The sequence below is a fragment of the Olsenella sp. An285 genome (assembly GCF_002159625.1).
In the GTDB taxonomy this organism is placed as follows: domain Bacteria; phylum Actinomycetota; class Coriobacteriia; order Coriobacteriales; family Atopobiaceae; genus Thermophilibacter; species Thermophilibacter avicola.
On record NZ_NFIZ01000003.1, the window covers coordinates 172,315 to 218,876 of the forward strand.

Annotated in this window: 49 protein-coding genes (1 of these 49 running past the window's edge); 35 read left to right on the forward strand and 14 right to left on the reverse strand. The window is 68.3% G+C overall.

What is annotated here, in order from left to right:
• On the forward strand, positions 1–317 hold the 3' portion of the coding sequence (locus B5F79_RS03365; RefSeq protein ID WP_087217494.1) for a Rid family detoxifying hydrolase. It extends 70 nt beyond the left edge of the window; only the last 317 of its 387 coding nucleotides appear in the window; its start codon lies off the left edge, out of view; the stop codon is at positions 315–317.
• A 323-nt stretch (positions 318–640) separates the two neighbouring features.
• Here B5F79_RS03365 and B5F79_RS03370 read toward each other — a convergent pair whose 3' ends face one another.
• Positions 641–1,015 carry a helix-turn-helix domain-containing protein gene (locus B5F79_RS03370; protein WP_087217495.1) on the reverse strand — a complete coding sequence of 125 codons (375 nt, stop codon included), beginning with the start codon at positions 1,013–1,015 and terminating at the stop codon, positions 641–643.
• A 132-nt stretch (positions 1,016–1,147) separates the two neighbouring features.
• A complete protein-coding gene (gene yqeC, locus B5F79_RS03375; RefSeq protein ID WP_087217496.1) occupies positions 1,148–1,807 on the reverse strand; it encodes a selenium cofactor biosynthesis protein YqeC in 660 nt (219 codons plus the stop codon).
• Positions 1,808–1,938: 131 nt separating this feature from the next.
• Here yqeC and B5F79_RS03380 point away from each other — a divergent pair, with 131 nt between their 5' ends.
• From B5F79_RS03380 to B5F79_RS03445, 14 genes are all read left to right on the forward strand, one after another.
• Positions 1,939–3,102 (forward strand): double-cubane-cluster-containing anaerobic reductase, encoded by a 1,164-nt coding sequence (locus B5F79_RS03380; RefSeq protein WP_087217497.1) that lies wholly within the window; start codon positions 1,939–1,941, stop codon positions 3,100–3,102.
• A gap of 8 nt (positions 3,103–3,110) precedes the next feature.
• Positions 3,111–3,914 (forward strand): acyl-CoA dehydratase activase, encoded by an 804-nt coding sequence (locus B5F79_RS03385; RefSeq protein ID WP_241147239.1) that lies wholly within the window; start codon positions 3,111–3,113, stop codon positions 3,912–3,914.
• 72 nt (positions 3,915–3,986) lie between these two features.
• Positions 3,987–4,637 carry a sulfurtransferase-like selenium metabolism protein YedF gene (gene yedF / locus B5F79_RS03390; protein ID WP_206391007.1) on the forward strand — a complete coding sequence of 217 codons (651 nt, stop codon included), beginning with the start codon at positions 3,987–3,989 and terminating at the stop codon, positions 4,635–4,637.
• Between the two features lie 14 nt (positions 4,638–4,651).
• Positions 4,652–4,903: a DUF3343 domain-containing protein gene (locus tag B5F79_RS03395; protein WP_087217499.1), complete on the forward strand. Its 252-nt coding sequence runs from the start codon at positions 4,652–4,654 to the stop codon at positions 4,901–4,903.
• An 87-nt stretch (positions 4,904–4,990) separates the two neighbouring features.
• Positions 4,991–6,139, forward strand: coding sequence for an aminotransferase class V-fold PLP-dependent enzyme (locus B5F79_RS03400; protein ID WP_087217500.1), 1,149 nt, complete (start codon positions 4,991–4,993; stop codon positions 6,137–6,139).
• Between the two features lie 383 nt (positions 6,140–6,522).
• Entirely contained in the window at positions 6,523–8,358 is a 1,836-nt protein-coding gene (gene yqeB / locus B5F79_RS03405) for a selenium-dependent molybdenum cofactor biosynthesis protein YqeB (protein ID WP_143786232.1), read from the forward strand.
• 10 nt (positions 8,359–8,368) lie between these two features.
• On the forward strand, positions 8,369–9,247 hold the full coding sequence (gene modA, locus B5F79_RS03410) for a molybdate ABC transporter substrate-binding protein (protein ID WP_087217502.1): 879 nt from the start codon (positions 8,369–8,371) through the stop codon (positions 9,245–9,247).
• Positions 9,248–9,332: 85 nt separating this feature from the next.
• Complete coding sequence (gene modB, locus B5F79_RS03415) at positions 9,333–10,028, forward strand: molybdate ABC transporter permease subunit (protein WP_087217503.1); 696 nt, start codon at positions 9,333–9,335, stop codon at positions 10,026–10,028.
• A complete protein-coding gene (locus tag B5F79_RS03420; protein WP_087217504.1) occupies positions 10,025–11,149 on the forward strand; it encodes a sulfate/molybdate ABC transporter ATP-binding protein in 1,125 nt (374 codons plus the stop codon). Before modB ends, B5F79_RS03420 begins: the two co-directional genes overlap by 4 nt.
• Complete coding sequence (gene moaA, locus B5F79_RS03425; protein ID WP_087217505.1) at positions 11,142–12,161, forward strand: GTP 3',8-cyclase MoaA; 1,020 nt, start codon at positions 11,142–11,144, stop codon at positions 12,159–12,161. The genes B5F79_RS03420 and moaA overlap by 8 nt, the downstream gene beginning before the upstream one ends.
• Before the next feature lies 1 nt (position 12,162).
• Entirely contained in the window at positions 12,163–13,206 is a 1,044-nt protein-coding gene (gene moaC, locus B5F79_RS11310) for a cyclic pyranopterin monophosphate synthase MoaC (protein WP_446723460.1), read from the forward strand.
• Positions 13,203–14,267 carry a molybdopterin-binding protein gene (locus B5F79_RS03435; protein ID WP_087217507.1) on the forward strand — a complete coding sequence of 355 codons (1,065 nt, stop codon included), beginning with the start codon at positions 13,203–13,205 and terminating at the stop codon, positions 14,265–14,267. Before moaC ends, B5F79_RS03435 begins: the two co-directional genes overlap by 4 nt.
• Positions 14,268–14,470: 203 nt before the next feature.
• Entirely contained in the window at positions 14,471–14,977 is a 507-nt protein-coding gene (locus B5F79_RS03440) for a MogA/MoaB family molybdenum cofactor biosynthesis protein (RefSeq protein ID WP_087217509.1), read from the forward strand.
• Positions 14,974–15,762, forward strand: a complete 789-nt coding sequence (locus tag B5F79_RS03445) for a Cof-type HAD-IIB family hydrolase (RefSeq protein WP_087217511.1) — start codon at positions 14,974–14,976, stop codon at positions 15,760–15,762. Before B5F79_RS03440 ends, B5F79_RS03445 begins: the two co-directional genes overlap by 4 nt.
• A gap of 34 nt (positions 15,763–15,796) precedes the next feature.
• Here the strand turns inward: B5F79_RS03445 and B5F79_RS03450 are convergent, their stop codons facing one another.
• Both B5F79_RS03450 and B5F79_RS03455 read right to left on the reverse strand, forming a co-directional pair.
• Positions 15,797–16,555, reverse strand: coding sequence for a class I SAM-dependent methyltransferase (locus B5F79_RS03450; protein WP_087217513.1), 759 nt, complete (start codon positions 16,553–16,555; stop codon positions 15,797–15,799).
• Positions 16,556–16,618: 63 nt separating this feature from the next.
• Positions 16,619–17,029, reverse strand: a complete 411-nt coding sequence (locus B5F79_RS03455; protein ID WP_087217515.1) for a helix-turn-helix domain-containing protein — start codon at positions 17,027–17,029, stop codon at positions 16,619–16,621.
• A gap of 221 nt (positions 17,030–17,250) precedes the next feature.
• Here B5F79_RS03455 and B5F79_RS03460 point away from each other — a divergent pair, with 221 nt between their 5' ends.
• From B5F79_RS03460 to B5F79_RS03470, 3 genes are all read left to right on the forward strand, one after another.
• Positions 17,251–18,651, forward strand: coding sequence for an FtsX-like permease family protein (locus B5F79_RS03460; protein ID WP_087217518.1), 1,401 nt, complete (start codon positions 17,251–17,253; stop codon positions 18,649–18,651).
• A 71-nt stretch (positions 18,652–18,722) separates the two neighbouring features.
• The gene (locus tag B5F79_RS11125) at positions 18,723–19,013 is read left to right on the forward strand and encodes a type II toxin-antitoxin system RelB/DinJ family antitoxin (RefSeq protein ID WP_143786233.1); all 291 of its coding nucleotides are present in this window, start codon (positions 18,723–18,725) and stop codon (positions 19,011–19,013) included.
• Between the two features lie 38 nt (positions 19,014–19,051).
• The gene (locus B5F79_RS03470; protein ID WP_158094830.1) at positions 19,052–19,486 is read left to right on the forward strand and encodes a GNAT family N-acetyltransferase; all 435 of its coding nucleotides are present in this window, start codon (positions 19,052–19,054) and stop codon (positions 19,484–19,486) included.
• Here the strand turns inward: B5F79_RS03470 and B5F79_RS03475 are convergent.
• Positions 19,483–19,806, reverse strand: coding sequence for a DMT family transporter (locus B5F79_RS03475; RefSeq protein ID WP_087217522.1), 324 nt, complete (start codon positions 19,804–19,806; stop codon positions 19,483–19,485). The genes B5F79_RS03470 and B5F79_RS03475 overlap by 4 nt on opposite strands.
• Positions 19,807–20,199: 393 nt before the next feature.
• Between B5F79_RS03475 and B5F79_RS10960 the strand changes: the two genes are divergently transcribed.
• The 3 genes from B5F79_RS10960 (at position 20,200) to B5F79_RS03490 (ending at position 22,798) form a co-directional block, all read left to right on the forward strand.
• A complete protein-coding gene (locus B5F79_RS10960) occupies positions 20,200–21,027 on the forward strand; it encodes a TipAS antibiotic-recognition domain-containing protein (RefSeq protein WP_158094831.1) in 828 nt (275 codons plus the stop codon).
• A 200-nt stretch (positions 21,028–21,227) separates the two neighbouring features.
• Positions 21,228–22,406 (forward strand): ATP-binding protein, encoded by a 1,179-nt coding sequence (locus tag B5F79_RS03485; protein ID WP_087217524.1) that lies wholly within the window; start codon positions 21,228–21,230, stop codon positions 22,404–22,406.
• Between the two features lie 8 nt (positions 22,407–22,414).
• The gene (locus tag B5F79_RS03490) at positions 22,415–22,798 is read left to right on the forward strand and encodes an MmcQ/YjbR family DNA-binding protein (RefSeq protein WP_087217593.1); all 384 of its coding nucleotides are present in this window, start codon (positions 22,415–22,417) and stop codon (positions 22,796–22,798) included.
• Between the two features lie 3 nt (positions 22,799–22,801).
• Here the strand turns inward: B5F79_RS03490 and B5F79_RS03495 are convergent, their stop codons facing one another.
• Positions 22,802–23,302 (reverse strand): hypothetical protein, encoded by a 501-nt coding sequence (locus tag B5F79_RS03495; protein ID WP_143786234.1) that lies wholly within the window; start codon positions 23,300–23,302, stop codon positions 22,802–22,804.
• A gap of 59 nt (positions 23,303–23,361) precedes the next feature.
• Positions 23,362–24,087 carry a DNA alkylation repair protein gene (locus tag B5F79_RS03500; RefSeq protein WP_087217528.1) on the reverse strand — a complete coding sequence of 242 codons (726 nt, stop codon included), beginning with the start codon at positions 24,085–24,087 and terminating at the stop codon, positions 23,362–23,364.
• 102 nt (positions 24,088–24,189) lie between these two features.
• Here B5F79_RS03500 and B5F79_RS03505 point away from each other — a divergent pair, with 102 nt between their 5' ends.
• From B5F79_RS03505 to B5F79_RS03540, 7 genes are all read left to right on the forward strand, one after another.
• On the forward strand, positions 24,190–24,462 hold the full coding sequence (locus tag B5F79_RS03505) for a type II toxin-antitoxin system RelB/DinJ family antitoxin (RefSeq protein ID WP_087217530.1): 273 nt from the start codon (positions 24,190–24,192) through the stop codon (positions 24,460–24,462).
• A 608-nt stretch (positions 24,463–25,070) separates the two neighbouring features.
• Complete coding sequence (locus tag B5F79_RS03515; protein WP_241147240.1) at positions 25,071–25,565, forward strand: RNA polymerase sigma factor; 495 nt, start codon at positions 25,071–25,073, stop codon at positions 25,563–25,565.
• 11 nt (positions 25,566–25,576) lie between these two features.
• Complete coding sequence (locus B5F79_RS03520) at positions 25,577–26,341, forward strand: hypothetical protein (protein ID WP_087217532.1); 765 nt, start codon at positions 25,577–25,579, stop codon at positions 26,339–26,341.
• A 25-nt stretch (positions 26,342–26,366) separates the two neighbouring features.
• Entirely contained in the window at positions 26,367–27,296 is a 930-nt protein-coding gene (locus B5F79_RS03525; protein WP_087217534.1) for an ABC transporter ATP-binding protein, read from the forward strand.
• Entirely contained in the window at positions 27,289–28,554 is a 1,266-nt protein-coding gene (locus tag B5F79_RS03530; protein WP_087217536.1) for a hypothetical protein, read from the forward strand. The genes B5F79_RS03525 and B5F79_RS03530 overlap by 8 nt, the downstream gene beginning before the upstream one ends.
• Positions 28,555–28,669: 115 nt before the next feature.
• Positions 28,670–29,860 (forward strand): Fic family protein, encoded by a 1,191-nt coding sequence (locus tag B5F79_RS03535; RefSeq protein ID WP_087217538.1) that lies wholly within the window; start codon positions 28,670–28,672, stop codon positions 29,858–29,860.
• Between the two features lie 356 nt (positions 29,861–30,216).
• Positions 30,217–30,732 carry a YaiI/YqxD family protein gene (locus B5F79_RS03540; RefSeq protein ID WP_087217540.1) on the forward strand — a complete coding sequence of 172 codons (516 nt, stop codon included), beginning with the start codon at positions 30,217–30,219 and terminating at the stop codon, positions 30,730–30,732.
• A 24-nt stretch (positions 30,733–30,756) separates the two neighbouring features.
• Here the strand turns inward: B5F79_RS03540 and selD are convergent, their stop codons facing one another.
• The 4 genes from selD to B5F79_RS03560 form a co-directional block, all read right to left on the reverse strand.
• Positions 30,757–31,797: a selenide, water dikinase SelD gene (gene selD / locus B5F79_RS03545; protein WP_087217597.1), complete on the reverse strand. Its 1,041-nt coding sequence runs from the start codon at positions 31,795–31,797 to the stop codon at positions 30,757–30,759.
• Between the two features lie 152 nt (positions 31,798–31,949).
• Positions 31,950–32,321 (reverse strand): YegP family protein, encoded by a 372-nt coding sequence (locus B5F79_RS03550; protein WP_087217542.1) that lies wholly within the window; start codon positions 32,319–32,321, stop codon positions 31,950–31,952.
• A 264-nt stretch (positions 32,322–32,585) separates the two neighbouring features.
• Positions 32,586–33,305, reverse strand: a complete 720-nt coding sequence (locus B5F79_RS03555) for a hypothetical protein (RefSeq protein ID WP_087217544.1) — start codon at positions 33,303–33,305, stop codon at positions 32,586–32,588.
• Positions 33,306–33,332: 27 nt separating this feature from the next.
• Complete coding sequence (locus B5F79_RS03560; protein ID WP_087217546.1) at positions 33,333–36,251, reverse strand: S8 family peptidase; 2,919 nt, start codon at positions 36,249–36,251, stop codon at positions 33,333–33,335.
• 189 nt (positions 36,252–36,440) lie between these two features.
• On the opposite strand from B5F79_RS03560, the gene B5F79_RS03565 reads away from it, so the two are divergent.
• The 5 genes from B5F79_RS03565 (at position 36,441) to B5F79_RS03585 (ending at position 40,091) form a co-directional block, all read left to right on the forward strand.
• Positions 36,441–37,937: a hypothetical protein gene (locus B5F79_RS03565; protein ID WP_087217548.1), complete on the forward strand. Its 1,497-nt coding sequence runs from the start codon at positions 36,441–36,443 to the stop codon at positions 37,935–37,937.
• Entirely contained in the window at positions 37,937–38,158 is a 222-nt protein-coding gene (locus B5F79_RS03570) for a hypothetical protein (protein WP_087217550.1), read from the forward strand. Before B5F79_RS03565 ends, B5F79_RS03570 begins: the two co-directional genes overlap by 1 nt.
• A 13-nt stretch (positions 38,159–38,171) precedes the next feature.
• Positions 38,172–38,660 carry a hypothetical protein gene (locus tag B5F79_RS03575; protein ID WP_087217552.1) on the forward strand — a complete coding sequence of 163 codons (489 nt, stop codon included), beginning with the start codon at positions 38,172–38,174 and terminating at the stop codon, positions 38,658–38,660.
• Positions 38,661–38,723: 63 nt separating this feature from the next.
• The gene (locus B5F79_RS03580; RefSeq protein ID WP_087217554.1) at positions 38,724–39,566 is read left to right on the forward strand and encodes an FHA domain-containing protein; all 843 of its coding nucleotides are present in this window, start codon (positions 38,724–38,726) and stop codon (positions 39,564–39,566) included.
• A gap of 9 nt (positions 39,567–39,575) precedes the next feature.
• Entirely contained in the window at positions 39,576–40,091 is a 516-nt protein-coding gene (locus B5F79_RS03585; protein WP_087217555.1) for a hypothetical protein, read from the forward strand.
• Between the two features lie 192 nt (positions 40,092–40,283).
• Here B5F79_RS03585 and B5F79_RS03590 read toward each other — a convergent pair whose 3' ends face one another.
• The 3 genes from B5F79_RS03590 to B5F79_RS03600 form a co-directional block, all read right to left on the reverse strand.
• A complete protein-coding gene (locus B5F79_RS03590; protein WP_087217558.1) occupies positions 40,284–40,904 on the reverse strand; it encodes an indolepyruvate oxidoreductase subunit beta in 621 nt (206 codons plus the stop codon).
• A gap of 4 nt (positions 40,905–40,908) precedes the next feature.
• On the reverse strand, positions 40,909–42,678 hold the full coding sequence (locus tag B5F79_RS03595) for a thiamine pyrophosphate-dependent enzyme (protein WP_087217560.1): 1,770 nt from the start codon (positions 42,676–42,678) through the stop codon (positions 40,909–40,911).
• 86 nt (positions 42,679–42,764) lie between these two features.
• Complete coding sequence (locus B5F79_RS03600) at positions 42,765–44,402, reverse strand: class I adenylate-forming enzyme family protein (protein ID WP_087217562.1); 1,638 nt, start codon at positions 44,400–44,402, stop codon at positions 42,765–42,767.
• A gap of 445 nt (positions 44,403–44,847) precedes the next feature.
• Here B5F79_RS03600 and B5F79_RS03605 point away from each other — a divergent pair, with 445 nt between their 5' ends.
• Positions 44,848–45,519, forward strand: a complete 672-nt coding sequence (locus B5F79_RS03605; protein WP_087217564.1) for a response regulator transcription factor — start codon at positions 44,848–44,850, stop codon at positions 45,517–45,519.
• An 8-nt stretch (positions 45,520–45,527) separates the two neighbouring features.
• Positions 45,528–46,556, forward strand: coding sequence for a sensor histidine kinase (locus B5F79_RS03610; protein WP_087217566.1), 1,029 nt, complete (start codon positions 45,528–45,530; stop codon positions 46,554–46,556).
• The last annotated feature ends 6 nt before the right edge of the window (positions 46,557–46,562 follow it).

The following is a 46,562-nucleotide window of genomic DNA, read 5'->3' on the forward strand; positions in this document are numbered from 1 at the left end:
CGACCGGAACGCGCGCCATCCACGTGTCTGGCCAGCTGCCGATCGACCCCGCCACCGGCGAGTTCGCCGGCGAGGACATCCAGGCCCAGACCCGTCAGAGCCTTACCAACATCAAGAACATCCTCGAGGCCGCCGGCGCCAGCATGGCCGACGTTGCCGAGGTGACTGTGCTCCTGGACGACATCGCGGACTTCGGCGCGATGAACGAGGTCTACGGCGAGTTCTTCACGGCGCCGTATCCCAGCCGCGCCGCCTTCGAGGTGGCTGCGCTGCCCAAGGCCGCCAAGGTCGAGATCAAGGCGGTTGCCTACCTGTAGGCAGGGTCTCACGCGTACGGGGCGGCCCGCCACGCTTCACGCAGGACTGCGCTTCGCGAAAGATCCTGCTTGGAGGTGGGGCGGGCCGCTCGCTCTCGGTCCACAGGTGCCGATGGGGGGTGGGTGCTGGGAGGGTATGTACGGTGCGCATACCCGGTATGTACACCCAGCCTTGAGGTCCTTATCGCAAAGACGCAGGTCAAGGGCGCGGGCGAGAAGGACGGGCGAGCCGGAAACTGTACATACCCGGTATGCGCACTGCACATACCCTCACGGTGCTGCGGATGCAGCTGCGGCGGTGATGCCGGAAACGTGTCGGGTGGCTACTCCTTGACCTCGCGGAGAAGGTCGGCGGGGTCGACGCCGTAGAGGCGCGCGACCTTGATGAGGTTGCTCGTGCTGGGCTCCGCGGCGCCGGATTCCCACTTCGACACCGCCTGCCTGCTCACACCGATCTTCTCGGCCACGAGCTCCTGCGTCATCTTGCAGCGCTCGCGGTGGGACCGCAGCACCTCGCCGAGCGAGCGACGCACGGCCACGCGCTCGGGGTCCTTGCGCTCGCGCTCCTGGCGGAGGAACCAGCGGATGGCAAGGATTGCCAGCACCACGAGCAGAATCCACGGAAGAGCCCTTATCAGCAGGAAGATGAGGAAAAAGACAAGCTCCAACGGTCCCAGACCAATGATTCTGCCGTTCATGGGTGCTCCTCTCCGCGTGGCTCTGACTCAACCATAGCAATCTGGTCCGGTTGACAACAGCACCTATCGCGCAACTTTGGGTTGCGCCTGGTTGCGCGGTAAGTTTTGTGGTGCATCGACGGTCTCGGGTCCCTATGGCGTGCTCAGGGTCCCCGCGCGCAAGCTTCCCGCAAATGTCGGGACGGCGAGAAGGACGGACAGCTCGCGGGCGGTTTCCGGGCAGGCGTCCGCCTGGTTGACGAGCGCCACGTCCGCGAGCGCCTCCGCGTTGGCGGCGCGGGCGACGAGCTCGGGAGTCGCGTTATCTTCCGGTGCGCATCCGGCGAGCTTGCAGAAGATCTCCGGGCGGTGCACGACGTCGCGCACGGGGCGCCCGAGCCCGCTCGCGCCCAGCACGAGGACGGTACGCGCGGAGCACGCGGGGATGACGGGCTCCCAGGCGGCGTGCGCCTTGAGGGGGAGGCGGTGCGCGCCGTCCGCCTCCACGAGCACGTGGTCCGCCAGCGCCGCCAGCGCGTCGATGCCCAGCGAGGGGGCCGCGAGCTTGCCGTTCTTCTCGCCCTGCGCACCCACGCAGACGACGCGCGACCCCGCGAGCGCCGCGCGCACGTCGTCGGCGTCGGCCGAGGTCACGAGCGGCACGCCCCCGAACGGCATGATGTGCGTCGTGGTGGTGAGCACCACGGTGCCCGGCAGCTCGCGGGCCAATGCGGCCAGCAGCGAGGTCTTGCCGCCGCTGCCGATGACCGACGTCACGCCCGGGCCCACGCCCAGCGCCTCTACGAGACCCATGCCGCACCTCCCCGATGGTTTTCCTCGACGCAATACTACCGTTCGTCGCATTGTAGTTTCCAAACTATAACGCTCCATTACTCTTTGTTTGGACACCAGAAACAATGTCGACCACGTCGCCAGGAGGGCCCATGACCGACGCCGCCACCATCGAGCTGCCGCGCACCTTCGAGGAGTTCAACGAGCAGAGGCGCCAGAGCTTCCTCAAGGTGAAGGACTTCAAGCAGTCGGGCGGCCGCCTGGTGGGGTACCTCTGCAGCTACACGCCGCTCGAGGTCATCGACGCGGCCGGCGCCTCGGGCGTGGGGCTCTGCGGCACCTCGGACGAGGTCATCCCCGCGGCCGAGGAGGTCCTGCCGGCCAACCTCTGCCCGCTGATCAAGTCCACCTACGGCTTCGCGTACTCGCAGAAGTGCCCGTTCACGCACTTCTCCGACCTCATCGTGGGCGAGACCACGTGCGACGGCAAGAAGAAGATGTACGAGCTGCTGAACGAGCTCAAGCCCACCTACGTGCTGCACCTCCCGCAGAGCCGCTCGCGCGAGCACGAGCGCGAGGGCTGGTACCAGGAGGTCGTTGGGCTCAAGGAGGCCCTCGAGCAGCTCTACGGCATCCAGATCACCGACGACTCCCTGCGCGAGGCCGCGCGCCTGCGCAACCGCCTGCGCCGCGCGATCCTGGCCCTCTACGACCTGCAGCGGCTTGACCCGCCCGCGATGAGCGGCGTGGAGCTCATGAGCACGATGTTCGCCGGGACGTTCAACTTCGACGTGCGGCCGTACGTGGAGAGCCTCGAGCGCCTGTGCGAGCAGCGCCGCGCGGAGGCGGAGGCGGGGCGGAGCTCGGTTGACCCGTCCGCCAAGCGCATCCTCATCACCGGCTGCCCCGTGGGCGGCGTCATCAACAAGGTGGGCGCCACCATAGAGCGCAACGGCGGCGTGGTGGTCTGCGAGGACGACTGCTCCGGCGAGCGCACCAACCGCTTCATGGTGGACGAGGACGCTCCGGACATCCTGCGCGCCATCGCCGAGCGCTACCTCCAGATCAACTGCTCGGTCATGACGCCCAACGACGACCGCTTTGCCGCGACGCTGGAGATGGCAGAGAAGTACCGGGTGGACGGCGTGATCGAGTGCGTGCTCACGGCGTGCCATACCTTCAACGTGGAGTCCGCGCGGGTCGAGCGCGCCGTGGAGGGCGCGGGCATCCCGTACATGAAGGTCGAGACCGACTACTCCGCCGGCGACGTGGGCCAGCTGGAGACGCGCATCGCGGCGTTCATCGAGACGCTGTAGTGAGTGCCGTGGCTGGCGAGAGGGACGCGCCGTCCGGGCGCTTGGGCATAGGCGTGGACATCGGCTCCACGGCCACGAAGGTGGCCGTGGTGGACGCCGACGGCAACCTCGTGCGCACGGACCTCATGCCCACGGGCTTCTCGAGCGTGGACGCCGCCGAGCGCGCCCGCGCCACCCTCGAGGCGTGGAAAGGGGACAGGCACTTTTGCACGCCTGACGCGCGCGTGGTGGCAACGGGGTACGGACGCGTGGCCGTGCCGTACGCGGACAAGGTGGTGACGGAGATCACGTGCCACGGGCGCGGGGCCGCGCGGCTCTTTGGCCCGGAGGGCACCGTGGTCGACGTGGGTGGCCAGGACACCAAGGTCATCCGCCTGAGGGGCGGTCGCGTGACCAAGTTCGTGATGAACGACAAGTGCGCGGCGGGCACGGGGCGCTTTCTGGAGATCATGGCTGACCGGCTGGGCGTGAGCCACGACGAGCTGGCCGCGCTGGCGCGCGCCGGGGAGCCCACGCAGATCACCAGCATGTGCACGGTCTTCGCGGAGAGCGAGGTCATCAGCCTCGTGGGTCGCGGCGAGCCGCGCGAGAACATCGCCCGCGGCGTGATCGAGAGCGTGGTGGGGCGCGTGGCCACGCTCGTGGGATCCTCAGGTGGTGCGGCGCCGTACTATCTCACGGGCGGCCTCTGCGACAACGGCTACGTGGTGGAGCGTCTGGGAGAGCGGCTCGGCGCGCGCGTGTCCACGTGCCCAGAGGCGCGCTACGCGGGCGCCCTCGGCGCGGCGCTCGTGGCGCTGGAGCTTGGGTAGGCTGTACGAGACGCGGCCGGGCGTTCTTCTCGCCCGACGCTGGAGGGCCCGCAGGGGCCGGGAGGAGAGAACATGGCAGAGACGATGCTCACGATAGACGCGCGGGGCGAGGCGTGCCCCATCCCCGTGGTGCGTACGCTCAAGGCGCTCGCGGCGCTTGCGGGCCCGGGCAGCGTCGAGACGCTCGTGGACAACCAGATCGCGGTGCAGAACCTCACCCGCATGGGGGAGGGCAAGGGCTGCGCGGTGACGAGCGAGCGCCTAGGCGAGAAGGAGTGGCGCGTGACCGTGACGGCCTCGGCGGCGCTGGCGGTCAGCGAAGCGGAAGCGGAGTCGGCGACGTGCGAGGTTCCGGCGCCGGGCGTCGTTCCGGCCGCGCCCGCGCCGAGGAACGTGGTGGTGGCCATCACGTCCGAGTGCATGGGCACCGGCGACGACGTCCTGGGGCGCAAGCTCATGGGAAGCTTCGTGTACTCCCTCACGCAGCTCGAGGAGCTGCCAGCGTGCGTGCTGCTCTACAACGGCGGCGCGCACCTCAGCTGCGAGGGGTCGGCGGCGCTCGAGGACCTGCGGGGACTGGCGGCCTCTGGCGTGGAGGTGCTCACGTGCGGCACCTGCCTCGACCACTACGGCATCGCGGACACGCTGGCCGTGGGCGAGGTCACCAACATGTACGTGATCGCGCAGCGGCTCACGGGCGCGAGCCTCGTGGTGAGGCCGTAGGGCCGGCGGGAGCGATGGCGCGCGTGCGGGTGCCGTCCCTGGTGGTGACGTTTCCCACCACGGCGGCGGCGATGTCATGCGAGGAGTGCTGCGAGCGGCGGGGTCTTCCCGGCCGGATGATTCCGGTGCCCGGGGAGGTCGCGGCCGGCTGCGGCCTGGCGTGGAAGGCCACCCCGGGGGACCGCGAGGTGCTCGCCGCGGCGCTTGCCGCCGACGGCGTCCCCGTGGAGGGCATGACCGTGATCGAGCTGCTCGAGTTCTGTTAGTTGGGGACAGTCCCCAATTTACAGAAATCTTTTATGCGAATTGGGGACTGTCCCCAATTTACAGACGGCGAGAAGGGCGTGGGGCCGATGATCTACCTGGACAACGCGGCGACGACGATGAGCAAGCCGTGCGAGGTCGTGGACGCGGTGACGGCCGCGATGTGCTCGCTCGGCAACGCGGGGCGCGGGGCGTCCGCCGGCGCGCTCGACGCGAGCCGCGTGGCGCTGCGCTGCCGCGAGGCGGTGGCCCGTCTCCTGGGATGCCCGTGCGCCGACCACGTGTGCTTCTCCGCCAACTCAACTGCCGCGCTCAACGCGGCGCTCTTTGGCCTGGTGGGGCCGGGCGACCGCGTGGTCACGACGGTGCTGGAGCACAACTCCGTGCTGCGCCCGCTCGCGCGCCTGGCGGACGAGCGCGGCGCCCAGGTGGCCTACGTAGGCTGCGACGCGCACGGGCTCCTGGACATGGCGGAGCTCGAGCGCCTGGTCACGCCCGCCACGCGTCTCGTGGCGGTGACGCACGGCTCCAACGTGACGGGCAACCTCGTGGACGTGGCGCGGGTCGCGCGGGTCGCGCACGCTGCGGGGGCGCTCGTGGTGGTGGACGCGTCGCAGACGGCAGGCTCCGTGCCCGTGGACATGGCCGCCATGGGGCTCGACGTGGTCTGCTTCACCGGGCACAAGGGCCTCATGGGACCGCAGGGCACGGGGGGCATGGCGATCGCTGAGGGCGTGGACGTGCGGCCCTGGGCGGAGGGAGGCTCGGGCGTTCACTCGTTCCAGCGACGCCAACCCCTGGAGTGGCCTACGCGGATGGAGGCGGGGACGCTCAACTGCCACGGCCTCGCGGGTCTTCTCGCAGGAGTCGGGTACATCGAGAAGAACGGGGGGCCCGCCGCTGTGGGCGCGCGCGAGCACGAGCTCGCGCGGCGGCTCTACGAGGGCGTGCGCGACGTGCCGGGCGTCACCGTGTACGGCGCCTGGGAGGTGGACCCCGAGCTCTGTGGCAGCATCGTGGCCCTCAACGTGGACGGGCTCGACTCCGCCGAGGTAGCGGACGCGCTCACTACGGGCTGGGGCGTCGCCTGCCGCGCCGGCGCCCACTGCGCGCCGCTCATGCATCGGGCCCTGGGGACGGAGCGACGCGGAATCGTGCGTCTGAGCTGCGGCTGGTTCAACACCGAGGAGGAGGTCGACACGGTCGTGGGGGCGGTGCGGGAGATTGCCGCAGGGTGAGGGGGCTTCCCGGGCGGTATCGCGCCCGGGTGAGGACCGCAACTTGAGTGCCCGCGCTCCTGTCCCGAGGGTATGCGCACTGCCTCTGAGGGTATGCGCACATTCTAGCGGCTGGTTCTTATCGTCGAGTCTTTGACCTGCGAATTTGTAACCATCTTAAGCGGCGAGGTGTACATACCCGGTATGCGCAGTGTACATACCCCAACGAAGCGGCTCCCGGACCGCTGTCCGCGTCGCGCGAATCGAACCGTCCGGGGGCGGTTGGGTGCCGCCGACGGTGCCGCTCGTCAGAGCAGACTTTTTGTAAGCTATACTCACTCAATGGAATCAGATGGTACGGGCATAGCGTTATATTTTTGAAAATATAACGCTGACGAGGGGGAATGCGGACAATGCTGGTCGTGATTCGCGGTGCGGGGGACATCGCCTCGGGCATCGCGCTGCGCCTCTTCCGTGCGGGCATGCAGGTGGTGATGTGCGATCTCGCGGTTCCCACCTCCATCCGACGCACGGTGTGCTTCTCGGAGGCAATACGTCTGGGAGAGGTGTGCGTGGAGGACGTGCGCGGCGTGCTGTGCGAGAGCGCGGAGTCCGCGCGCGGGGTGGTCAGCGCCGGCAACGTGGCGGTTCTGGTGGACCCGGCCGCCAGTTGCGTGGAAGAGCTTCGCCCGGACGCCCTCGTGGACGCGATTCTGGCCAAGCGCAACCTCGGGACCACGCGCGACATGGCGCCCGTGGTGGTGGGCGTGGGCCCGGGCTTCACCGCCCAGGTGGACTGCGACGCCGCTGTGGAGACCATGCGCGGCCACTACCTGGGGCGCGTCTACTACGAGGGCTCGCCGATCCCCAATACGGCCGTGCCCGGTCTCATTGGGGGCTACGCGGGCGAGCGCGTGATGCGCGCGCCGGCTGACGGCGTCTTCGAGCCCTGCGTGGAGATAGGCGCGCAGGTCAAGGCCGGTGACGTCTGCGCCACCGTGGACGGTGAGCCCATGTGCGCCACCATCGACGGCGTGGTGCGCGGGCTTCTCCAGGCGGGCGTGCCCGTGCGAAGGGGCATGAAGTCCGGGGACGTGGACCCGCGCTGCCGCTCGGAGTACATCCGCAGCTCTTCCGACAAGGCGCTGGCCGTGGGCGGCAGCGTGCTTGAGGCGATCCTCTCTCTGTCCGGAGTGCTGTGCGGGCCGGGGGGCATGCGGGAGAACGACGCCTCTACCGAGAAGAACGTCGCGCTCGCGCACGTCAGCGGGTCAAACTTCTCCGACTTCTCTCTTGTCGACGCGATCTTCGACGAGCTCGCCGCCGCCAGGGCCGTGGGGCTTGCGAGTCTGCTCGCCACGCGCGGCTCGATGCCGCGACACGAGGGCGCGCGCCTTGCCGTGACGGCGGACGGGCGCCTGCTCGGGACCGTCGGCGGGGGCGCGATGGAGCAGATCGCGATCGAGCGAGCACGGGCGGCGCGCGACGGGGCGGCCTCGAGCCTCGAGTGGGTGACGAGCAGCCGGAGCGACATGGCCTGCGGCGGGGACGCCCTGCTCGCCGTGCGCACGCTCGCGCCTGACGACCTGCCCGTTCTTCTCGCCCTGAAGCAGGTTCTGGAAGGCGGCGGGACCGCAGCGCTCAGGGAGGACTGGTCCGACCCCTCCGCTCCCGTCATGACCATGGCGGAAGATACGTGTCCGTCCAGCGTACGCTGGGACGAAGCTTCCGGCATCTACCGCGAGAGCATCGTGTCACCAAGCCGGCTCCACGTCTTCGGCGCCGGGCACGTGGGCGCGGCCCTCGTGGGGATGTCCGCCGCCGCGGGCTTTGCGTGCCACGTCTACGACGACCGCCCGGAGCTCGCCACGCCGGAGCGCCTCCCGCAGGCAGCATCTGTGACCCGCGGGTCGTTCGACGGGCTGGCCGCTGCCGCGTCCATCGGACCGCGTGACTTCGTCGTCGTGCTCACGCACGGGCATGTCCACGACGAGACCGTTCTTCTCGCCGTTCTTACGCGCAACGTTCAGCCTGCTTACGTAGGCTGCATCGGGAGTCGCCGCAAGTCCGCCCTCGCGCGCGAGCACCTCGTTGCCGCGGGCGTGTCGCAGGAGCGCGTCGACGCCGTGGCCATGCCCATAGGCGAGGCCATCGGCGCCGTCACGCCGGCGGAGATCGCCGTGTCGATTCTTGCCCAGCTGGTCAGTCGCCGTGCGCAGCTGCGCGCGGCCAGGGGATAGGGGGAGCATCATGACGGCAATGACCAGGCGGGGCCTCTTTAGGAGCGCGGCCGGAGCAAGTGCGGTCCTCCTTGCCGCGAGCGTCACCGCGTGCGACGCCGCGGAGCCCGCCGCGGACTCTACGGAGCCCGGCGCCGCCGCGGAGACGCCCACGATCACCGTCTTTGCCGCGGCCTCCATGGAGGAGAGCCTCACCAAGGCCGGCGGGCTCTTCACGGACGCCAACCCGCAGTACGAGCTTAGCTTCAACTTTGACTCCTCGGGCACGCTCAAGACGCAGATCGAGGAGGGGGCCGCGTGCGACGTCTTCATCTCCGCGGGCCAGCTCCAGATGAACCAGCTCGACGCCGAGGACACCACGGGCGACAACGTGGACAACCTGGACTTCGTTGACTCGGCGAGCCGCTTTGACATCCTGGAGAACAAGGTGGCGCTGGCGGTGCCGGAGGGAAACCCCAAGGGCATCGAGGGCTTCGACCAGCTGGCCGAGCTCCTGCGCGCGGGCGACGTCTTCATGGCCATGGGCAACGCGGACGTCCCCGTGGGCCAGTACACCCAGGCCATCCTGGAGTTCTACGGGCTGGACGAGGCCGCGCTCGCGCAGGCGGGCTGCATCACCTACGGCTCCAATGTGAAGGAGGTCACCTCGCAGGTCTCCGAGGCAACCGTGGACTGCGGCGTGATCTACCAGACGGACGCCTTCTCCGCCGGACTCACGGTAGTGGACGAGGCCACGGCGGACATGTGCGGCCAGGTGGTCTACCCGGCGGCGGCCCTGCGCGAGGCGCCCAACCCGGACGGCGCCGCCGCGCTTCTGGAGTTCCTGCGCGGGGAGGAGGCCTCCGCGTGCTTCGAGGAGGTCGGCTTCACCCCGCTGTCCGACGCGTAGTCTGCAAATTGGGGACAGTCCCCAATTCACATAAAACTTTTCTGCAAATTGGGGACTGTCCCCAATTTGCAGACGGAGAGGGACGATGGACTGGTACCCGCTCATAAACTCGCTGCGCATCGCCGCCATCGCCACGGTGGTGGTCTTCTTCGCGGGCATCTGGCTCGCCAACCTCGTGGCGCGCGCCCCGCGGGCCGTGAAGGGCCTGCTCGACGTTGTGCTCACGCTGCCGCTGGTGCTGCCGCCCACGGTGGTGGGCTACCTGCTGCTCATTCTCCTGGGGCCGCGCCGCCCGCTCGGCGCGCTCGCGGCGCAGCTCCTGGACGTGCGCCTCACGATGGTGTGGTACGCGGCGGTCTTTGCCACCGTGGTGGTGAGCTTCCCGCTCATGTACCGCACGGCGCGCGGCGCGTTCGAGTCCTTCGACGAGACGCTCGCGGACGCCGCCCGCACGCTCGGCCACTCCGAGCGCTGGGTCTTCTGGCGCGTGAAGATGCCGTGCTGCGCGCAGGGGATCGTGGCCGGCGCCGTGCTCGCGTTCGCGCGGGCGCTCGGCGAGTACGGCGCCACGTCGATGCTCTGCGGCTACACCCCCGGCTCCACGGCAACGGTGGCGACGACGGTCTACCAGCTCTGGCGCACCGGGGACGACGCAGGCGCCCTCACGTGGGTGCTTGTGAACCTGGCGATCTCCGCGGTGGTCCTTCTCGCCCTCAACTGGTTCGAGGCGCGCGGGCACGGGGCCGGCACGGCGCGGGCGAGAAGGACGGTGGCGCGGTGAGTCTCTCCGTCGACATACGCAAGCGCCTGGGGTCCTTTTGCCTCGACGTGTCCTTCGAGGTGGCGGACGGTCGCGAGATCCTGGCGCTCCTGGGCCCCTCCGGCTGCGGGAAGTCGCTCACGCTCAAGTGCGTGGCGGGCGTGCTCGCCCCGGACGAGGGGCGCATCGTGCTCAACGGGCGCACGCTCTTCGACTCCGAGGCGCGCGTGAACCTCCCGCCCCAGCGGCGTCGCGTGGGCTACCTCTTCCAGCAGTACGCGCTCTTTCCCAACATGACGGTCGCGGGCAACATAGGTGCCGGCGCGGTGGGAGTCTCGCGCGAGGAGCGCGCACGCCGCGTAGCAGAGCAGGTGCGCGCCTTCCGCCTGGAGGGGCTCGAGCGCCTGCGGCCCGCCCAGCTCTCCGGCGGACAGCAGCAGCGCGTGGCGCTCGCGCGGATCCTCGCCGGGGACCCGGAGCTCATCTTGCTGGACGAGCCGTTCTCCGCGCTCGACGGGCACCTGCGCTGGGAGCTCGAGATGATGCTCGCGGACGTGCTGCGCGCGTTCCCGGGCGGCGCGGTGTACGTGAGCCACAACCGCGACGAGGTCTATCGCCTTTGCGACACCGTGTGCGTGGTCGACCGCGGCCGCTCGGAGGAGAAGCTCACCATTGCGCAGCTCTTCTCCACGCCCACCACACTCGCCGCGGCGCTCATCTCCGGCTGCAAGAACGTCTCCCGCCTTGACAGTTGGCCCCGGGCCAACTGTCAAGTTGACAATCGGCCCGGGGCCAACTGTCAAGGCGGGGTGCTTGCCTGCGCGGACTGGGGCGTTGCCCTCACGACCTCGCTCCCGGTGCCGCCCAACGTGACGCACGCGGGCCTGCGAGCTCACTACCTGCGCGTCTTTGCAGACCCGGCCGACGCCGCGGGCCTGCCCAACCAGATTCCCTGCACCGTCGAGCGCGTGATAGACTCTACGTTCTCGACCATCGTCATGCTGGCGACGCCGGGCGGCGCGCTCCTGCGCTACGAGTGCGAGAAGGACGCGTGGGCGTCGCTCGCCGGCGCGGGGGAGCTCGTCGTGACGGCGGACCCGAGCATCGTGATGCCGCTCGTGGGAGGTGAGGCGGATGCGTAGCGCACAGACGGCACGGAACCACCTGCGTCCCGACTGCGTCCGGACGCGCGACGGGGAGGGCCGTGCCATCGAGTACCTGCGCCTCTCCGTGACGGACCGCTGCAACTGCCGCTGCTCGTACTGCATGCCGGCGGGCGGCGTCCCCATGCTGCGCCACGAGGACGTCTGCTCCTTCGAGGAGCTCGTCGGCATCGCGCGCGCCTGCTGCGAGCTGGGCGTGCGCAAGGTGCGCCTCACGGGCGGGGAGCCGCTCGTGCGCCGGGGCCTGCCCGAGCTCGTGCGCATGCTGCGCGAGGTCCCCGGGGTGGAGGAGCTCGCGCTCACGACCAACGCCACGCTGCTCGCGCCGGTTGCGGGGGAGCTCGCCGCCGCCGGGCTCGACCGCGTGAACGTGAGCCTCGACAGCCTGCGGCCGGAGCGCTACGCCGCCATCACGCGCGGCGGGCGGCTGGAGGACGCGCTCGCGGGCATCGAGGCCGCGCGCGAGGCGGGTCTCGCGCCGCTCAAGCTCAACTGCGTCCTCATGGGCGGCGTCAACGACGACGAGGCGGCGGACATCGTCGGCATCGCGCGAAACGAGGCCGTTGACGTGCGCTTCATTGAGCTCATGCCCATCGGCGAGGCAGCACGCTGGCCTCGTGCGCGCTTCGTACCGGCCGAGGCTGTGCTCGAGGCGGTGCCGGAGCTCGGGCCCGTGGCGGGCCCGGGCGGCGCGCCGCTCCGCGACGGCGTGGCCGAGCTCTTCTCGGCCCCCGGCTGGGCGGGTCGCGTGGGCCTCATCCGACCGATGAGCCACCGGTTCTGCTTTGGCTGCACGCGCATCCGCGTGACGGCGGACGGCCGGCTCAAGCCGTGCCTGCACTCCGCCGACGAGGTGCCGCTGCGCGGGCTTTCGGGAGAGGCGCTCACAAAGGCGCTTCTCGCCGGCATCGCGCTCAAGCCGGCGCATCATGGAATGGACGGGACCCACGCGAGCGAGTCCGCGCGGGCCATGAACGAGATAGGGGGATAGCGTGGCCGAGAAGAACGTCGGGCCCGCGGAGCCCGGGGCCGCCGTCGCGGCCAGCATCAAGGGTGACGACCTCACGCACGTGAACGAGCAGGGTCGCGCGCGCATGGTGGACGTGGGCGCCAAGCCGCGCACGGCACGGCGCGCGGTGGCCGCCGGCTTCGTGCGCATGGCTCCCAGCACGGTTGAGCTCGTCCGCACCGGGGGCGCGAAGAAGGGCGACGTGCTCGGGGTGGCGCAGGTGGCGGGCATCATGGCCGCGAAGCGCTGCTGGGAGCTCGTGCCCATGTGCCACCAGGTGGCGCTCACGGGCGTCGACGTGCGCTTCTCCGTGGAGGCGGGGGGCGTGGCGGTTGAGGCGGAGTGCCGCTGCACCGGCGAGACGGGCGTGGAGATGGAGGCGCTGACCGCGGTCTCCGTGGCGGGGCTCACCATCTACGACATGCTCAAGGCTCACCAGCGCGACATGGTGATCGAGGAGGTCCGCCTGCTCGAGAAGTCCGGCGGCGCCTCGGGCGACTTCCACTTGACAGGGGGACAGTCCCTTTGTCATGTTATGCGGCCGCGGGTCGCCACGGTGGAGGCGGTGTGCGTCTCCGAGCGCAAGGGCACGCGCAAGCACCCCGTGGACGAAATCGAGCTCGTTCCCGGAAGGGGCGTCGCGGGCGACGCGCACGCGGGCAACTGGCACCGCCAGGTGAGCCTGCTTCCCGCCGAGGCCGTGGACACCATGCGCGACATGCTGCCGGAGCTCGCCCCCGGCGACTTTGCGGAGAACATACTCACGCGCGGGCTCGACCTCAAGGCGCTGCCGGTGGGGACGGTGCTCTCCGCGGGCACGGCGGAGCTCGTGGTGACGCAGATTGGCAAGACGTGCCACAATGACTGCGAGATCAGCCGGCTCACGGGCAAGTGCGTGATGCCGAGGGAGGGCATCTTCTGCGTGGTGACGCGCGGCGGGGTCGTTCGCGCGGGCGATCAGGTGAAGGTGATGACGGGCGACGTCCCCTCTGGTGACGTCTCTTCGTCAGAAGGGGGAGCACGATGAGGCTCGTACGCACGGAGGACGCGGTGGGGCACGTGCTCTGCCACGACATGACGCAGATCGTGACCGGCGAGGAGTCGGACGGGCCGCGCTTCAAGGGCCCGCGCTTCCGCAAGGGCCACGTGGTCGCGCCCGAGGACGTCCCGGTGCTGCTCTCCATGGGCAAGCGAAGCCTCTACGTGTGGGAGCTCGAGCCAGGCATGGTGCACGAGGACGACGCCGCGGAGCGGATGGTCGCGCTCGTGGCGGGCCCGGGCACGCGCACGTCCGGCGTGCCCTCCGAGGGCAAGATCAACGTGCTTGCCGACCGCGACGGCGTCCTCCTCGTTGACTCTGCGCGCCTGAGCGCCGTGAACGCCGTCGACGAGGTCATGGTGGCCACGCGCCGGGGCGGCTTTCCAGTGCGGGAGGGCGACCTCCTGGCGGGCACGCGCGTGATTCCGCTGGTCATCTCCGAGGGGCAGCTCGCTCGCGCCGAGGCCGCTGCCGGTGACGAGCCGCTCGTGCGCGTTGAGCCGTTCCGCCTGCGCACGGCCGCCGTCATAGCCACGGGCTCCGAGGTCGCCGCCGGCCTCATCGAGGACCGCTTCACGCCCGTCATGGTGGAGAAGCTCGCCGCCTACGGCATCGAGACCGTGCTTCGCTCAACCCCCGGCGACGACCGCGAGAACGTGGTTGCGGCCATCGACGAGGCACGCTCCGAGGGCGTCGACCTCATCATGTGCACCGGCGGCATGTCCGTGGACCCGGACGACAACACGCCCGGTGCCATCCGTGCCGCGGGCGCGCGCGTGGTCACGTACGGTGCGCCGGTCCTGCCGGGCGCGATGCTGCTCGTGGGCTACTTCGACGAGCCGGCGGGCAGGAAGCACGCGCGCCCCGTGCCCGTCCTGGGCGTGCCCGGCTGCGCGATGTACAACAAGGCCACGGTGCTCGACCTGGTGCTGCCTCGCATCGCCGCGAGCGTGCCGCTCACCAAGAGCGACTTCGTGGAGCTGGGGGAGGGCGGCCTGTGCCTCGGATGCCCCGAGTGCACGTACCCGCACTGCCCCTTTGGGAGGTAGCTTCATTTGTTGGGTATTTCATCTGGGGTGGGCAAGATACACTGAAAATGAATTTCGAAAGATGCCCAGGTAGATTAAATGAGACTAACGGGGTGATACTTGGAGTACCCCTCAGGTAATACCCTACAAATGAACGAGAGGTTCCTCTCATCCTCAGATGACGGTGAGATATAAAGCAAGACGATATATTCTTTGGAGAACGAATGGACGAGAAGTACCGTGCGATCGTGATCACCGTGAGCGACCGTGCGTCGGCGGGCGTCTACGAGGACGGGACGGGCCCTGCGGTCGCGGCCCTTCTGACGGAGCGCGGCTATGCGGTCATCGAGACGCGCGTGGTGCCGGACGAGCGCGCGGACATCGAGGCGGCGCTGGTCGAGGCGGCCGAGAAGGACGCAGCGCTGGTGCTCACCTGCGGCGGCACGGGCTTCTCGCCCCGCGACGTCACGCCCGAGGTCACCGAGGCCGTCTGCGAGCGCCGCGTGCCGGGGCTGCCCGAGGCCATGCGGGCCGCGAGTGCGAGGATCACGGACCGTGCCTGGCTGTCCCGCGCCACGGCGGGCATCCGCGGGCGCACGCTGATCGTCAACCTGCCGGGGAGCCCGCGCGCCGCGGTGGAGAATCTCGAGGCGGCGGTGGGCCCGCTCGCCCACGGGCTCGACATCCTGCGCGGCGGCCCCGCGACCTGCGCCCGGGAGAGCCGGCAGTGATCCGCGCGGCATTCTTCGACATCGACGGCACGCTCGTGAGCCTGCGCACGCACGACATCCCCGCGTCCGCGGTGCGCGCCCTCGAGGAGCTGCACGAGGCGGGCGTCCTGCTCTTCCTTGCCACGGGTCGCTCCACGGCGGACCTCCCGCGCCCCATCCGGGAGCTCGACGCGCGCGTCCCCTTTGACGGCTTCCTCACCTTCAACGGCCAGTACTGCTACGACGCGGCGGGCGAGGTCTTCCGCGACGCGCCCATCGACGCGCGCGACGCTGCCCGCATCACGGCCCTCGCGGCGGACGGTACGATGGACATCGCGGTCATGCAGCTCTCCCGCATGTTCGTGAGCCGCCACACGCCGCGGGTGGTCGCCGCGGAGGCGGCGGTGGACAATGTCGCGCCGGTGGGAGACCTCGCGCTCGCGCTGGGGGAGCCCACGTACCAGTTCTGCGCGTACATCGAGCCGGGGGAGGAGCACCTCTTCATGGACGTGTGCGAGCACGTGGAGCACACGCGCTGGAGCCCCAACTTCTGCGACATCATCCCAGCCGGGGGCGGCAAGCCGGCGGGCATCGCCGCGGCGTGCGCGCGCTGGGGCCTCGCGCCCGAGGAGTGCGCGGCCTTTGGCGACGGCGGCAACGACGTTCCCATGTTCGGCTGCGTGGGCGTCTCCGTTGCTATGGGCAACGCGGCCGCGGATGTCAAGGCGGCTGCCACGATGGTGGCGTCGGACGTGGACGATGACGGGCTTCTCGTCGCCTGCCAGGAGCTGGAGCTCGTTGGCTAGGGCGAGCTCGTAGGCCGGCCTGCGGACACCTCTGCTACGCCACGCGCACGGCGCGCATGCGCAGGCGCACGTAGTCGGCGTACCACGTGCCGTCGCGCAGCATCTCCGGACGAAGCTCGTCCACGGCCTCGGCGACGATCCGCGCCTCCAGCGCGGGCTCCATTCCCTCGAAGGGCCGCCTCACGAACATGCGGATCCAGTCCGCCATGCCATCCGGTCCCGTGAGCGCGGACGGGCGGTCAAACAGAAAGGCGTGCGTCACGCGCAGCCTGGCGGCCTCCACCAGCGGCGCGTACTCGCCCACCGTGGGGAAGAAGAACGGCATCACGTAGTCGAGGCCGTGCCGCGCGAACGTCCGCGCCAGTGACGCGTGGATGCGCGCGCCGCAGCCGTGGCCGCCGCACTCGAAGACGAGCTGCCCGCCCGGGACAAGCGCCGCCGCCACGCGCGCCAGCGCTACGGGGTGCAGCTCGCGGTCTATCCAGTGGAGCATCGAGTTTGAGAAGACCACGTCGACAGGTGCATCAAGCGAGAAGGACGTGGCGTCCCCAAGAACGAACCGCAGCTCAGGATGGGTGGCGCGTGCGAGATTGATCATCTCGGGCGAGGCGTCCATGCCCATGACGTCAAGCCCGCGCGCGGCGAGCTCCGCCGTGAGCGTGCCGTTGCCGCAGCCCAGGTCGAGGCAGCGCGCGCCGTCCTCGGCGTCGATGAGGTCCATCGCGACCGCCCCGAAGGCGGGCACGAACGAGAAGTTCTTCTCGTATCCTGTGGCGTCCCAGCTGATGTTCACGGCGTCTCCTCCCGGCCTCGCAGGGCCTTCTCCACAATGATACGAAGGGGCAGTCCCTTTGTATCACTCTTGCTCGGGGCTGTGCGTGAGCTGGACGAGCGCCAGACACGCGACGCCGATGCCCAGGAGTCCGAGCGCGTTTCTCGGCTCGACCTCATCCATGACGGTGAGCGCGGTCACGCCCACGCCCACGGCAAGCGCGACCGCCTTGAGGACGAGCTCCACGAGCGCGGGCACCTTTGGCCCAGCCGGCTCCTCCTGGGCAGCCGTCTTCACCTCGAGCAGATCGTCTACGAAGGTGCCGAGAACCTCGGCCAGCTTGGGCAGCGACGCCACGTCCGGGAACGAGAGATTGCGCTCCCACTTGCTCACGGCCTTGTCCGTGACGCCCATCTGCCGCGCGAGCTCGAGCTGCGTCATGCCCTTCTCCTTGCGCAGGGCGGAGATGGTGGCGCCGAAGGTCTGCTTGGTCATGGTGGTCCTTTCGCCTGGTCCGTTGGGCATGGCCATCGTCGTGCGAGGCCGCCCCGCGCTCAACCGACCGCCAGTAGAGTTGGCTCGACCGTTGGTAGAGTCCCAGTTTACGGCAGGTAACCTTGCAAAACCGTTAGGGGAGCATAAGCCCGGGCGATGGCGCGCCGGGCGGGCGAGAAGGACGATGGGCTCGTCACTTTTGCCGCTCGGAGGGAGCCGCCATGCCCGTCATTCTGCGCGTCGCGCTCGGCAACGTCTCGCGCTGCGCGCGCGACTACTCGGTCTACCTCGTCACGCTCGCCTTTGCCGTGTGTCTGCTGTACTCGTTCAACGCCTCGGGCGACTATCTCCTGGCGATGCCGCTCACAGGCTCGCAGCTCGAGGTCATCCACAAGGCGCGTGACATCACGGGCGCCTTCTCGGTCTTCGTGGTGCTGGTCTTCGCCGTGCTCGTCGCGCACGCAACCCGCTTCATCGTGCGACGGCGCTCGCGGGAGTTCGGGACGTACGCGCTTCTCGGCATGCGCGCCCCGGCGCTCGCGTCGATCCTTGCGGCAGAGGGTGCGCTCGTGGGGCTTGCGGCGCTCGTGGTGGGGCTCGCGCTTGGCGCCGCCGCGTCCCCGGCCTTTGGTTCGGTGGCGGCGTTCGTCTTTGGCGTGCCGTGGCGGCTCGCCTGGTCCTTCTCGCCCGCGGCAGCGCTCGATACGTGCCTGTGGTTTGCCGGGATCGAGGGGCTGGCCGTCGTGCTCTCCGTCATGGACGTGCTGCGTCGACCGCTCGTGGAGCTCCTCGAGCGGGACCGCGCCCCGGAGCGGCTCGCGCTCGCGGAGCATCGCGGCGTGACGCGGGCGCAGGCGGCGCTGGCCGTGGTTCTTCTCGTCGTGGTGTGGGGCTCGTGCGTGGCGCAGCCAGGGCTCTTTGTCCTGGCGATCCTGCCGATGGGCTGGGCCGCCTACGTGGCCACGTCGCTCGTCTTTCGTCTGGTGGCAACGGGCGCGCCCGGTCGTGTACGCCGCGGCCCCCGCTACTGGGAAGGACTGCGCTCCTTCGCGCTGCGGCAGGTGGAGGGTCACGTGTCCACGGGGTGCCAGGCGCTCTCGTGCACCTGCGTGCTCGTGGCCTGTGCGGTCTGCATGATCTGCGCGGGGCTCCTGTTCTCCGTGGGACAGCGCGCCGCCGGGCTCGCGGACCCGGGCATGCCGGCGGAGGCGTCGCTCGCGCCCATCGGCTACGTGGGGATCTTCTACGGGGAGGCGTTCCTCGTGGCTGCCGCTGCGGTGCTCGCGCTGCAGCAGGTGAGCCAGGCTGCGGACGGCAGGCGCGCCTATTCCACGCTCATGGCGCTCGGGACGGACGAGCGGGAGGCGCGCGGCGCCGTGCGGGCTCAGGTGGGCGTTGCCTTCGCGCTGCCCGCGGCGCTCGCGGTGGTGCACGACTGCTTCGGCCTCATGCTGGTGCGCCAGCTCGCGGGCGGCGTGCCGGACGGGGTGTTTCTTGCCATTGCGGCGTGCTCCGTGGCGGGTACGCTCGGGCTTCTTGCCCTGTACTACCTGCTCTGCGTCCGCGAGTGCTCGCGTGTACTGCTGGGCGGGGCGTGGGACAGACCGGATAAGGTCAGTTAGACTACAATGTAGTCTGACGTGGTATAAATGGAATCAAACAGCGACATATGGACAATGGGCGGGGAGGTCTCATGGCAACGGCGATGACGTCGCTCAACACCAAGCTGAGCGCCGAGGAGAAGGAAGCGTTCGTCAGGAACACCGCTGCCCTGGGCCTGACGCCGTCTGCCGCCATCAAGGTTTTCGTGCACATGTTCAACGAGTGCGGCGGCTTCCCGTTTGAGGTTCGCAGGCAGGTGAGCGACGAGGCCACGACCTACCTTTCCGCGGACGACTACGGGCGCTTTGCAAGCGCGCTTGACTCCGCCGTTCCTGCGGCCACCCGCGAGCTGCTCGATCGCGAGTTCACATGGGCGGACTAGCGTTTTGTTATATCCGCCCGCTTCTCGAAAATGACGATGTGAGCGGTTTCTGCTCCGGAAACAGCGACAACGACGCCCGGCTCAAGGAGCGTGCGCATCGCGCGATGCGCGACGGGACGGCTCGGGTGTACGTCCTGCCCCTTGCCACTGGTGAGATCTGCGGCTTCTATGCCCTGAGCACCCACGCGGTTGCGCGAGTGGGGACGCTTGCCGGGTCGTTGCGTCGAAACGCCCCGAATCTGATTCCCTGCACGCTGCTTGGACAGCTTGCCGTCGACGAGCGCTACCAGGGGGAGTCGGCGGGAGCCCGACTGCTGCAGGACGCCATTCGCCGCGCGGCAGCGGCGTCGCGCATCGTGGCGTCGAGAGCGCTTGTTGTCGACCCGGCTGACGAGCGCGCGGAGGGCTTCTACGCCCACTTTGGGTTCCAGCGCCTGGCGAGCGATTCTCGTCGCATGTTCGTGCGGCTCTAGTGCGCCTCGCCCACCAGCTTGAGGCCGACCACGCACGCCACGAGGCCTGCGATGAGCAGCACCTTTGGCCAGGAGAACGCCTCCGCGCCCGAGATGACGCCCCAGGCAACCGTGAGTGCGGCGCCGATGCCCACCCAGACGGCGTAGGCCGTGCCCAGCGGGATCGTGCGGACGGCGTGACTCAGGCCGAGCATGCTCGCCGCGAGGGCGACGACAAAGACGACCGAGGGGACGAGCTGCGTGAAGCCCTCGGAGCGGTCGAGGGCCTGGGCCCACACGGCCTCCATAGCGCCCGACACGACCAGAATGACCCAATCCATGACAACCTCCCAGATAGATGCGCCGTCTTTGCGATTCTGGTACGGCTGCCCTCGTCAGAGACCCGTTGGGTCGGGGGAATCGTAGCACAGGCGGGGGCCCGCCTGCTCGGACTCGTGAGGGTATGCGCACTGCGCATACCGGGTATGTACACTCGGCCTCGCGGTCCTTCTCGTAAATCCGCAGCTCAGAGCCTTAGGCGAGAAGAACGGGCCTGCTGGAAAGTGCGCATACCCGAAAGGGTGGTGCGCATACCCTCACGAGGCAGGGCGGGGATGCCGTCTCGAGGCGAGAGGTCGCCGCCAACCGTCCGCGCAACAGCCCGTTTCTTGTGCGAAGGCGCGCGCCCGGTGACAATGACCTTGCAAGAGAGATCCGAGCAAGGAGGAACCCCCATGGCCATGAAGGACGTCATTTCCGCCATCCGCAAGGAGGCGGGCATCACGCAGGAGGAGATGGCGCGCAGGCTCTACGTGACAAGGCAGGCCGTGAGTCGCTGGGAGCAAGGCGAGACGACCCCCGGGATCGACATGGTCAAGCTCATCTGCGTCACCTTTGGCGTGCCGCTCGAGCGCTTCTTCGACATGCCCATGAGCTACTACTGCCAGTGCTGCAGCATGCCCATCCCCGACGAGGAGATGCACGGCACCGAGGCCGACGGCTCCAAGAGCGCGGACTTCTGCAAGTACTGCTACGACCACGGCGACTTCACCGCCAAGGGCATGACGATGGACGAGTTCATCGAGGCCACGGCGCCCATGGAGGCAAAGGCGCTCGGCGTCTCGCTCGACGAGGCGGTCTCGCTCATGGCCACGTTGCTGCCGCACCTCAAGCGCTGGCGCGAGGTGGAGGAGAACGAGGAGGCCTACGGTGAGGAGGTCCGGGCTGCCTACGGCGACGAGGTGATGGACGCCGCCAACGAGAAGTACGTGGCGATGGGGGAGGCGGCGCACCTGCAGGCCGAGGAGCTGGCGCTGGCAATCAACGAGCAGCTGCGCCGAGCGATGGAGGCGGAAGATCCGGCCGGCCCGGAGGCACGCAGGCTCGTGGCCATGCACGGCCACTGGCTGCGCATGTACTGGCCGGACGGGCTCTACACGCCCGAGGTCCACAAGGGCCTGGCCGACGGCTATGTCTCCGACGAGCGGTTCCGCGCCTACTACGAGAAGGTGGCGCCGGGTGCCGCGCAGTTCCTGCGCGACGCGATCCACGCGTGCGCGTGATTCTGCTTCAGGAAGCGTGCCCTGGTTCACACGGTGCGCCGTTCTTCCTAATCTGGTTATCGAGCCTTGGTCACTTGAACCTAGCAAATCGAAAATTCCCCACTTTTGCTAGGATAACCTAGCAAAAGTAGATAATCTAGAAATTGCTAGGATATAATCAGCGTCATGAGTCTCGAAGCATGACCGGGTTAGGGGGTCTTATGTACGAGCGAGCTTGCGTGGGCCTGTTGGTGAAGCGTCTCAGCGAGTCACGGCGCTTCATCCAGATCGTGGTCGGCTCGCGACAGACGGGAAAGAGCACCGCTGTGGGCCAGGCGCTCTCTCATGTGGAGATCCCCCGCGTCGAGTTTGCCTTCGACCGCCCGCGGGACCGACGCGCTCGCAAGCTTGAGGAGGTCTGGAAGTCCGCACGCGAGGTTGCCGAGGGCGGGGGCGAGGTCATCCTCTCCCTTGATGAGGTGCAGAAGGTTCCCGATTGGGCGTCGACGGTGAAGTACCTCTGGGACGAGGACACGAGGTGCGGGCGCAGCGTCAAGGTCGTTCTCACGGGTTCCTCCACGCTCACCTTAAAGCGAGGCATGTCCGAGTCCCTCAAGGGGCGCTACGAGCTCATTCCCTCGACGCAGTGGACCTACGGCGAGTGCCGAGAGGCCTTTGGGTGCACGCTGGAGAAGTATCTCTACTTTGGCGGCTATCCCGGTGCGGTGCAGCTCCGCGACGACGAGCCCCGATGGAGCGCCTATGTACGCGACGCCATAATTGAGCCCACGCTGACGCAGGACATCCTTGAGATGGAAACGGTTCGCAAGCCCGCGCTTCTCCGTGCGCTGTTTGAGGTGGGAGCCGCATATTCTGTCCAGGAGATCTCCTATCGCAAGCTCCTCGGACAGCTCGATGACCGGGGCAACACGGACACCATCGCACACTACCTGGAGCTTCTCTCGCACGCGGGGCTCATGAGCGGCCTCAGAAAGTACGACGAGAAGATCCTCAAGGAGCGCGGCAGCTCGCCGAGGCTGCTCGTGCACGACACATCGCTCATGGTGGTCGCCTCCGGAGAGGACAGGGCGAGACTGCTCGAGGACAGCGACCGGCGCGGCCATCTTGTGGAGACCGCGGTCGGCACCTACCTTCTTGCCCGGTCGAAAACGGAGCACTTCTCGGTCAACTGGTGGAGGGACGGGTCGGCAGAGGTGGACTTCGTGGTGACGCAGGGCAGAAAGAGGACCGCCATCGAGGTCAAGAGCGGCCGCGTCAAAAGCCTCAGGGGACTTGGCGAGTTCGTTCAGAGATACCCGGGAACCTATGCCCTCGTCATCGGCTCTGACGAGTTCCCCGTGGAGGACTTCCTTCTGGGAAGGGTCCCGCTCTTTCAGTGAGGCGCGCCATGGACCTCTCGCGCATAGACGCCCGCCTTCTCTCGCGCCCCGGCGCAACCAAGGCCCTCCACGAGAAGTGGGGCTGGATGGTCTACTGGGTCGGCGGCAGGCAGTTCGCCTGCGAGTTCGTCGCTTCTCCCGACGCCAGGCCGCCCTACGCGGGGCGCCATCTGCTCTCGCTCAAGTGCGACTCCGACCGCATCCTGGAGCTGCGCGCGGAGCATCCGGGCGCGGTTTTTCCCGGCTACTACTCCGACGGGCGCACGTGGGTCTCCGTCGACCTGGACGCCGACCTGCCCGAGGACCTCGTGCTCGGCCTCTGCGACATGAGCTACAAGCTCGTCTTCTCCAAGCTGCCCAAGCGCGTGCAGCGGGAGATTTCCGGCGAGTAGCCGCTACCCCGCGAGCGCGCGCAGCGAGTTGGCGGCCGCCTGCGACGTGAGGTGGAGCCTGAGTCCGAGGGGGCTCACCTCGAGCCCCACGACGGGCGACCCCTCGTAGGTGGTAACCTCGAGCACCTTGACCTCGTCGAGGTCGTCTGCGTCCTGCCCGAGCTTCTGCGTCTCGGGCTGCCACAGCTCGAAGGCGTACTCCGTGTCTGCGTCCGGCTCCGCGGCCAGTCCGCTCTCGTCTGAGAGCGGGTCGAAGGCGTCCTCGATTTCCGTCTGGTCGGTTAGCTCGCGCGCGACCTCGCCGGTCTGGGCGTCCCGCACGACGAGGCGGGAGACTTTGCCCCAATCGACGTTTGAGAGCGTGTCGGCGAGCTCCTGCGCCTGGGAGGCGACGTCCTCCGCCTGGTCGGCGATCTCGTCCGGCCCGGGCAGCCCGAAGCACCCCGTGAGGGGCAGCGCGACGGTCGCGGCGAGCAGGGCGGCGATGGCAGTACGGACTCTCATGAATCTCCCCTCGACGTTCTTCTCGCCCATTCTAATCCCCAACTCGGGACTTCGTCCCTTCAAACCTTGAGCGACTGCAGGTATGCCTTTTGCTCCGTTGTGATGCGGCGGCTCTCGCGCGCCTTCTGGAGCGCCTTGTTGTGCGTCCAGGCGTCAAGGGCAATCGGTCGCCGCTCGAAGAGGGGCAGCGTCGCCGCAGGCTGCTTGATGAGGGCGAACGAGAAGTACCAGGCGCGTGCCATGTTGACGTAGTACTCGGGACGGTCGATGCCGGCGACAAGTGCGAGGTGTTCGGGCTCGAAGGCGTCGTCCAGATAGAGCGTCATGAGCTGGACCACCCCAAAGCGCACCGCGTACTCCGGCTCCGCGGTGACCCACCCGCGGATGCGCTCTAGCGCCGCCGGCAGGTCGCGCCTGAAGACGGGGACGCGGATGAGGTCGCAGGTCGCCCAGTTGTCGACGTGCGGGAGGAAGGCGTCGAGCAGCTCGAAGGCCTCCGCGGCCGTCTTTGACATCCGGCCGATGAGCTCGCCGTGCAGGTTGTTCTCGTCATAGGTCCCGTGCGGGAGCGCTGTGAGGAACGCGCGCGCCTCTTCGGGCCGCTCGCTTGCGAGCCTGCGAGCGTAGTCGCGCAGCGCCGGCGTGCGCACGCCGAGGATGCGCGCGGGGTCGACGGTCGGTACGAGCTTGGCCTGGAAGTCCCGATACGCGGGGTCGGCAAGCGCCTCGAGCTCGCGTCGGATGCGGTCGGCGCTCTCGGAGGTCGCAGAGGTGCAGGCTCCCATGGGTCTCCTCTCGGCTGAACTTCTCGCTCATTCTACCCTTGGTGATTGGATCACCATCGCCCCTCACCGGGTACGCTTAGGGTAAGTGGGAAGGAGTGCGAGATGGATGCCACCATGCTGCGGGATGCCGAGGGAAAGTATCGGACCAACGCCAAGACCAAGGAGGCGGCGGCAAAGGTCTACGCTCGTTGGGGACTCTCCCTATCGGATGCGATCAACGTATTCCTGGTCAAGTCGGTCGAGGTCGGTGGTCTGCCGTTCCCAATGCGTTCCGAAGGGCCCTCGTACGACCAGGTTCAGAAGCTCGCATTCCGAGCGCCGCTTGACGCATCCGGCATCGCGGTGCTGCCGTCGGATTGGGACGACGATGAGTAGCGAGGCGCCAGCTCTCTGGGAGGTCTGGCATGCCCGCTTCAACTTCGACGGAAAGCGAGGCTACAAATATCGTCCCGTCATCGTGGTCGGCGTTCGGGAAAACGGCTCAATCGTGATGATGGTCAGGCGCTACCAACAAGCTCCAGCTGGAGCATGACTATCTTCTTCAAGATTGGAGAGAGGCAGGTCTTGATAAGCCGTCAATAGCCCGAGCCGATCGCATAGCGGAGATCCCGCCAAGCTATGTGGGCACCGTGGGCAAAATCGGTAGGCTGTCTGCGCGAGACGAAATGGCGCTCAGGGAGCTGCTGACAAGCATGGCAGCGGGAAAGTGACGTCAGCCGTCCGGCTTTGCCGTATCATGCCTTGAGTGACTGCGGGTACGCCTTCTGCTTCGGCGTGATGTGCCGTCATCGTGGGCGTTCCGCTCGCGTTCTGCGTGAGTTTCTCCGTTAGCGCTCCAGTCCCACCTTTGCCCAACGTCATCTCGCGCCATTCGATGCCGCCCAAAGGGACGGCACATTGTCATCCGACCTATAAAGAATAATCAATCCGACCGCTCATCCCGGCTCGCCGCTGCGTTAATAGGGATAGAGGGAGGTGGCGCTGTGGGCGAGAAGAACGGGCGGATGGACGAGGCGGAGCGCCTCGTCGGCGAGCACTACGCGGACGTGCTGCGGTACTGCCGCAGGCACGCGCCGGCGGGGCTCGCCGAGGATGCCGCCCAGGAGACGTTCCTGCGCTTCGTCCGCGCCCGCTCGCGCTACCGGGAGCGGGGCCGTGCCCGCGCCTATCTCGTCACCATCGCGCGCAACGTCTGCGCCGACATGGCGCGTGACCGTGCGTCCTCGTGGGCCGAGCTCCCGGAGACGCTCCCCGGCGGGGGCGACCCGGGCGAGGCGGACGACCGCCGCGACCTGACCTCCGCCCTCGCGCGGCTGCCCCGCGCCCAGCGCGAGGCGCTCGAGCTCAGGTACGGGGAGGGCCTCACGGTCGGCGAGGTGGGCGCCGCGCTGGGCATGAGCAGGTTCGCCGCCGCGCGCGCCCTGTCATCGGCGCTCGAGGCGCTGCGGGCGGACCTGGACGTTTCGACGGGCAAGTGAGGAGGAACACGATGAGAAGGCGAGAAGAACGTGCCCTCGAGGACGCGCTGCGAGAGCACTACCGGGCGGTGCCCGGCATCGACGCCGCCGCGCCGCGCGCGCTCGTGGAGGCGGTTGCGGCCGAGATGGCCCGGCCCTCCCGGCCGCGCGCCGCCGAGGCGGTCGCCGGCCAGGCGCGCCACGTCGGGACGGGGGCGTGGGCGCTTCACGCCCTGCTCGTCCTTCTCGCCGTGCCGTGCGCCCTCTCCGGGGTCGGCGTCGGGACGGTCGCGGCCGCCCTCGGGGCGGCGCTCGCGCTCGCCTCGCTCGCGGGCGTCACGCGCTCGCGCTCCTGCGGCATGGCCGAGCTCGAGGCCGCGTGCCCCGTGAACGCCCAGGCCGCGGCGTGCGCCCGGGGGCTCGTGCTCTGCTGCGCGGACGCGCTCGCGATCGCCCTGCTCGCCGCCCTCGCCGGCCCGGTGGGGGGCGCGCCCTGGGCCGTGCTCGCCCAGGGGCTCGCGCCCTACCTCGCGGCGCTCGGGGCGGGGCTCCTCGCCGCACGCCGCGCGGCGAGCCCGGACGCGACCGTCGCCGCCGTCGCCGCCGCGGCCGGGGTGTGCGCCGCCTGCGTCCTCGCGCGCACGCTCTGCCCGGCGGCCTTCGGCCCCGCGGCGGCCCTCGCCTGGTGGGCGGCCGCAGCGGTGGCCCTCGCCTTCGCCGCGGCGCAGGCCCGCGCGTGGCTGCGCGCGGCGGCCTCCGGCTTTGCCGATGCGCCCGCGCCCGCCGGGGCGCTCTAGCAATCAGACAGGAAGGAAGTCCAGCATGGAACTGACGCTCGACCGGCTGACCCGGGAGTTCGGCCCCAAGATCGCCGTGGACCGCGTGAGCGCCACGCTCACGCCCGGCGTCTACGGCCTGCTCGGCGCCAACGGCGCCGGCAAGACCACGCTCATGAGGATGGTGTGCGGGGTGCTGCGCCCCACCTCGGGCGAGGTCCGCTATGACGGCGCGTCCGTCGAGCGCATGGGCGACGCCTACCGCGCGCTTCTCGGCTACCTGCCGCAGGACTTCGGCTACTACCCCGAGTTCACGGCGCTCGACTTCATGGAGTACATGGCCGCCCTCAAGGGCCTCGGCCGCCGGGACGCCCGCGACCGCTCGCTGGCCCTCCTGGAGCGCGTGGGGCTCGCAGGCGAGGAGCGCCGCCGCATCCGGACCTTCTCCGGCGGCATGCGCCAGCGTCTGGGCATCGCGCAGGCCGTCCTCAACGACCCCGAGGTCCTCGTGCTCGACGAGCCCACGGCCGGGCTCGACCCCAAGGAGCGCGTGCGCTTCCGCAACCTCATCGCCGGCTTCGCGCGCGACAAGATCGTCCTTCTCTCCACCCACATCGTCTCGGACGTGGAGCACATCGCCGACGAGATCCTCGTGATGCGCGCGGGGTCCGTGGTGCTCTCGGGGCCGCCGGCGGGGCTCGTCGCGGAGGCCGAGGGCAGGGTCTGGGAGGCCGTCGTCCCGGCAGAGCGGGCCGATGCGCTCGAGGCCGCGCTCACGGTGGGCAACGTGCGCCACGAGGAGGGCGGCCGCGTGCTTTTGCGCTACGTGGCCGACGAGCCGCGGGTGCCGGGCTCAGCCCCCGCCGAGCCCACGCTCGAGGACCTGTACCTGTACGTGTTCCGCGACGGCGTCGCCGGGGCGGCCGCGCCCCGCGCCGCCCGCGGGTCCCACTTCAAGGAGGGACGCCATGGCTAGGCTCATCCTGTTCGAGCTCAAGAAGATGCTCTCCCGCCGCGTGGCGCTCGCGGCCAACGTCGGCGTCGTGGTGTTCCTCGTCGCCATCATGGCGCTCAACGTGACGCAGAACCGGACGGTGAACCTCGCCGGCGAGGAGTTCAACGGCGTCGAGGCCATCGCGTACAACCGCTCGGAGGCCGAGAGGCACGCGGGCGTCGTCACCGCCGAGCGAGCCGCGGAGGACATCGCCGCCTACCAGGAGATGGTCTTCTCTCGAATCGACCGCGACGCGATGGGGGAGATGACGGGCGCGGCTGTCTTCTCCCTCATCGAGCAGAGCTTCTCGTCCGAGGAGTTCGACGAGATCTACAACTCGTACTGGAGCTGGCTTTTTCGCCCCTGGCGGATCTCGGGCGAGGAGCCTGCGCAGACGGCCGCCCGCGTGACGCCCGAGATGGCGGCCGACTGGTATGGCGCCGCCGACGACCTGACCCAGGCAGCCCTCGACGACGGTCAGGGCGGCATGTGGGAGTACTCCGAGGCGGAGCGCGCGTACTGGACGGGGATGCGCTCGTCCGTGCCGGAGCCCATCGAATACGGCTATTCGGGCGGTTGGGGCAACGTGGTCGACTGCGCGTCGTTTCTCGTCTTCCCGATTCTCGTGGCGTGCGTGACGCTGGCGCCTACGTTCTCCTTCGAGTACAGCTCGGGCGCCGACGCGGTGGTGCTCGCCACCCGGCGCGGCCGCTCGACGCTCGTGGCCGCCAAGGTCGCAGCTGCGCTCGCCTACGCCACCGTCTACTTCGCGCTCTGCGCGGGCATCATCATTGGGGTCTCGCTCGTCTTTTACGGGGCGGACGGCTTCGGGCTCTCCATCCAGAGCATGGCGCTCACGTCACCGTACCCTCTCACGGCGGGGCAGGCCGCGCTCGCGTGCGTTGGGCTCATGTACGCGGCGTGCCTGGGCTTTTCGTGCCTCACGCTCGCGCTCTCGTCGCGCACCCCCTCGACGCTCGCGGTCTTCCTTACGGACGTGGCGCTCGTGCTGCTCACGGGGCTCGTCCCCTCGGCCGGCGTGGGCGCGCTCGAGCGCGCGCTCGCCCTCTTCCCGATCAACTTCTCCAACTTCAGCATGCTCTTCTCGGCGCTCGAGTCCTACCCGCTCGGCCCGGTCGTGCTCGACCTCATAGGCATGGTGCTTCTCGTCTACGCGGCGCTCGCGCTCGTGGCGACCCCGGTCGCGGCGGTCTCGTTCAGGAGGCGCCAGGTGGCGTAGGGGCTTTGCTTCCGAAGTCTAGGTTTAGCGGAAGTGAATTCAGGTTCACTTCCGCTAAACGCTATTTCGAGAAGTAAAATAGTCTTACGAGAGGCCTAAGCGGAGGGTGAGGGACATGCTGTCAGCGGTCGGCTACGAGGAGCTTCCTTGGCACATCGACCCAAACGAGAGGGACCTCATTCCCCGAAGCGCCCGCAGGAGGATGTCCGCGACCTACCAAGCGACCATTCCTGCCGCCATTGCCGATCTCAGCCCAGCTGTTCCGAAGGCCACCTCGGCACGCATTGATGACCTGCTGATGAGTCTTGCCCGCTTTGACGAGGCGCAGGCCGCACGTGGCTACGACCTGCCCGCGCTCCTGCTGCGAAGCGAGTCCGCGGCAAGTTCTCAGATCGAGCATCTCACCTCGAGCGTCCGCAATGTCGCTCTTGCCGAGCTCTCGAACGACGCTCCGGCTAACGCGCGGATCGTTCAGGGCAACGTTTCGGCCATGCGCGAGGCGCTCAGACTGCCGCCGGAGATTTCGATCGCGCAGATCAAGGGCATTCATCGCTCCTTGATCGAGCCGACGGGGGCGTCGTTCGGAGGGGAGCTGCGCGACGAGCAGGTGTGGGTCGGCGGGACGGCATACAGCCCGCATGGGGCACTCTTCGTTCCGCCCGCCCCAAGTCGAATCAAAGGCTGCCTCGAGGATCTTGTCGCCTTTGTCGGCAGGGACGACGTTAGCCCCATTGCCAAGGTGGCGGTCGCTCACGCTCAGTTCGAGACCATCCATCCCTTCATCGACGGAAACGGGCGCACGGGCAGGGTCCTTCTCCATCGCATCCTCAGGAACGAGGGCGTGCTCACGCGCACCACGCTTCCCTTCTCGGCAGGGCTCCTCCATGACGTCAACGCCTACATGGGGGCGATTGAGGCCTATCAAGGTGGCGACTACCTGCCCATAGTGGAGAGCGTGCTGAGTGCGCTCGAGCTTGCCCTCGTCATCGGCAGTCGCGTCTCCGGTCTCATTGATGACGTGATGGAAGACTGGAGATCCGCCATTTCCGAGCGCACCGGGTCGGCCATCTGGCGTCTTCCTCCGTTGCTGGCAGAGCAGCCTGTTGTCACCATCGCATATGTTGCGGAGCACTTGGCGATCACTTCGCGCGCCGCTTCGACCCTGGTCGCGAGAGCGTGCGAGTATGGGATGCTGCGTCCCTTGGGGTCGCGCCGGCGCGGTGACTTCTACCAGAGCGACGAGCTCATCGACGTTCTTGAGGAGATATCGAGCATGCCGGGCATTCGTCGCATGCTCGCGCGGTGATTCGTCATCCGGTGTGGTGGGCAGGGCTGCCCTTCCCGCGCTCTAAAACAAACGTTGGTAACTGCCGCGTCTTCTCGCGTATTGTCGGTCGGGGAGCCGTGCCTGCGCGTCGGGGAGCTGTGTCTACGGGCGCCCCCGGGAATTAGTTCGCATTGGTTTCCTGAAAAAAGGGCGCTAACTGCGGAAATGTTGGAAATGGAGGGACTTTCAGGAAACCAATGCGAACTAATTACTGAGGTCCGCGAGTACGGGCTCGTCTTATGCTGCCTTGAGCGCCCGGAATCACCTCGGAAGTCGCCTCAAATCGTGCCGCTCGTTCTGGTCTATAGTCAGGTCACTCGAGAACTAGGAGCCCCATGTCCCGCAACCGCACCCTCTACATCGACGCCGACGCATGTCCGGTCACGCGCGAGGCGCTCGCCTGCGCGCGGCGGGCGCGCGTACCCGTCGTGATCGTGGGCAACACCACGCAGAACCTCGAGCGTCATATCCGGCGCGACGACCCGCGCGACGCGAATCACGCGCGTGGGCGGGACGCCACGCACGGCGGGTTCTGGGTTGACGTGCTCGACGTGTCCATCGGGGCGGACAGTGCGGACTTTGCCATTGTGGAGCGCCTGCAGCCTGACGACGTAGTGGTCACGCAGGACATCGGCCTCGCGAGCATGGTGCTGGGGCGTGGCGCGGCGGCCATCGGCGTGCGCGGGCGCGTCTACACCAAGGCCACGATAGATATGGACCTCTTCATTCGCCACGAGGAGAAGAAGGTACGCCGCGCCGGCGGGCGCACACGCGGGCCCGCGGCGCTCGCGGACGACGACCGCGAGCGCTTTACCCGCAATCTCACCGACCTTCTCGCGCACGTAACATGACAAAGGGACAGTCCCTTTGTCATGTTATGCCACGACGACGCTCTTCTCGCCGCGGGGGAAGGCGCGGCCGATGACGGCGGCGGGAAGCCCCTCGTCGCGCAGGGCGCCAGCCAGACGCTCCGCGTCCTTCTCGGGCAGGGCCAGAAGCAGCCCGCCAGAGGTCTGCGGGTCAAAGAGCACGTCGGTGAGGTCGAGCGGCAGCGCGTCGTCGAGCGCCACGCGCGGGCCGAAGAAGTCCCGGTTGCGGTAGGCGCCGGCGGGGATGAGGCCAAGCGCCGCCATCTCGCGGGCGCGCGCCATGACGGGCACTGCCGCCGCGTCGATATCGAGCGTGACGCCGGAGGCCTCGGCCATCTCGCAGGAGTGCCCCATGAGCGAGAAGCCCGTGACGTCGGTGGCCGCGTGCGGCCAGAAGCCCAGCTCGCGCGCCAGGCGGATCGGCGCCTCGTTGAGCGTGGTCATGGAGTCCGTGGCCACGCGCACGCCGGCGTCGTCCAAGATGCCGCCCTTGTGCGCGGTGGTGAGGACGCCCGTGCCGAGTGCCTTGGTGAGCACGAGCGCGTCGCCCGCGCGGGCGCCTCCGTTCTCCAGGCGCTCGTCCAGTTGAACGAAGCCCGTCACCGCGAGGCCGTACTTGGGCTCATGGTCGTTGATTGAGTGTCCGCCCGCCACGACGCACCCGGCGCGCCGGCACGTCTCCGCGCCGCCGGCCAGGATCTGTCCGGCGACCTCGATGCCCAGGCAGTTGGGAAAGCACAGGAGGTTGAGCGCGAGCGCCGGACGTCCGCCCATCGCGTAGACGTCGGAGAGCGCGTTGGTGGCCGCCACCTGGCCAAAGAGGAACGGGTCGTCCACCATCGGCGGGAAGAAGTCCGTGGTGGCTATGAGGCCGCGACCGTCGCCGAGGTCCCACACGCAGGCGTCGTCGGATGCGTCGAAGCCCACCACGAGCTCGGGCGCGTCCAGGCGCGGCAGCCCGGCCAGCACGCCCGCGAGCTCGCCCGGTGCGATCTTTGCCGCGCAGCCCGCCGCCTCTACGAGCTCCGTGAGCCGCACGCCCGTCATGTCCATTCCCGCTCCCGTCTGCAAGTTGGGGACAGTCCCCAATTCACATAAAAGTTTTCTGCAAATTGGGGACTGTCCCCAACTTGCAGACGCCCCCGGGGCGCGCAGGTCCCGGGGGCGTGCCGAGTCGTCAGTTCTTCGAGCCCGTGCGGCTAGTTCTCGTCTGCCGCGAGAGAGGAGTCGCACTCCGCGCGCGTCCGCTCGATGCGCCTGAGCAGGGACTCCTTGAGCTCGTACGTGTGCGAGCGGGCAATGTCGCCGGCCTCGTGCGTGATGAAGCGGAAGAAGTAGTGGCCGTCAAAGTCCTCGTAGATGCGGAACTTGGGCGTGGACTCGCGGTCGAAGGCGTCGATCGTGCTGTCCTCGATCTCCGCGTTGGCCGCGGAGTTGCGCACGCACTCGATGCCATGCAGGCACTCGTCCTTGGACGGGAAGATGATCGACGACATGAGGATGTGCCCGTTGGAGGCACAGAGGTTGAAGCAGTAGCGGCCCTCGTTCTCAACCACGACGTACTGACCCATAGGAATCACCACCAAACTCGATTTACCTACCGATTACAAAAGGTTAGCTCCGCTGGCCTCGGTTGGACGCGGGACGTTCGCGGGCGGTCGGTTTTGCTCGGGGAGGCGACGCGCGGCGACTTGAGCGGCGCGGTTGCCAAGGTTGTCCAGCTCTTCTCGGGACGTTCGACTTTTGAGGCCTCAAATCTCAAAGTTAGATCCGCGTTATGCCTGTTGACCTTTTGCCGGGCATCGACTTTTGAGGCCTCAAAAGTCGATGCTTCGCTACGCGGGCCACTCCGCCCAGGCAAAGCCCGAGCCGCACAGGGGAACGAGCATGAGGCGCGTGGACCCAACGAGGAGCACGTCGTTGGCGGTGAGGTCGCAGTGGTCGTAGACAAGCTCGTCGTTCACGTACGTGAGCTCGTGCGTCTCGTTTGCCGTGACGGAGAAGCGTGCCGTCCGCGGGTCAAAGATCACCGACGCCTGTCGTTCGCGTGCCACGGCGGCGTCCTCGGGGAGCGCCACGTCCATGATCGCGGCGCGACCGATGAAGTTGCGGCCCGCGTGGAGCTCGTAGCTGCGACCGCGTGCGGGTCCGGACACGCAGACGAGCCAGCCCACCACGAGGTCGGGGTCCAGGGGCGCGCCGTTGGGCTCCGGGGCAGGTGCGGGGGCCGCGGCAGGGGAGGGCGAGAAGGACGCGGGCTCGGGTTCGGGCTCGAGCTCGACGGTGGGCTCCGGCTCCGGGTCTGCGGCGGGCGTGGGCTCGGCCGCGGGCGACGGCTCCGGCTCGACCTTGGCCGCCGGCGACGACTCCGGCTCGGCCTCGGCAGCGGCCACGCGCTCGGTCTCGCGCCGGCCCTCGGCCTGCGCCCCGTCGTCCGCCGAGGCCTCCGGGTTCTTCTCGGCCTGTGCGCCCTTCACCTGCGCGCAGAAGGGACATGCGTCCCCGTGCTCGTCTCCGTCGTAGAAGTGCCCGTACGCGCAGCGCCTGATGTTCATGCGGATTTCCTTTCCGGTCGTGCCCTGCTATCTCCAGGAGTCGAGCAGGCCCGTCTCGTCATAGACGGTGAGCTCGATTCCCCGCGTGTCCCCCTGCGTCCTCGAAACGATGCCTCCGAGCTCGACGATCTCGCCGCCGGTGGTGAGGCCGAGCGTCGCTGACGGTCTCATGGCGCACTTCTCTCTTGTGCGAGCGAGCTCGTCGGTGCTGCCGGCAAAGCCGCTTCGTGCCGTCCCGGGCGCAAGGCCAACGGATCCAAGGGCCACCTCGTACGCCTCCGCGTATTCGTCGAAGAAGCTGCCCCCAGGAGTGGGGTCGTCCCCCCAGCTCAGATGGCAGAGCTCTGTCCATCCGTCCCAGGGTTCGTTGTAGGGCGCTGCGTTGAAGAGCGCGGGAGCACCCTCTCCGGCCATCGCGGCAAGGCAGAGGACGTCGTTGTAGTGCTCGTAGAGAAGCCCGCCGCCCTCGACGACGAGGCTTCCGTCGGAGGTGTAGCGGACGCCCAGCGTTGCCATCCACTGGTCGTTGAAGGCGCCGTATACGTCAAGGTAGACGAGGCATCCCTGGCGGTTTCCCCGGAAGACGTGGACGGAGGTCTCGGGGTGCTCGTCAGGAAGGCCGGGGACCACGAGGGTCATCTCGTCGGCGAGGTCGGGCGTGCTGGCCGCGACCTCATACACGGATATCGTGATCTCCGCCTCGCTCCATCCTGCCATGTTCCGCTCGGGTGCCGCCCAGCCGTCGCGCGGGCGCACGCTCACGGCGAGGAGCTCCGGCTGGTCGTCGGAGTCGTAGTCAAAGAGGTCGGCGAGTAGAAGGCCGTCCAGCCGCTCCTCGGGCACGAGCGTCCAGCCGCTCTTGACCTGGTCCGGGCGGTCGAACTCCCAAGCGCCTGTCTGGAGTACGTCCTGTCCGCTGCCTTCGATGATGCGCTCCAGGAGCTCCGACGGGTCTCCTCGTTCCGCCTCCTCGGGGACGAGCAGAATCACCTTTGTCGCAGCATTGATTTCACCATCAAGTTCGAGGGCATGGTCGGATGTGGGTAGTGAGAGCGTCTGTGGTTGGTAGCCATCTGCGGAGATGGTCACCTCGAAGCTCGTGGGCTCCCCCGTCTTTAGGATGACGAAGCCCGTGGCATCTGTTTCGAGAGTCTCGCTGAGCCCACCGCCGGTCTCCTCAAAGCTTGCTATTGCGCCCTCGACTGGCGCGTCGCTCAGGGCGTCGCGCACCAGCACGCTGCAGGCGTGAACGGCATTCTCGCGGGAGGTTGCTTTCGCCAGATCCTCAACGGCAAGCCCTACGTTAAGAATCGGATACCTCCCATATTGATAGTCCGTGGCTGGAGTGGCGGTGCCCGACGTGTTGTTCAGGATGAGGGAGCGCACCTCGGCAGCCGTGAGCTCGGGATTCATGGCCCAGAGCAGCGCTGCGGCTCCGCTTACCATGGGGGCAGAGAAGGACGTCCCGCTCCAGTCTTCTCGATAGGCCTTCTCGCCTGCGAGCGTGGCAGCAAAGATGGGCTTCCCGGGAGCGCAGATGTCGACCCATTCCTCACCGTAGCAAGATGAGCTTGAAAGCGAGTAATCGCTGTCAGAAAGGTGGCGCTCGTCGTCATCCCGCTGTTGGGTGGCACCCACGACGAGTGTGTGAGCGTGCAGCTCATCGAAGGTAATTCCCGGATTTCCGCTCATCCTGACGAACTCGTCATAGAGCTCCTCATCGATGCCGGCCGCGAAGCCGTTGCGCCATGCCTCCAGGGGCTTTCCGTCATAGAGCGCGTTTCCCGCCGACTGCACAAAGAGAAACTCCCCGCTCTCGGGGGCGGCAGGACCATGCTTCGCCTCATGGAGGAGCTTCATCATCGCGATCATGGTCGTATTCGAGGACTCTTTTGCATAGTGTCCTTGCGCGAGGAGCTTCTGCTCGTCGGATAGAAGGAAGCTTCTTCCAAAGAGGGCCTCGAGCCCCTCGTCGGAGAGCTCCTCAACGCCAACAACCCCTCCCGATGAGTTGATTACGTGCAGGGGCGATTTGCTTCCGTGATCCTCTTGGACAAATTGTCGCAGGGCCTCGCAGAAACCTCCCCGGCTTTTGATTGAGGGACTGTCGATGTCGATGCCGCGCATCTGCAATCTTCCAGATTCATCAGCTCCGCTCGCCACGCCGCGAAGCCCTTCATTGTTGTCAATGGCGCCGATGACCGACGCCACAGCAGTGCCGTGGTCATCCTCGACGTTGTCGGGCATGCCGGGCATCATGTCCATCACGCCGATGAGGTCCGGATGGTCAAGGTCAAAACCCGTGTCAAGGATGCCCACCGTCGCTTCTCCAAAAAGGCTCTCATGCTCCCAGGCGCTATAGCAGCCGATGGCCTCGGCCCACCAGTTATTCCCGGAAGGGTCATCCTCATTTGGGGCGCTGTTCTCCACCCATTCGTTGGTGTCTTCTACCGCTTCCGCCTCAAACGAGAGGGGCATCTCGTAGGTCGCATAGAGAACGTTGCCGGTGCCCATGAGCCTCTGCGACAGCTCTTCCAAACCATCGAGGTCGAAGGGATCCACGTGAATCTGCAGAATGGGCATGGAGCCGTCCAGGTGTCCAACGATTGTGCCGCCCACCTCATTTGCAAGCGCGTTCTTCTCTCGCGCGGAGAGGTCTTCCCGACAGCAGACAAAAAGTGTGCTATTGGCATAGAGCACGAGTTCGCTCTCGTCAAAACGGATGTCCTCCTCGGGGAAGGCATACGTGAAGTCCCCGTTGTCGTACTCGGTGATGTGCTCCGCGAACTCCTCCGGCGGCCGAATCTCTCCCTCCGCGCGGCGTGACGTCACGAGCACGATGCCCACGACGGCGGCAACGGTGATCACGAGCGAGAGGAGCGTGACGGCAAAGGTCTGACGCTGTCGCGCGTTGGGGAGGTGCGGCTGGTGTCCCGTGTCGGTCATGTCCGTCCTCCCATCTTGTTGCCGTTGCTCCCCACGGTACCAGCGGCTCTCGCGCCCATGAGGCTGTGACAGAATCCGTGACGCGTTTCTCGCCTAATCGCGCACAGCTGCGTGCCACGCGAGGGCTCAGAAACCTGAAGGGACGTGCTTCAATGTGAGGTGAAGACCCCGCAAGCCAGGGAGGCGCTCGTGTCCAAGTTCGCAACCTATCTCAAGGAGCTGCTCGATGCCCGCGGCGAGCCGATCGCCAGCGTGGCGCGCGGCTCGGGCGTGGAGCGGACGTCCATCCACAAGGCGCTCAAGGACGAGCGCACGCTCTCCTACATGGCGCTGAGAAGCCTTGCCCAGTACCTGCAGCTGAGCCTTCCCCAGGTCCGCGAGCTCAACGAGCGCTACGAGATGCTCATCCAGGGCGAGGAGGCCTACCTCGTGCAGGGGGCGATCTGCGACACCCTGCTCGACCTCGCCCGCCTGCACGTCTCCACCGAGGAGACGACGCAGCTCCCGTCCGGCTCGGGCACCGAGCTCGCGGAGGGCGTGGTGACGGGCTCGGTGCGCGTGCGGTCCGTGCTGCGGGAGGTTCTCGCGTGCGGGGCGGGGGAGAGCGGGGCGCGCGGCCAGAAGAGCGGCGCACATGGCGAGAAGAACGCGGAGGTGCTCCTCTACCTGCCCTCCGAGGGCGCCCCCACGGACGCGCTTCTCTCCCTGTGGCGAGACGCCCCGGAGGACCTTTGCGTGCGGCAGCTCGTGAACCTCGTGCCCGACCGCACGGACCGCGAGGCTCGCGTCCGCAACCTCGAGGTCGTGCGTCAGCTGCTGCAGCTCTCCCTCATGTCCCGCGGGAGGTTCTTCTGCTACGGGTTCTACGGCGTCGCGGAGGAGGCGGGCTCGGTGGAGCCACTGCCGTACTTCGTGGTCTCGGGCGAGTGGCTCGTGCGCCTGGACGCCAAGCTCACGGTGGCGCACGTCACGCGCGACCGCGCCCTCGTGAGGCTCTATCGCGAGAGCCTCGAGGGGGTGCAGCGAGAGTGCCGGCCGCTCAACACGTACTCCGACGATGTCCTCGGGACCCTCGAGGCCTACATGTCCGCCACGGACGAGGACGGCTACTACACGATCATGACCCAGCCCTGCCTGGGCCACTACTACACTCGCGAGGTGATAGAGGAGCACGTGCGGCCCGAGGTCCCCATGCGCGACGTGGTGATTGACGTGGCAGATCGCCGCTTCGAGCGGCTGCGCGCCCTGCACCGCAGCTACTACACCGTCTTCACCGAGGAGGGGCTGCGGCAGTTCGCCGATGACGGCGTGCTCGTGGACTTTCCCTCGCAGATGGTGCGCCACATGTCCCGCGACCGGCGTCTCCAGATCCTGCGCGACTTTCGCGACGACGTTGCGTCCGGCGAGGTCACGGGCCTCGTGGCAGATCCCACGGCGCTCTCGGTGCCGCCCTACCTCACGATCACGGCGGACCTCCACCACGGCCTTCACGTGTACGCGACCGAGGGCTACGCCCGAGGCGCCTACACCTGCAACCTGCACATTGACGAGGGCGGCATAGGCCAGTCCTTCTGCCAGTTCATACGCTCGCTGCCCGGCAGCCGCTACGTGTACGCCCACGAGCGCACGCTCGAGCTCCTCGACGACGTCGTGGCGGGACTCGAGGCGCGGGCGGGGGAGGCGTGATGGACCGCACGATCATTGAGCTGGGGCTGAGCCCTGCCTTCCTGCTCCTGCCGACGCTCCTCGTCTGCGTGGTGACGGTCGTGGCGGGAGTCATCACCGGGCGTCGCTCCTCGCGCGCCGCGGCTGCGGCCCGCTGGGGCACCTCCATCGTGCTGGGGCTCCTTTCGGCTCGGCTCGTCCTTTTCGGCATTGCCGGGTACCGGCTCGTCGCGTGGCTGTGATGCGAGTATGCCCATGGCTTCCCTCCTTGCGATTGCCCTCTCCCTTGTCTTGACGCTCGCCTGCGCACTGCGGCCGGGGCGCCTGAGCTATCTGCTCGCGACCGCCTATTTCACGTGGATTCTTGTGCAGATGGCGCTCTTTGACGTGAACTACGTCATGGTCGCACGCGACAGGTACTACCTCGGCCAACCCTACTGGTGGATCATGGTCGCGGGGCTCCTCTTTTCTGCCATGGGACTTGCCGCGTCCTTCCGGCGCACGCCTGCGGGCGAGAAGAACGCGGGCTCGGTGGCCGTTGCGGGTTCGGAGCCCGCCCCGTCAGCGGCTGCGGATTCGGCCGCCGCCTCAGCATCGACCCAGGACACGTCTCCGGCCCCGGCCACCTCCTACGGCTTCCGCCCCACGGACCCCACCTGTCCCTACGTCATGGTGGAGCCGCCCGGGTCGGAGCGTCCGGATGACGTCCCTCCCGCCGGCCCGGGGCTCACGGACGCGGGCTGACGGGGGAGCGTCTGCAAGAAGGTTCTTCTCGCCCTGCGCGAGGGTTTTGGAACGGAGGGTTTCATGAACACAGAGGTCCTGCTTCGCAAGGGCACGGCAACGAGGAAGTTCGTCATCTCCGCGGTGCTGGGGCTCGTTCTCACGACGCTCCTCGTCCTCGCCGTGGGCGGAGGGGGAATCGGCTGGGCCTACGTCCTGGCCGGGCCCTTCTACGGCGTCGGCCTGGCCTTCGCCACCTGGAAGGAGGCCCTGGAGGCCACCAAGAGGTCCACCGTACAGGGCGTTGCCGGGCTGGGGATCGGCATCATACTCTCCCGCTGGCTCGGCGACAGCAAGTGGGGGATCTTCGGATGGCTCTACTGCGCGTTCAAGATCGCATGGCACCTGGGCGTGGCATGGATTCCGGGCGTCGCGTACGCCTTCAGGGCGGTTGGTGCCGAGTGGTCGGGCCGCGACGCCCGCGCGGAGATCCTGGGCGAGCCCCAGCCCGCCGCGCCGCGCGCGACCGGCACGCCCGCGGCGAGTCCCGCACCGCGTCCGGCGACGGCGGCTCCGCGCGCCGCTGCCGCGACCCCGCGCGTGGCCCCCGCTCCGGCCCCGGTTCCCGCTCCCGCCGATCACGCCCCCGTGCTCGCGTGCCTTGCTGGCCCATTTGCGGGCGCCGGCTTCCCCCTCAGGAGCGGCGAGACCGTCTACGTGGGGAGCGACCCCTCGCGCTGCCAGGTGGTGCTGCCCTCGAGCTGCGTGGCGCCCGTCCACTGCGCGGTGCGCTACGCGCCCGGCAAGGGCGGCTGGCAGATCAGCGACTTCACCACCGGCGGAACCTCCACCTGGATGAGCGTGGCCAAGGGCTCGGTGGTAACGGTGGGCACGGGCGCGGACGCCGCGCGCTTCAGGCTGGATTAGGAGGCGGGCATGGGACGTAGGACGGGGCGAGGGCGAGGCCCGTTTGAGCCGGAGGACTTCACGCACGGCATCTTCTTCAAGCTCTGCGTGGTGTGGCTCGGGTTTATAGTGCTCGTCTACGTGGGCATACTCGTTGAAGGGGTTAACACTTACGACCCCATGACCCACATCACCATTGCTTTGATGCTTGTCATCCACCTCGTGTTCTGGGTGGTGGGGGACATTGTGAAGTTCCGCGGGGACTTCCTGCGAGCGCTTGGGTATCAATTCGCTCTCGTGGCCAAGGCAGTGCTTGCGGCCGGTGCGTTCGCGGCGTTCGTGCGCTTTGTGGTGGTCCCGGTGGTTGGGTTTGTGGTGCCCATTGTGAGCCCGTGGGTGGACGCCTTCGTGGAGGACCTCCTCATGTTCGTCTTTGTCGTCTTCATCATGCCGATGATGCTCCTCTGCATACTGGGCGGCTTCTCGGGCCGCGACCTCTTTGACATCTGGGCGCTGCACCAGATCTTCAAGGACGACGACGAGTAGCGCGGGCGACCCCGATCGGGGCACGGTTACGACCGGCACGAATGGGGTAGGTATTCCATACACGCCATGGGCTGGCGTGGTCGGGGGACGCGCCATCCCACCAGCTCACGAGAAGGGCCCCGGTCGCAACCATCTGCGACCGGGGCCCCGTTGTGACGGAGCTGCTGGAACGACCCCTGGTGTCTTGCCGGCCTAGCGGGCCTCGCCGCGAATCGCCGCGTCGCGCCCGGCCTCGAAGGCGGCGAGGTTGGCGTCCACGGTCGCCGCGGGCACGCAGGCGCGCACGGCGTCGCGCCAGAGCTCGGCGTCGAAGGGCAGCGCCGTGGAGAGCGCGCCCACGAGTACCACGTTGGTGGAGCGGGGGGTCCCCAGGCCGCGGGCGATGACGCCGGCGTCCAGCAGGTGGGCGCCCATCTCGCGCAGACGTTCGTCCACGCGCTCGGGCATCTGGAAGTTGCCGATGTTCACGGAGACGGGCGTGATCTGCTCGTCGTTGACGAACATCTTGCCGCCGGGGGCGAGGAAGTGCTGCGCGCGCAGGGCCTCCACGGCCTCGAAGGCCACCACCACGTCGGCACAGCCGTCGTCGCATACCATGGTGGAGACGTGCTCGCCCAGGCGGATGACGGTGGAGACGGACCCGCCGCGCTGGCTCATGCCGTGGATCTCGGATACCTTGACGTCGAGACCGGCGTCGGCTGCGACCGTGGCGAGGAGCTTGCCGGCGAGGATGGTGCCCTGGCCGCCCACGCCCACGAGCAGGATGGTCTTGGTGCCCGTGACGAGGGCGCCGTTCTTCTCGGTTTCTGCCATGGGTCTACTCCTTCGTGATGCAGCCGAACGGGCAGGACTGGACGCACTGGTCGCACCCGACGCACTGCGTGGGGTCGATCACGGCCGTGCCGTCCTTGGCGCGCCCGAGGGCGGGGCAGCCGATCTTGACGCACTGGCCGCAGGCGCGGCAGTCGCGGATGGTGGGCAGCTTGCCGCGGCTGCGGTCGATGAGGCGGCACGGCGCCTTGAAGACGATGACGCTGAGCTGGTCGGCATTGGCAACGGCGGCCTTGAGGGCGGCGCGCACGGCCTGGAGGTCCTGGGCGTCGACCTCGCGCACGTCCTCGACCCCCATCGCGCGGCACAGGGCGAGAAGGTCGAGCGCCTTGCCGGTGGGGTTGTCCAGCGGGCCGATCTTGTGCGAGCTGTCCGTGAGGGTGACGCCGTTCACGGGGTTGCCCTGCGTGCCGGTCATGGCCGTGGTGCGGTTGTCCAGGATGCAGAGCGTGCCGGTGCCGCCGTTGTAGATGGTGCCGAGCATGCTGGTGATGCCGGAGTGGGCGAAGGTGGAGTCGCCGATGACGCCGATGACGGGGCGGCCGGTGCGCTCGGTGGCGCCAGCGAGCTCCATGCCGTGCGCCATGGAGAGGGAGGCGCCCATGTCGATGACCGTGTGGCACGCGCCGTAGGGGGCGACGGCCCCCAGCGTGTAGCAGCCGATGTCGCCGGTGACGATGGCCTTCATGCGGCGCAGCTCGCAGAAGACCAGGCGGTGCGGGCAGCCGGGGCAGAACGCGGGCGGGCGCGGCGGGAGGTCCGTCGCGGCGGCGAGGTGCTCGGGCTCCGCCACGCCAAAGGAGGCGCGGATGAGGGCGGGCTTGAGCTCGCCGGCAACGGGGAGCGGCGCGGCGGGCGGCTCGGCGAGCTCGATGCCGAGGGCGCGGACGCGCGAGGAGAAGTAGTCGCTGGCCTCCTCGATCACGTAGCACGCGTCGACGGACGCGGCAAAGTCCGCGAGCGCGCGGGCGGGCAGCGGCCAGGCGAGGCCCAGCTTGAACGTGGAGGCCTCGGGCAGCGCCTCGCGGACGTGCTGGTAGACGGCGCCGGCGCAGATGACGCCGATCTTCTCGCTGCGACGCTCCACGCGGTTGAACGGGCAGGTCTCCGCGTAGGCCTCGAGCTCGGCCTGGCGCTCGTCCACCACCACGCGGCGCTTGACGGCGTTGGCGGGCATCATGACGTACTTGGGGATGTTGTCCTCGTAGGGGCGCGGCTCAACCGCCTCGCGCGCGCCGGACGCCCCCACCATCGTGCGGGTGTGCGCGATGCGCATGGTCTCGTGCAGCATCACGGGCGTGTCGAAGCGCTCGGAGAGCTCGAAGGCGGCGCGGGCCATCTCGTAGCACTCCTGCGAGTCGGCGGCGTCGAGGCAGGGGATGCGGCCGAAGGCGGCGTAGAAGCGCGAGTCCTGCTCGTTCTGGGACGAGTAGCAGGACGGGTCGTCCGCGGCCAGGAGCACGAGGCCGGCGTTCACGCCCGTCGACGCGGCGGCCATGAAGGGGTCGGCGGCCACGTTGACGCCCACGTGCTTCATCGTGACGAGCGAGCGCGCTCCGGCGACGGCGGCGCCCAGGCCCACCTCGAAGGCGACCTTCTCGTTGGGAGACCACTCGCAGTAGACGTCGTCCTTGCGCACGAGCGCCTCGAGCGTCTCGGTGGACGGCGTGCCGGGATAGCCCACGCCAACGTTGACGCCGGCCTCCCAGGCACCCTGGGCGATGGCCTCGTTGCCGGACATGAGGTTCTTGTCCATGTCTCTCCTCTCCTGCTTGACAGGGGGACAGTCCCTTTGTCAAGTCTTGCGCATAACGTGACAAAGGGACTGTCCCCCTGTCAACATTAGTGGCGCGTCTCGCGCGCGACGATGGCGTCGGCGCCGTACTTCGCGCGCAGCGCCGGCTTCTCGATCTTGCCCGTGGGGTTTCTCGGCACGGGCGCAAAGATGACCTTGCGAGGCCGCTTGTAGCGCGGCAGCCTCTTGCAGAACGCGAGGACGTCCTCCTCGGTGAGGCGCTCGGCCTCGGGCTTGAGCTCCACCACCGCGGCCGGGATCTCTCCCAGGCGCTCGTCCGGCAGGCCGATAACGGCGACGTCCTTGATGGCGGGGTGCCCCATGAGGAAGCCCTCCACCTCCACGGGGTAGATGTTCTCGCCGCCCATGATGATGACGTCCTTCTTGCGGTCGACGAGCCAGTAGAAGCCGTCCTCGTCCTGGCGGGCCATGTCGCCGGTGTGGAGCCAGCCCCCCACGAGCGTCTCGGCCGTGGCCTCGGGGTCCTTGTAGTAGCACTCCATGAGGCCGGGGCCCTTCACGCAGAGCTCGCCCACCTCGCCGGGCGCGACCTCGGCGCCGGCCTCGTCCACGATCTTGCACTCCCAGCGGTAGCCGGGCACGCCGATGGCACCCACGTGGTCGATGTTCTCCAGCCCCAGGTGCACGCAGCCCGGCCCCATGGACTCCGAGAGGCCGTAGTTGGTGTCGTAGGCGTGGTTGGGGAAGACCTCGCGCCAGCGGCGGATGAGCGAGAGCGGCACCGGCTGCGCGCCGATGTGCATGAGCCGCCACTGGTCCAGGCGGTAGTTCTCAAGCCGCACCGTGCCCTCCTCCAGGGCCACGAGGATGTCCTGCGCCCACGGCACGAGCAGCCACACGATGGTGCAGCCCTCGTTGGAGACCGTCTCCAGCACCGTCTTGGGGGAGACGCCGCGCAGGAGCACGCCGCGGCCGCCCACCATGAGGCTGCCCATCCAGTGCATGCAGGCGCCCGTGTGGTAGAGCGGCGGGATGCAGAGGAACACGTCGTCGTGCGTCTGGCCGTGGTGGCGCTGCTCCATCTCCGCCGCCTGCGTGAGGCTCTGGTGGTGGTGGAGGATGGCCTTGGGGAAGCCGGTGGTGCCGCTGGAGAAGTAGATGGCGGCGTCCTCGTCCTCCGAGAGGGGGACGCGCGGGTCCGCCGACGAGCAGAGGCTCGCCAGCTCGCGGTAGGACTCCGCCCAGGTGGGGCAGTCGTCGCCCACGTAGAAGAGCAGGCGCCCTGCCTGGATGCGGTCGGCGATCTCCTCCACGCGGCCGATGAACTCCGGGCCAAACACGAGGATGTCCACGTCCGCCTTGTCCAGGCAGTACTCGATCTCGTCCGCGGAGTAGCGGAAGTTGAGCGGCACCACCGTGGCGCCGGACTTGAGGACGCCAAAGTAGAGCGGGAGCCACTCGATGCAGTTGTAGAGCAGGATGGCGACCTTGTCGTCCTTGCGCACGCCGCGGGAGAGCAGCAGGTTGGCAAAGCGGTTGGCCTTCTCGTCAAAGACCGACCACGTCATCTCGCGGCGGAAGGGCACGTCGTCGGTGGTCTCCACCAGGTCGTAGTCGCGCCACGTGATGTGGCGGTTCTCGCGCCGCTCCGGGTTGACCTCCACGAGGGCCACCTCGTTGGGGTACTTCTCGGCGTTGGCGCGCAGCATGTCGACGATGGTCATGTCTGGCCTTTCGGTCTCGTCACACAGTTTTCCCATCATAGTCCGCCGGCGGGCGAGAAGGACGGGCGTGCCGCAAGCGGTAACAGGCGTGTGACGTGGACGCGGCGGCCGGGCAGCCGGGTGCGTTGCCAAAACCGGAGCTATGTCACGGATTCGGTCCACGGTGTTGCCAAAACCGTGGCCATGTCATGACCGGGGTGTGGCGTGCGGTGCGAACCACATGCGCCAACTGGGCTTTTGTCATTGAGGCTGTCAGCGAGAGCGTCCTTCTCGCCCGGAGCCGTCGACACGCGTGACACGGCCCCGTTTCTGACAACGCCTCGGTGCGGCCGTGTGACATAGCTCCAAATCTTGCAACGCCGGCGGCCAGGCCAGGCGGGCGAGAAGAACGTGGCGTCCCGGCCGTGTGCTACCCTTGCCAGCAATCACGAGACGGGAGGTGCCCATGCGACGGCTTTTGGTGGTGGAGGACGACGCGCGCCTGCGCGACGAGCTCTGCGTCCTGCTGGAGCGCAACGGCTACGAGGCCGCCGCGATCACGGACTTTGGGGACGTCGCGGCCCAGATCCTGGCGGCGGCGCCGGACCTCGTGCTCCTGGACCTCAACCTCCCGGGCGTGGACGGCCAGTACGTCTGCCGCGAGGTGCGCCGCCGCAGCGCCGTGCCCATCGTGGTGGTGACCTCCCGCGACAACGACGTGGACGAGCTGCTCACGCTCTCCCTCGGCGCGGACGACTTCGTGCCCAAGCCCTACAACGACCAGGTTCTTCTCGCCCACGTGGCCACGGTCCTCAAGAGGAGCTACGGCGAGGGCGCCGCCGCGGCGGAGATCTCCCACGCCGGCGTCACGCTGGACACCGCCCGCTGCCGGGTGAGCTGCGCCGGGCGCACCGCGGAGCTCACCAAGAACGAGCTGCGCATCCTCGCGCTGCTCATGCGCAACGCCGGCGCCGTGGTGAGCCGCCAGCGCATCCAGGAGGAGCTCTGGGCGTCGGACGAGTTCGTGGACGACAACACGCTCACGGTGAACGTCTCCCACCTGCGCTCCACGCTCGCGAAGATCGGCGTCGAGGACTTTGTGCTCACCAAGCGCGGCATGGGCTATCTGGTGGAGTGACGGGGGAAATGGGCTTCGGGGCGTATATCGCAGATCGCCTGGTGCCGCTCGCGGTTGGTGCGGTGGCCCTCGCGTTCTGCGCGCTGGTGATGACGGTCTACGGGCTCGACCCGGCCGCCACGGCCTTCGTGTGCGGCGTGCTCGTGCTCGCCGGTGCCTCCGCGCTGGTGCTTGACTGGCTGCACCGCCGCCCGTTCTACCGGCGGCTCTCCCAGATGATGGACTCCCTGGACGAGTCCTACCTCGCGACGGAGCTCGTGGACCGGCCCTCCTCCCTCGAGGAGGAGCTCTTCTACGACGCCCTGGACCGCGAGTCCAAGGCCATGCGCGACCGCATAGCCGCGGCGCGCCGGCGCTCGCGCGAGTACCGCGAGTACGTGGAGACGTGGGTCCACGAGATCAAGACGCCCATCGCCGCCGCGCGCCTCATAGCCAAGAACAACCCCTCGCCCGTCGTGGACTCCATCGACGCCGAGGTGGACGCCATCGAGGGCTACGTCGAGCAGGCGCTCTACTACTCGCGCGGCACCTCGCTCGAACGCGACTTCCAGATTCGCGAGGTCGACCTCGGCGAGGTCGTCCGCGACGCGCTGCGCCACAAGGCGCGCACCCTCATCGGGGCGCGCGTCACGCCCGAGCTGGGAGAGCTCGGCTTCACGGTGCACGCGGACCCCAAGTGGCTCTCCTTCGTCATAGGGCAGGTGCTCGTCAACGCGGCAAAGTACCGCAGCGAGAAGGACGGTCGGGGTCACGTGCGCATCTGGGCGGAGCGAGACGAGACGGGCCTGGACTCGTGGGCAACGCGCCTGGCGATAGCGGACGACGGGGTGGGCATCCCCGCCTCGGACGTGGAGCGCGTCTTTGACAAGGGCTTCACCGGGGAGAACGGGCGGCGCTTCGCCCGCTCCACGGGCATGGGCCTCTACCTCGTGCGCGAGCTCTGCCAGAAAATGGGCGTCGACGTGTGGCTGGAGTCCGCGGAGGGGGAGGGCACCACGCTCTACCTGAGCTTCCCGGACATGGTCGAGCGCGCGTGACGGGGG

Coding starts and splice junctions, on each gene's coding strand:
- B5F79_RS03370 (WP_087217495.1), bottom strand. CDS start 1,015: ATGAACGGCAGAATCATTGGTCTGGGACCGTTGGAGCTTGTCTTTTTC.
- yqeC (WP_087217496.1), bottom strand. CDS start 1,807: ATGGGTCTCGTAGAGGCGCTGGGCGTGGGCCCGGGCGTGACGTCGGTC.
- B5F79_RS03380 (WP_087217497.1), top strand. CDS start 1,939: ATGACCGACGCCGCCACCATCGAGCTGCCGCGCACCTTCGAGGAGTTC.
- yedF (WP_206391007.1), top strand. CDS start 3,987: ATGGCAGAGACGATGCTCACGATAGACGCGCGGGGCGAGGCGTGCCCC.
- B5F79_RS03395 (WP_087217499.1), top strand. CDS start 4,652: ATGGCGCGCGTGCGGGTGCCGTCCCTGGTGGTGACGTTTCCCACCACG.
- B5F79_RS03400 (WP_087217500.1), top strand. CDS start 4,991: ATGATCTACCTGGACAACGCGGCGACGACGATGAGCAAGCCGTGCGAG.
- yqeB (WP_143786232.1), top strand. CDS start 6,523: ATGCGGACAATGCTGGTCGTGATTCGCGGTGCGGGGGACATCGCCTCG.
- modA (WP_087217502.1), top strand. CDS start 8,369: ATGACGGCAATGACCAGGCGGGGCCTCTTTAGGAGCGCGGCCGGAGCA.
- modB (WP_087217503.1), top strand. CDS start 9,333: ATGGACTGGTACCCGCTCATAAACTCGCTGCGCATCGCCGCCATCGCC.
- moaA (WP_087217505.1), top strand. CDS start 11,142: ATGCGTAGCGCACAGACGGCACGGAACCACCTGCGTCCCGACTGCGTC.
- B5F79_RS03435 (WP_087217507.1), top strand. CDS start 13,203: ATGAGGCTCGTACGCACGGAGGACGCGGTGGGGCACGTGCTCTGCCAC.
- B5F79_RS03440 (WP_087217509.1), top strand. CDS start 14,471: ATGGACGAGAAGTACCGTGCGATCGTGATCACCGTGAGCGACCGTGCG.
- B5F79_RS03455 (WP_087217515.1), bottom strand. CDS start 17,029: ATGACCAAGCAGACCTTCGGCGCCACCATCTCCGCCCTGCGCAAGGAG.
- B5F79_RS03460 (WP_087217518.1), top strand. CDS start 17,251: ATGCCCGTCATTCTGCGCGTCGCGCTCGGCAACGTCTCGCGCTGCGCG.
- B5F79_RS11125 (WP_143786233.1), top strand. CDS start 18,723: ATGGCAACGGCGATGACGTCGCTCAACACCAAGCTGAGCGCCGAGGAG.
- B5F79_RS03475 (WP_087217522.1), bottom strand. CDS start 19,806: ATGGATTGGGTCATTCTGGTCGTGTCGGGCGCTATGGAGGCCGTGTGG.
- B5F79_RS10960 (WP_158094831.1), top strand. CDS start 20,200: ATGGCCATGAAGGACGTCATTTCCGCCATCCGCAAGGAGGCGGGCATC.
- B5F79_RS03485 (WP_087217524.1), top strand. CDS start 21,228: ATGTACGAGCGAGCTTGCGTGGGCCTGTTGGTGAAGCGTCTCAGCGAG.
- B5F79_RS03490 (WP_087217593.1), top strand. CDS start 22,415: ATGGACCTCTCGCGCATAGACGCCCGCCTTCTCTCGCGCCCCGGCGCA.
- B5F79_RS03495 (WP_143786234.1), bottom strand. CDS start 23,302: ATGAGAGTCCGTACTGCCATCGCCGCCCTGCTCGCCGCGACCGTCGCG.
- B5F79_RS03500 (WP_087217528.1), bottom strand. CDS start 24,087: ATGGGAGCCTGCACCTCTGCGACCTCCGAGAGCGCCGACCGCATCCGA.
- B5F79_RS03505 (WP_087217530.1), top strand. CDS start 24,190: ATGGATGCCACCATGCTGCGGGATGCCGAGGGAAAGTATCGGACCAAC.
- B5F79_RS03520 (WP_087217532.1), top strand. CDS start 25,577: ATGAGAAGGCGAGAAGAACGTGCCCTCGAGGACGCGCTGCGAGAGCAC.
- B5F79_RS03525 (WP_087217534.1), top strand. CDS start 26,367: ATGGAACTGACGCTCGACCGGCTGACCCGGGAGTTCGGCCCCAAGATC.
- B5F79_RS03530 (WP_087217536.1), top strand. CDS start 27,289: ATGGCTAGGCTCATCCTGTTCGAGCTCAAGAAGATGCTCTCCCGCCGC.
- B5F79_RS03535 (WP_087217538.1), top strand. CDS start 28,670: ATGCTGTCAGCGGTCGGCTACGAGGAGCTTCCTTGGCACATCGACCCA.
- B5F79_RS03540 (WP_087217540.1), top strand. CDS start 30,217: ATGTCCCGCAACCGCACCCTCTACATCGACGCCGACGCATGTCCGGTC.
- selD (WP_087217597.1), bottom strand. CDS start 31,797: ATGACGGGCGTGCGGCTCACGGAGCTCGTAGAGGCGGCGGGCTGCGCG.
- B5F79_RS03550 (WP_087217542.1), bottom strand. CDS start 32,321: ATGGGTCAGTACGTCGTGGTTGAGAACGAGGGCCGCTACTGCTTCAAC.
- B5F79_RS03555 (WP_087217544.1), bottom strand. CDS start 33,305: ATGAACATCAGGCGCTGCGCGTACGGGCACTTCTACGACGGAGACGAG.
- B5F79_RS03560 (WP_087217546.1), bottom strand. CDS start 36,251: ATGACCGACACGGGACACCAGCCGCACCTCCCCAACGCGCGACAGCGT.
- B5F79_RS03570 (WP_087217550.1), top strand. CDS start 37,937: ATGGACCGCACGATCATTGAGCTGGGGCTGAGCCCTGCCTTCCTGCTC.
- B5F79_RS03575 (WP_087217552.1), top strand. CDS start 38,172: ATGGCTTCCCTCCTTGCGATTGCCCTCTCCCTTGTCTTGACGCTCGCC.
- B5F79_RS03580 (WP_087217554.1), top strand. CDS start 38,724: ATGAACACAGAGGTCCTGCTTCGCAAGGGCACGGCAACGAGGAAGTTC.
- B5F79_RS03585 (WP_087217555.1), top strand. CDS start 39,576: ATGGGACGTAGGACGGGGCGAGGGCGAGGCCCGTTTGAGCCGGAGGAC.
- B5F79_RS03590 (WP_087217558.1), bottom strand. CDS start 40,904: ATGGCAGAAACCGAGAAGAACGGCGCCCTCGTCACGGGCACCAAGACC.
- B5F79_RS03595 (WP_087217560.1), bottom strand. CDS start 42,678: ATGGACAAGAACCTCATGTCCGGCAACGAGGCCATCGCCCAGGGTGCC.
- B5F79_RS03600 (WP_087217562.1), bottom strand. CDS start 44,402: ATGACCATCGTCGACATGCTGCGCGCCAACGCCGAGAAGTACCCCAAC.
- B5F79_RS03605 (WP_087217564.1), top strand. CDS start 44,848: ATGCGACGGCTTTTGGTGGTGGAGGACGACGCGCGCCTGCGCGACGAG.
- B5F79_RS03610 (WP_087217566.1), top strand. CDS start 45,528: ATGGGCTTCGGGGCGTATATCGCAGATCGCCTGGTGCCGCTCGCGGTT.